Origin of the sequence: Brotaphodocola sp., from assembly GCF_050873065.1 — a bacterium.
GTDB lineage: Bacteria > Bacillota > Clostridia > Lachnospirales > Lachnospiraceae > Brotaphodocola.
The window spans coordinates 1-53,630 of the sequence record NZ_JBNMIC010000017.1 but is presented as its reverse complement, the minus strand read 5'-3'; the positions used below and the strand labels follow the sequence as shown (position 1 = coordinate 53,630).

Here is a 53,630-nt window from a genome sequence, read left to right as displayed (position 1 = left end):
TGGCAGAGGGATTACGACAAATAGCATAAGAAGAATAAATATATAGGGCGGGGACTGCCCGAATTAACGCCTGTGGAGATAGTAGGTCACGAGGTCTGTGAAGCAGGAAGCCCATTGGCTTTAGACAATGGGCAGTTCACGAAAAGTTTGAGGTAAGACCGTGAGAAATATTTGGAAAGATGGAATCTTTGGCCTTGCCATCGGCGATGCGCTCGGAGTGCCGGTGGAGTTTACTTCGAGAGAGGAGAGAAAAGCAGATCCGGTGACGAGGATGCGTGGGTATGGAACACACAATCAGCCGGCAGGAACATGGTCGGATGACACGAGTATGGTGCTTGCGACACTCGACAGCATCGACAATCAACGAAAACTTGATCGAAAAGATATGATGAGACGTTTTTCGGATTGGTGCCTGTATGGAGAGTATACACCTTTTGGTGAGGTCTTCGATATTGGAAATGCAACGAGCCAGGCTATTCTTCGATATGGGCAGACAAAAAATCTGGACGAGTGCGGTGGCAGAACCGAATACGACAACGGAAATGGCTCCTTGATGCGGATTCTGCCGGTCTGCCTGTTTTTGTTTGAGAGACAGAAAAAAATCTGTACTTCGGAAGATGAGTGTATTTACAAAATTCATGCGGTATCTGCGCTGACTCATGCGCATCTGAGAAGCCAGATGGCATGTGGAATTTATTATTTTTGTGTGAAGGCGGTTTTAGAACAGCAGGGAAGTTTGATGGAGCGTCTGCAAAAGGGAATCGATCAGGCTTACGAGTATTACAGGCATGATTTAAGAAATTATACGGAACTGCAGCATTTTCAGAGACTGATGCATTTGGAGAAGTTTCGAAAAATTCCGGAGACGGAGATTTCGAGCAGTGGGTATGTGGTACATACCCTGGAAGCCGCAATCTGGTGTCTGATTCAGACGGATTCCTTTGAGGATGCACTGCTTACCGCAGTAAATCTCGGCGATGATACAGATACCGTCGGCGCGGTGACGGGCGGTCTTGCGGGACTTTTTTATGGTTATGAGAGAATTCCACAGGAGTGGATAGATGCGTTACAAAAGAAGGATAAAATTGAGAGATATCTCTGGAATCCGAATATTTTGTATGGGTATAAGACAGAACCTTCTTTTGCCCAGCGTGGAGTGGATGATGGTGGATTTTCCATCAATATTTATTTGAATGGTGTGTTAGAATACAAGACGTATATTTTTTCTAATCAGGAGAAAACAAGCAACGAATATCTGCTTTCTGAAAATACGATTGAGCAGATTAGGTCAGTTTTGATAGAGGAGCAAGAGGAAATCCGGCATTTAAAAAGAAGAATTGATAATAGAACGTTAGATGGAAGCCTGGAAGAATTTATTTTTATGGGGCAGAAGGTATTAATCGATACGATTCAAGATCAGACAGATGAGGAGTATGAACGGGCCGAACAGAATGATTCTGGCAGGATTGGAAAGTATGAGTCTGCGAAGCGACAAGAGAAAATACTCATAAAAATTTTTCATGCAGTGGCAGAAATTTTAAAGCGGGAAAAGATTGAGATGGGTTTATATCATATCTATTTTCGAAGAGATCAGATTTTGGATGACGATATGTGACAATGGTGTATGATAGCGATCTAAGATCAATAGATTCATCCTATAACTCCCTATCAATTATTAGAACTTCTCAAAGAAAGAAAAAATAGGTATAATCACTCCCATAAAAAAGAAATCAGGAAAACAGTAAGTGAGTAGGGATATGGATTCCTGCAAAACTTTAAAACACTGAAAGAATGACAGAAGTAACTGAGAAAATATGAGAGTGAGTGATAAATTATGAAACAGATTTTATGCTTTGGAGATTCGAATACGTTTGGACTGGTGCCGGGCGAGAATGCGAGATACCCGTGGGGAGTCAGATGGACAAGCATTCTGAATGAAAAATTGGGATTGCAGGAATACCGGGTAATTGAGGAGGGATTGTGCGGAAGAACAAGCATCTTTGATGATCCGCTTCGCGATGGCAGAAATAGTGTTCGCTTTCTTCCGACTCTGCTGGAATCCCATTCTCCGCTGGATCTTGTGACCATTATGCTTGGAACAAATGACTGCAAATCACTTTTTGGCGCTTCTGCGCAGGTGATTGCACATGGGATTCGGCGTCTGATTGGTCAGATCAGACAGTATGCGCCGCAGAGCAGAATATTGATTATCTCCCCGATTCATCTCGGCGAGCGTGTATGGGAAGCAGGTTTTGATCCGGAATTCAGTCGGGATTCGGTACAGGTATCAAAGGAACTCGCAGAAGCATACCGGAAAGTGGCAGAAGCAGAGAAGGTAGAGTTTTTGGATGCGTCTCAATATGCATATCCAAGTGAAAAAGATCAGGAGCATATGACGGAAGAAGGACACCGAAATCTTGCAGAGGCAGTGTACCGGATTATTGAGGACAAGATTTTGCTTTGATGATTAATAATTACAGATATAATAATTACAGATCAAGACAAAATGAGCGCTCATTTTTGTGTGTCTTGTGTAGCTTGGGTATACAACAAAAAGTTTCCCGATCCATCCGCCATGGCAGAGCAGTTGGATCGGGAAACTCAGGATTGATTTATTCACATTTGTTTTTTAGAAGTCGGGGTATTACATATTGGGATATTACATATCTTAAAAGAGGCGCTTTATTTTTCCGGCAGGTCAACCGGTTCAAAAAGTTCGCCCAGTGTTTCCAGTGTTGGCAATAACTTTGTGACACCGCAGGTAAAGAAGAGAATGCGGATCACTTCAAAAATCTCATCAATGGTGGCACCATTTTCCAGAGCAATTTTTGCATGGACTTTCATAGTGGTCTCTGTACCTGTAGCCATGCCGATCGCCATAACAATCAGCTCACGATATTTTCTTGGAATCGAAATATCTTTCTTGTTACAGTTGACATACTGCTGCAGGAACATATTGATCAGATTCGGGTCATTTCCCATGACGCGGTGAGAATCTAAAAGTTTGCCGCCGCGGGCTTCTTTTAATTCTTCCAGAATCGCCATGGAACGCTCTAATTTCTGTTCATCGGTCTGTTTCAATTTAAACACCTCCTTTCGCCGAGTAAATAAAAGAATAGCTTGCTAATATTTGAAAAATTTCTTTCCAAGCAGAAGGTTGATTGGGTATTGCACATTTACTGACATTTACTCAGAGTGATTCGATTCTAAGTTATAATCCGTATTTTGCACGCAGGAAATCCGGCGCGTAATTCGGGAACAATGCGTAAGTGAGGACATCTTCCTCTGTTCTTGCCAGATTTCCTACTTCCTGTCTGGCAGCTTCAAAACCAGGCTGCAGCATATCGCCCGGACGCGGGAAAGTCGGTTTTTCGTCGCCGAGGGCTTTCTCGAGGAGTTCCGGAGAAATCGGACCCGGCGGCATGCCGTACATTCCACGGCAATATTCTTTTAACTCTTTGCTGACCATGGAATAACGGTTTCCGGTCAGAACGTTGGTTGTGGCCTGGGCACCGCACATCTGGCTTGACGGGGTAGCAAGCGGAGGATATCCCATGTCTGCGCGGACTCTGCTGACCTCTTCGAGAACTTCCGGAAGGCGGTCATAGAGCTTCATGGCAGTCAACTGGCTTTCCAGATTGGAGAGCATGCCGCCCGGAACCTGGTGCTGAAGGCAGCCAACGTCAACTCCTACCAGTTTTGTCTCGAAATCTGCGTATTTTTTGCGCAGCTTTAAGAAATCATCATTGATGGATTTGAACTGTTCGAGATCGATCTTTGGATCGCGGCTGGTTCCTTTCAGTGCAGCGAGGAAGCTCTCGATCGGAGGATGAGCCGGTCCCATGGACATGGAAGAGACACAGACGTCCAGACCGTCCACTCCGGCGCGGATTGCCTCCCAGTAAGTCATCTCAGCCATACCGCCGGTGCAGTGACAGTGAAGATGTACCGGGATTTTTAAAGCTTTCTTTAAAGCAGAGATCAGTTCGTAGGCAGCCTGAGGCGTCATAAGACCGGCCATATCTTCCACATGCATCAGGGAAGCGCCCATTTTTTCCTGATCCAGGGCATTCTGAACGAACACTTCCGTGGTGTGGAAGGGGCTTACATTGTACTGAACGGAGCCCTCGATCTTTTTACCGGCTTTTTTTACTGCGTTGAAGGCTGCCTCACAGTTTCTCAAATCCTGAAGGGCATCAAAAATCAGGAACACATCGATGCCTGCTTCTGCGGCCTTCAGAACAAATTTTTCTACGATGTCATCCGGGTAAGCCTTGTAGCCGACCAGGTTCTGACCTCTGAGAACCATCTTTAACGGAGTTTTCTTTACATATTTCTTGAATTCCCGAACTCTCTCCCAGGGATCTTCTTTCAAAAAGCGGACTGCCACATCGAAGGTAGCGCCTCCCCACATTTCCATGCTGTCATATCCCACCTGATCCATGCGGGTCAGAAGAGGAATCATATCTTCTGTGGTCATGCGTGTGGCAAACAAAGACTGCTGTCCGTCACGAAATTCAACGCTGTTGAATTTTAACGGGGTGCCGGCACCTGCGAAATCAGCGGCACCAATCCCGGTAGGAAGAGTAACTGCTGGAGCTTTTTTTCTGTTCCAGAACAAGCGATCACATCCTTTTCTTTTTCTTTCTTCTTGTATGATTGACTTTTCTTCATGTGGATGGAAACGATCTTTGGATTTGGATGCGGATATTTGCGTATATCTGAGGATACCTATGGAAATCCGTCTCTCAATCAGCTCGCTGATCAAATGAATAGGAAGCCAATGAATAATATTTGGATTGTGTTAAGATTGCGTTTGTATGTGATTGCGATATGCATGTCATATGTGATTTGCGCATAGTCGCATTATGGGCGACCGAACGAATTTGGGAAGAAATCCGTTCGATCTGTCTAAGACAAGTAAAACGTTAAACTAAAACGTTAAAACAAATGTACACCATTTTTTTTCAAATGTCAAGAATAACTTTGAAAAATTTATAAGTGTATTGTAAAAGTCTTTCAAAGTGTTATATGTAAGTGTGTTATCCGCGGACTGTAAAAAATGTAAACGCCAGAATATATAAACATATGGGAATGGGTTATAAAAGAAAAAGCCATAAGGAAGCGTCTGGAAGATTCTAATCGCTTCCTTATGGCGCTATGCCAGCTGAAAAAGGGAGTTCCCTGTTTATTTTTTGTATTTAGAAAGAAAGATGAAGAATCAATAAAAAGATTCTGATGGAAAAACTTTGGGAGAAAAATTCCATTTAAGAGGGTCAGGCGTTTATTCCCTGAAAGCTTTCTCTCAAAATCAATTTTGCCTCGAGTTTGATATGCTTTGGCGAAATGTCATTTGTCTGGATCTTTTCCTGCAAAAGCCGGATGATCTCGCCGCCGATCTCCTTATTTGGCATCTCAATGACACTCAGAGACGGAAGGGAATATTCTGTCATAGAGGAATCCAGCATTCCGATTGACAGAAGCTCTGCATCTTCCGGAATTTTGACTCCCATGTCATGGAAGCCGCGCAGAGCGCCGAGTGCGATTGAGTCGGAATCACAGAAGATAACTTTTGGCTGCTCTGCGTTTTTACAATATTCTTTGGCCAGACGGTATCCGTCCTCCATCGTTCCATTGCCTCGGAAAATGGAATCCGGTGTGACGAGAAGACCGATCTGGCTGCAGGCATCTAAAAATGCCTGGGTACGCTGGCTTGTGGCAACGTAGGCGGAGTGGGAGGCAAAGACAGCTGCCTCTGTGTATCCCTTTTGGCGGATCTGCCTTGCAGCCATCAGACCGATCATTTTGTTGTCTGTGCAGACGGTTGAGAGACATTCTGAGTAACGGTTGATCAGCACCACCGGAACCTGCGGGGAGAGACTCTCTAAATATTTTAAGTCTTTCAGGGAACATGCGCCGACGATCGCTGCGCTGTAACCGTTTTTCAGAATGGAGGCATCATACTGGTCAAGATGGTCGTTCTCGTAAGTCTGAACGACGAGCTCACAGTCAAAGCCGATGCGCGTGCACTCAAGCTGTAAGGCATTCAGAAAAGAAGCCAGAATCATGGTTCGGTAATCAAGCGGCCAGAAAAATGCGATAACCGGTTTCTTGCTTTCCTGAAAGCGGAGACGGCGTGCACTCAAGTTGGGCTGATAGCCGAGCTCGCGCATGGCATCCTGGACACGCTCCTGTGTCTGGGCAGAGATTTTGCGCTCTCCGGATTTGCCGTTTATAATGATAGAGACTGTTGTGACAGACACACCAGCCAGTTTTGCAACGTCTTTTATAGTAGCCATAGGGGAAAGTCCTCCGAAAATTTATGATAGTTATATTATGATAATAAAAAATTTCGATATCGAAATCTGATGAATGTCGACTTGGCGCGTGATTCCGGTCAGTTTTGCGGACATCTTCCAATCTTCAGACGTGTCACCGGCACGTCCTTGATATGCAAAGCAATCAGAATTACTGCGCATCCACTCTGAATTATATCTTACGTTTAATTAACTTTCTTGTCAATTCCATTGTCTTGTATTGTCATTGATTCTTTATAGTTATTGTGCACGGGTAGATGTTTTCCGGTGTTCTTATCTCTTTTTTTTCTCTTAGTTTCTCTTAGTCCGCCGGATTTTTAGTCCGCCAGATTTTTATCCCAGCGATTTTTATCCCGGCGATTTTTATCTCAGTAATTTTTCCAGAAAGTTTCGCCTGAATATCCTGTGTATTCTGCACAAAATCCCATCACAAAACCTGTCAAAAATTGCAGAATCCAAGTTTAATGATAAAAAATCTCTTGACAAAACTAAAACGTTAAACTATATTAAGTGCCATAAGATAAACGTTTTACTAATACGTTAAACTAAGACAAAACAACCAAAGAAATGGCAGAAAATCGTATCCACAAACACGAAAAACTGTCATCAAAAAAACAAACACAAACAAGAAACAGAAGCAAAGAGGAAACTCAAAAAAAGCAGTACAAAAAATCAAGAAACAAAACAAAGCAACAACACCAAGAACTACAAAAGTTGAAAAACAAGGTTTGAATGCCTGAATGCTTTCATGGGAAGGAAAGTGTCCACGGGTCAGGAAAGAAAGGCAGGAAAAAATGAGCAGTAAAGTAAGAAGAGCCATGGATGGCAACGAAGCAGCAGCTTACGCTTCCTACGCATTTACGGAAGTCGCAGCAATTTATCCGATCACCCCATCTTCACCGATGGCAGAGCTGGTAGATAAGTGGTCAGCAAACGGAATGAAGAACATTTTCGGCCAGCAGGTAAAACTGGTTGAGATGCAGTCCGAGTGCGGAGCTGTATCCGCGATGCACGGTGCACTTGATACCGGAGCAATCGCAACCTCCTACACCGCATCCCAGGGTCTGATGCTGATGATCCCGACGATGTATCGTATCGCAGGCCAGTTAAAGCCGGGTGTTATCCATGTTGCTTCCAGAAACGTGGCAACCCATGCAATCTCCATCAACGCAGAGCAGTCCGATGTCATGGCTTGCCGCCAGACCGGATTTGCACTTTTAGCTTCCTCGAGTGTACAGGAGGCAATGGATTTAGGAGCAGTTGCTCATCTTTCCGCAATCAAGGGCCATGTTCCGTTTTTACATTTCTTTGATGGCTTCCGCACATCCCACGAGATTCAGAAAGTAGATTGTCTGGATTATGAGGATTTAAAGAACTTGGTTGACTGGGAAGAGCTTGATAAGTTCCGCAAGAATGCGCTGAACCCGGAGCATCCGGTACTGCGCACCACCGGTCAGTATTCTGACACTTATTTCCAGAGCCGTGAGGCCTGCAACACCTGGTATGACGCACTTCCGGATGTTGTGGAAGAGTATATGAACAAGATCAATGAGCTGACCGGCCGTGATTACAAGCCGTTCAACTACTACGGTGCTCCGGATGCAGAGCATGTGATCGTGGTTATGGGTTCAGCAAGCGGATGTATCCGTGAGACGGTTGACTACCTGTTAGCAAAGGGTGAGAAGGTCGGATTTATCGATGTACATCTGTACCGTCCGTTCTCCGCAAAGCATTTCTTATCTCAGCTTCCTGAGACTGTAAAGAGAATCACCGTCAATGACCGTACAAAGGAGCCGGGAGCAGTCGGCGAGCCGCTGTATGAGGATGTATGTTCTGTGATCCTTGAGTCCGGAAAGGACATCGATGTTTACGCCTGCCGTTTTGGTCTGGCAAGCAAGGATTACACGCCGGCACAGGTTATCGCTGAGTTTGACAACATGAAAGCAGAAGAGCCGAAGAACCACTACACCATCGGCATCAACGATGATGTGACCCATCTGTCCCTGCCGGTTGGACCGGAAGTAAATACGGTTCCGGAGGGAACGATCAGCTGCAAGTTCTGGGGACTGGGATCTGACGGTACAGTTGGTGCGAACAAGAACACGATCAAGATCATCGGCGATCATACCGATTTGAACGTACAGGCATATTTCGAGTATGACGGTAAGAAATCCGGCGGTGTAACCCGTTCTCACCTGCGTTTCGGAAAGGCTCCGATTCACTCCACCTATCTGGTAAACCATGCAGATTTCATTGCCTGCCACAACAAGTCCTATCTGGACCGCTATGACATTCTGGCAGATGCGAAAGAGGGTGCAAATGTCCTGATCACCTGCGACTGGAAGGGTGAGGAGCTTGAGAAGCATTTAACTCCGCTGTTTAAGAAGACCGCAGCCCAGAAGAAGATTCACTTATACACAATCGACTCCACTGCAATCGCAGCAGAGCTGGGACTCGGAAGCAGAACCAACACGATCCTGCAGGCAGCATTCTTCAAGATCACCGGAATCATCCCGATCGAAGAGGCTGTGGAGTACATGAAGAAGGCGATCTTAAAGTCCTACGGCAAGAAGGGCGAGAAGGTCATCAACATGAACTACGCTGCTGTCGATAAGGGCGTTGAGATGGTAGAAGAGGTCGAAGTGCCGGCAAGATGGGCAGACATCGAGGTTGAGCCGGAGAAGGTAGATGAGAATCTTCCGAAGTGGATCAAGAACATCCAGATCCCGGTAAATTCCATGAAGGGCGACAACATCCCGGTCAGCGAGTTTATGGATCTGCCGGACGGAACGATGCCGCAGGGAACTTCCAAGTATGAGAAGCGCGGTATCGCAGTAAACGTTCCGGTTTGGGACAGTGAGAAGTGTATCCAGTGTAATATGTGCTCCTATGTATGTCCTCATGCATGTATCCGTCCGTTCCTCGCAACGGAGGAGGAGGCTGCAAAGGCTCCGGAAGGCTTCACGATGGTTCAGGCAAAGGGCAAGGGTATGGAGAACTACAAGTACCGCATTCAGACTTCTGTTCTTGACTGTACCGGATGCGGAAGCTGCGTAAACGTATGCCCGGCAAAGGAGAAGGCAATCACGATGGAGCCGCTTGATGCTCACCGCGATCAGGCAGAGAACTGGGAGTATGCAATCTCCTTAGCTCCGAAGAAGAACCCGCTCGGAACAAACACCGTAAAGGGCAGCCAGTTTGAGCAGCCGCTTCTGGAGTTCCCGGGTGCATGCCCAGGCTGTGGCGAGACCCCGTACGCAAAGCTGATTACCCAGCTGTTTGGCGACCGTATGTACATCGCAACCGCAACCGGATGCTCTCAGGTTTGGGGCACAAGCTTCCCGTCCTTCCCGTACACCACGAACCACAAGGGTCATGGACCGGCAGTCGGCGGTTCCCTGTTTGAGAACAACGCAGAGTACGGTATGGGAATGTGGCTGTCCGTAGAACAGCAGAGAAGCAAGCTGGCTATGCACGCACAGGCTCTGGCAGATATGACAGAGGATGCAGCAGTCAAGGAAGCCGCTCTGAACTGGATCGCAAACATTGACGATACTGAGGGTTCTGTTGTATCTGGCGAGGCGTTTAAGGCAGCAATCGAGGCACATGCAGCGACGGAGGCAGAGAAGGCAGAGATCGAGGAGATCAAGGCAAACTACGATCAGCTGACCAAGAAATCCGTATGGTTCTTCGGTGGTGACGGCTGGGCTTACGATATCGGATACGGCGGACTTGATCATGTGCTGGCTTCCGGTGCGAATGTAAACGTTATGGTATTTGATACCGAGATCTATTCCAACACCGGCGGACAGGCTTCCAAGTCCACTCCTACCGGAGCAGTTGCACAGTTTGCAGCAGCAGGTAAGAGAAACAAGAAGAAAGATCTGGGTATGATGGCAATGAGCTACGGCGATGTCTATGTGGCACAGGTCGCAATGGGAGCAAACCCGGCCCAGTTCCTGAAGGCAGTTCTGGAGGCAGAAAGCTATAACGGTCCGTCTCTGATCATTGCTTACGCTCCGTGTATCAGCCATGGTCTGCGCTGCGGCATGAGCGATGTACAGGGTGAGATCAAGCGTGCGGTTGAGGTTGGATACTGGCACTTATATCGTCATGATCCGCGTCTGGCAGCAGAGGGCAAGAATCCGTTTGTTCTGGATTCTAAGGAGCCGCAGGGCGATTTCCGTACCTTCCTGCGCGGCGAGGTTCGTTTCTCCTCCCTTGAGAGAACCTTCCCGGAGGTGGCAGACGAGCTGTTTAAGAAGACAGAAAAAGAAGCAATGGCCAGATATGCAAAATATAAAGCTCTTGCGCAGTAAGGAGAAGACGTTATTATGGGTAAGCGAATTGAGGAGTTATTAGGCGGCAATGCAGGAAGTGTTGTGACGGTGGAGCCGGATTATATCGTAATCAATGACGGTGTATCCCATGCAGCTGTGGATGATATATCCACAGTTGCCGATCCACACAAGGTACTCGTGATCTATGATCACGATGTACCGACCGGAAGACCGGAGGCAGCTGCAATTTTGAGAAAGAACTTAAGATTTGCGGAAAAATATGGCTGTACTTACATTCAGGCAGAGGGAACCGGTTACCAGTATATGCTGAATGAGATCGTAGAACCGGGTCAGATCATTCTTGGAGGCGGTTCCCACGGAAGTATTTTCGGCGCAAAGGGAGCTCTTGGAATCAATGTGAGCATTCCGGAGCTTGCCAGAGCGGCAGAGACCGGACGATACAGCATCGTGGTTCCCGAGACGGTGGAGATCAGCCTGAAAGGAAATTTAAGCGAGGGTGTCAGCATCATGGATGCAGCCTTTGCTTTCATCAGACAGGCTGGAGATGTGAGACGGAAATCTCTCGAGTTCTATTGTCCGACTCTGAGCCAGCATGAGAAAGAAGTTCTGTGCAGCATGGCAGGCTTAAGCGGCGCTTATGCAGCATTTACCGTGGAAGAGGAAGGAAGTCCGGTACAGACGATCGATCTTGGTAGTGTCGTTCCTATGGTGATGATGCCGTGCGAAAAGCGGGAAGAGCAGGGAAAGGCAGAGATCCGAGAGAGAGAAACTCTGGCAGAGACAAAGATGAAGGCTGGCCAGATCGGCGGATATACCGGCGGCACGATTGAGGAGCTCAGAAAAGCGGCAGCCCTGATTGAGGGAAGAGAGCTGGCCCGCGGCTTCCGTCTGACGGTGTGCCCGGCTACAAGCCGTGATTATGTGCAGGCGATGGAAGAGGGAATTCTCACAAAGTTCATTGATTTCGGTGCACAGATCAGTGCAGCGGGAGATCACAGCGTATCCGTCCAGGGTGCCGGAGTCATGGGCCCGAAGGAACGTCTGGTCACTACAGGACTTTACACCTTTGCCGGAGCAATGGGATGTGAGGATGCAGAAATTTACAGTGCATCGGTGGAGACAGTCATGAAGGCTGCTCTCACCAAGACGATGTAGGGAGGTACGGAATGGATAAAAAATTCAGCGGAAAAATCTGGAAGTTTGGAGATGACATCGATACCGATACCATTATTCCCGGAAAAAGAGGAACTATCCCGACCATCGACGAGATGAAAAAATATGCGTTTGAGCTGTTGAAACCGGAATTCGGTTCCACGGTTCAGGCAGGCGATATTCTGATTGCAGGAAGCAACTTCGGATGCGGCTCGAGCCGTGAGCAGGCGGCAACCGTTCTTTCCTACAACGGAGTTCGATGCATCATTGCAAAGAGTTTTGCGAGAATTTTCTTCCGCAACGCGTTCAACAGCGGAATCCTGCTGCTGCAGTGTGACGGAATTCAGGATGTCTGCGAGGGCGGCGATATTGTCACAGTTGATGTCGATGCGCAGACTGTGAGCGTCAACGGAAAGAGCTTCAAGGTTGGAGCAATTCCGGAGAACCTGTTCAATATCGTTGCAAACGGCGGTCTGATTGAGGACACGAAGAAGCGGATTGCAGCAGGTCTCAAGAAGGCAGAGATTACTCCGCTTACGATTGAGCAGTGTCGGAAAACCGGTTACACGATGGCAGAGAAGATCTTAAAGAAGAATGCCGGAAAAGAGCATGTGGAGCCGGGCGACATCGTGATCACGAAGCCGGATATGTTTATGATCCACGATATTTACACGACTTATCTGGTAGACACGATGAACAAGATTGGTGCAGATAAGATCGATGACCCGGATAAGGTGACAATCGTCTGGGATCACTGCATGCCGACTGCTGTGGCAAAGAATGACTACAACCATTACGATGCAGGCTTGGAGCTCGCAGACCGCTTCGGAATCAAGAAATTACATATCGGCGAGGGAATCTGCCACACGATCATGCATGAGGCAAAGTATGCAAAGCCCGGCCAGATTGCGACTGCAACGGACAGCCATACGACGACCTACGGCGGTGCCGGAAACTTCTGTACCGGAATCGGCACGGCGGAGATGGCAGCAGCCCTGATCACCGGAGAACTGTGGTTTAAGGTGCCGAGTGCGATCAAGATCGTACTGAACGGCCATCTGCAAAACGGTGTGATGTCGAAGGATGTGATTCTTCGGATCTTAGGAGACATCAAGGCTGACGGCGGTCAGTACAAGTCTCTGGAGTTCACCGGTCCGGCAGCCCATGAGATGAGCATGGAACAGCGTTTCACCGTTGCCAACATGGCACTGGAGGCCGGCGCAAAGTGCGGTCTGTTTGAGGCAGATGAGAAGACTGCAGAGTACTACGGCATGCCTTTGGAGGAGATCGACTGGGTATGTGTGGATGAGGATGCAAAGTATGAGAAAGTCCTGACTTACGATGTCAGCACGTTAGAGCCGCAGCTGTCCTGCCCGCAGGGTGTCGACAATGTTCATCCGATCAGTGAGGTTCTTGGAACCAAGATCGATGAGGTTTATCTGGGAAGCTGTACCAACGGAAGCATTGAGGATATGGCTGCTGCCGCGAAGATCGTGAAGGGCAAGAAGGTTGCAAAGGGACTCCGCTTCATCGTGGTTCCGGCAACGAACACCATTTTCAAACAGGCGATCGAGTTGGGATATATCAAGACGTTTATCGAGGCAGGAGCTGTGATCTGCCATCCGTGCTGCGGACTTTGCTGTGGAATGCCATACGGTCTGATGACAGATGACGAGCGCATTCTTCTGACGGCAAACCGCAACTTTATCGGAAGACAGGGAACGAAAAAGACCTTGAGTTACTTATCGAGTCCGACCGTAGCGGCAGCGACTGCGATTGCCGGAGTTGTGACAGACCCGAGAACCCTTGCTTAGTCCACTTTACGGGAGGATACGAAATGATTAAAGATTTTGAACAGTTAAAAGAAATGCTCCGCTCCATGCCGGTAAAACGTCGCGTGGCTGTCACCCCGGCGCAGGATGAACACACTCTCGAGGCGATCAGCCATGCTTATCGGGACGGCATGGTGGAGCCGGTGCTGATCGGTGATGAGCCGGCGATCCGCGAGATTCTCGGAAAGCTGGGAGTTTCCGCGGAGGGAATGACGATCATCAACATCGCGGATCCGACAGAAGCGATCCAGAAGGCAGCCGATCTCGCAAGAAACGGCGAGGTGGACTGCATCATGAAAGGCAAGACGGAGACAGGCGCCTTAATGAAAGTGCTGGTCAATAAGGAGCGCGGAATCCGTAAGAACGATACGATGAGCCTTCTGGCATTTATGGAAAGCCCGAATTACCACAAGGTGTTTGCGATCACGGACGTCGGTCTTCTGACATACCCGACGAAGGAGCAGAAAAAAGCAGCGATCGCAAATGCAGTGGAAGCTTTCCACACACTTGGCGTGAAAGAGCCGAAGGTAGCCATTCTGGCAGCAGTGGAGAAAGTAAATCCCAAGATGAAGGAAACCGTGGAAGCGGCAGAGATCAAGGAAGAGGGCGTAGAGGGATGTATCGTGGAAGGTCCGATCAGCTATGATCTGGCTATGGATCCTCAGTCCGCATCAATCAAGGGATATGTAAGCCCGGTTGCAGGTGATGCAGATATTCTGGTGGTTCCGGATATTGTCAGCGGAAATATCGCGGCAAAGACGATCACGGTGATCGGTGGCGGCCGTACCGGCGGAGTCGTTCTCGGAGCGAAGGTTCCGGTTCTTTTAGTATCTCGTGCGGCAAGTGCAGATGACAAGTACATGTCCATCGTCATTGCGGCGTTAGTGGGCAGCAAATAGGGGGAAAAATGGAGAAGAAATTAAACTTTAAGGTGTGCGGACTTCCCGCAAAGTATTTTATTCCGTTTTTCATTATTGTGATGGCAAGTGTTTACTTTGGATTTATGCCGAAAGTAAAGATTTACTCCAATGATGCGGGAACTTACATGGCAACCAGTTTTATTATGACGATTGCCTATCTGATGGCTGTCGGCGGTCTGTTTTTCTGGCTTGGAAATACGATTCCGATTGTCAATAACTATCTGGGCGGTGCCTGTCTGCTTCCTCTTTTAGGAGCATCTTTCTTAAACTACGTCGGCGCAGTGCCGCAGGAACTGGTAAACGGCACGAAAGTGCTGATGGGCGGCGGCTTCCAGGATGCCTACATCGCAATGCTGCTTGTCGGATCGATTCTGGTCATGGACCGCAAGGTACTCCTCGGTGCGACGGCAAGATATATGCCGACGATTCTGGGAAGCCAGGTATTTGCTCTCGGTTTCTGTATGCTGGCAGGCCTGATCACGGGATATGGAATTCCGGAGGCACTGTTTGATATCGGTGCTCCGTGTATGTCCGGTGGTTCCGGCGGAGCAATGACGACACTTCCGGCACTGTACACCAGCCTTGCCGGGGAGGACATGACTCATATGGCAGGACAGTTCCTGTGCTATGCCTCAATCGCAAACGTCCTCGCCGTTGTCATGGCAGCGGTTGGCGGAGCGCTCACCTCAAAGGTGAAGGGATTAAACGGTAACGGCGAGATCCTTCGCGCACAGGGTGCTTCCATCCAGACAGAGGGTGAGAAACGTCCGGCAACTTCCGCAGACTATGTAGCGCTCGGCTCCGGTATCTTCATGAGTTTCTCTCTGTATCTTCTGGGAAATATCCTTGGAAGCCTTCCGGGACTCAGTGTGATTCCGGGTCTGGCATGGACGATCGTCCTTGGCATCATCATCAAATGTACCGGAATTCTTCCGGATTCCTTCGGTGATAACTGTGTCTACTCAATGAATTTTGCACTGAAGGCACTGCTTCCGATGCTGATTGCCGGAATCGGTATCAACTCTTTAAAGTTCGCTACCCTGGCAGAGTTCTTCAGTGTCGGTGCCTTCATTGTCATCTTTATGGCTGTTCTCGGCGCATTTGTCGGAGCAATGATCTTTGGAAAGATTTCCGGTCTCTGGTCTTACGAGGCAGGTGTCACCGCAGGTCTTTGCTGCTGTAACATCGGCGGTTCCGGCGACCTTGCAGTTTTATCTGCTGCAAACCGCATGAACCTGCTGGCATTTGCATCCATCTCCACCCGTATCGGCGGTGCGCTGATGGTTATCTGGATCGGTCTGTTATATCCGCTGTTCCACTAAGAGTTTGCTTTTTGAACATCTATAAATAATTAAATCATCTATAAATTTTCAATTTTTGCCGACAAAGGGGGCATGGCGAGGCGGGGACGTCCGTCATGCCCCCCTTGTGTTACTCAAAAAAAGAGTTAGTCAAAAAAGGAGAACAGATATGAAAACATATAAAGTATTTGCAATTAACCCGGGCTCTACTTCCACCAAGATTGCAATGTTTGAGGGGGAGAAAGAAGTATTTTCCAAGAACGTTTCCCATGATGCAGAAAAATTAAAAGAGTTCAAGGAGATCAGTGACCAGTTCGATTATCGAAAGGAAACGATCTTAAAAGAGCTGGCTGAGGCTGGTCAGACCTTAGAAGGAGTAGATGCATTCTCTGCGCGCGGAGGCGGTCTGGTGAATGTAGAGGGCGGCGTGTACAAGGTAGGAGAAAAGCTGTTGGAACATGCAAGAATCGGATACACCGTCAAGCATCCGGCAACTCTTGGTGCCCAGCTTGCAGATGCATTTGCAAAGGAGTACGGCGGCGTGGCTTTTGTCGTAAATCCGCCGGATGTAGATGAGTTTACGGACGTTGCCCGTGTGACCGGACTGAAGGGAATTTATCGAGAGAGCCGGATCCATGCATTGAATCAGAAAGAGATCGGAATCCGCTATGCGGCAAAGAAGGGAAAGAAATATGAGGATCTGAACCTGATTATCTGCCACATCGGAGGAGGAATCTCTGTGACCGCTCATGAGCACGGAAGAATGGTGGATTCCAATGATATCGCAAACGGCGACGGTCCGATGGCACCGACCCGCTGTGGACAGCTCCCGGTGAAAGATGTGGTGACGATGTGCTATTCCGGAAAATACACGGAGAGAGAGATGCGCGAGAAGATCACCAAGACGGGCGGTCTGGTGGACCACTTAGGAACTTCGGATGCGAGAGAAGTGACGGAGATGATCAAAAACGGCAATCAGTATGCAAAGCTGATCTACGATGCAATGATCTATGAGATTGGCAAGACAGCAGGTTCCATGGCAGCTGTTCTGTGCGGAAATGTGGACGGAATTATTTTCACCGGCGGTATTTCTCACGATAAATATGTCGTAGAAAAACTGACCCGGATGCTCTCCTTCATCGCCCCGATTACCGTGATGGCGGGAGAATTTGAGATGGAAGCTCTGGCAGCAGGTGCAATCCGTGTGCTGAGCGGAGAGGAAGAGGCGAAAACTTATACCGGAATTCCGGTATGGAATGGGTTTAACGTATGATGATGTTTCTTAAGAGAGTGGTTTGTTATGCGATTGGCCTTTTATTTATGGCATTTGGAGTGGCTTTTTCTGTCAATTCCAATCTGGGAGTTTCACCGGTAAACTCCCTCCCTTATGTAATCAGTCGGATCATTCACATGGATCTCGGAAACTGCGTGATCATGGTGTTTTCTTTTTATATTTTCATGCAGATCCTGATTATGCGGAAAGAATTCAAATGGATCAATCTGACACAGATTCTTTTTTCCACGGCATTTGGAAAGTTTGTGGATTTCGCGAAATGGGTGGTCGGCGATTTTGCGATTCCGACGTATGCGGGACAGCTTGTCATGCTGGCAATCAGCATTCTGATGGTCGCAGTTGGCGTCAGCCTCTATATGGGAGTGCAGTTGGTGAATATGCCGATGGAGGGCATGACGCATGCGATTTCGGAAAAAATCGTGAAAAAACTGCCGTTTCACGATGTGAAGGTGATTGTCGACTGCATTTCTGTCGGAGTCGGAATCCTGCTCTGTCTGGTATTCCTCGGAAGGCTGGAGGGAATCCGGGAGGGAACGGTGATCTGTGCGCTGCTGGTCGGAAAGATCATGAAACCGCTGAAAAAGGTGATTGACCCTGCAATTCAGAAATTTTGTTTTCAAAAATAACGTTTCAAGGATAGATTTTTGTGAATGAAATTTTTCGGAATCAATCTTTAAAAGAAAAAGAGAGGGAAATGAAAATGGGGGAGAGTCAGATGAGAACGACGAAAATGTCGAGAGCGATCATGCCCGGAATGACAAACCAGAGAGGAGTTCTCTTTGGCGGTCAGCTGATGGCGTGGATGGATGAGATCTCCGGAATCACCGCAAAGCGTTTTGCGGAGTGTGAGGTGGCTACGGTCGCAGTGGAGCAGATCAAATTTTTGGCTCCGATTCCCGGCGGTGTTTTTCTGGACGTCTGCGGAGAGGTTGTCTCTGTGGGAACGACATCCATGAAAGTTGCTGTGGAAGCGTGGATGGATGTTTCCGATGGACAGGCTCAAAAGGTGGCAGAGGGGATGTTTATCTACGTTGCTTTAGATGAGCAGGGACGACCGAGAAAGGTTGAAAAGAGTTTATGAGGATCGAAGCAGCAGTGATCTGCGGAGATGGTGTCGGACCGGAAATGATGGGTCCGGCACTGTCTGTGCTTAAAACGGTATGTGAAACGTATCACCATGAATGGAGACTGCACCCGGTGTGTGCGTGCAGTGAGGCATTGGAGCAGGGAAAAGGGCCTCTTCCGGAGGAGTCTTTGAAAATCTGCCTCTCTGTGCCGGCAGTTTTATTTGGCAATACCGGGCTGAAAAAATACGCGGATCAACCGCTTTCGCAGCGCCCGGAAGGTGCACTGATGGAGCTGCGAAAGGCACTTGGAGTGACAACCAATATCCGCCCGGTCCGCGCTTATCCGGAACTCGCAGAATTCTCTCCGTTAAAAAAAGAGGTTTTGGAGCGGGGGCTGGATTTTGCGTTTGTCCGCGATATTGAGGGTGGAGTCCTGTGTTCCGACAAAGTCAGTCAGGAGGGAAAATACGGGCGGGAAGCCTATGAGTATGAGTACTATAATGAAAAAATCGTTCGGGATACCGCCCATATTGCGATGAAGCTGGCAGAGAGCCGGAGAAAGAAAGTGGCAAATCTCGACAAGTCCAACGTACTTGCCAGCTCCAGACTCTGGCGGCAGACGGTTGGGCAGGTGGCGCGGGAGTATCCGGAGATTGAGCTGAGCCATTATTACATTGATAATGCGGCGATGCGGATTTTGGAGTCACCCCATGAGTTTGATGTGTTCGTCACGTCCAATCTGTTTGGCGACATCATCTCGGATGAGGGAACCCAGATGACGGGGACGGCCTATCTCTACGGTTCCGCAGAGATCAGCAGGGACGGACATGCAATTTATACACCCAATCAGCTCCACCACCCGGATGAGAGTATCATCGGAAGACAGGTGGTAAATCCCATCGGAATGATTTCTGCAGTGGCACTGATGTTTCGATTTTCTTTTGGTCTGGAGCGGGAAGCACAGGCGATCGAGGGTGCCATTGGGCAGGTGATTCGAGATGGTATGGCGACAAAGGACATCTGGACACTGGGCAAAGTGCTTCTGGGAACGGAAGAGATCGGCGAGGCAGTGTGTGAAAAGGTGAAACGATTAAAAAATTAAAGAGAACAGAACCGATATATAAGAAAAATTCACTTTTCATTTTGGTATATTAAGTGTATGATAAGATGAGCGTTAGAAGGTGAGGGAAGATTTTGATTCCTCTGCTTTCTAGCGCTCATTGTATGTTTGAAAGAAAGTTAGATATGGAGCGAAACCCGGGCAAAACCGTGTGAGAGACAACTTCACATCGGGTGAGCAGGGGGACAGAAAAAAAGAAAATACGAGAACAGAAGAATCAGGAAAGGAAATAAGGACAAAAGAAAGAAAAATGAAAAGCACAGAGATGGATCTCACAACGGGATCGTTGTGGAAAAAAATGCTTGTATTCAGCGTGCCGCTGATGTTTTCAAACATTTTGCAGGTATTGTTTAACATGTCGGATGTTGCGGTTGTCGGAAAATTTTCGGGACCGCTTGCACTCGGTGCGGTGGGGTCGACAAGCCTTCTTGTGACACTGTTTACAGGAATTCTGCTCGGAATTGCGAGCGGAGTAAATGCGCTGACAGCGCTTTACATCGGATCGAAACATGAACAAAACATCCGACAGACGGTTCACACGGCGGCAGTGGTCTGCTTTATGACGGGACTTCTGATTATGGGGTTTGGAATTGTGTTTGCCCGGACAGTTCTGACACTGATGAAGACGAAGACAGAGCTGATGGAGGGGGCAGTCTTGTACCTTCATATTTACCTGCTCGGATCTCCGGCACTTGCCATGTACAATTTCGGAAATGCAGTGCTCAGCGCGGCGGGAGATACGAAACGGCCGCTGTACTGCCTGACGTTTTCAGGAATCTTAAATGTAATTTTGAATCTGATTTTTGTCATCGGATGCCATCTCGATGTGGCGGGAGTTGCGCTTGCAAGTATCACCTCCCAGTATGTATCCGCAATTCTCGTGGTTGGAATGCTCATCAGAAGCAAGGCTTCTTTTGCGTTTCATCCGAAGGAGATCCGAAAGGAGTTCAATGCGGATAAGCTGCGCCGCGTGCTGCAGCTCGGAGTTCCGGCGGCATTTCAGAACACGATTTTTTCTGTCGCAAACCTCTTCGTTCAGGCGAGCGTCAATTCTTTCGATCATGTGATGGTTGAGGGAAATTCCGCAGCTGCAAATGCGGATCCGCTCGTGTACGATATGATGGCGGCATTCTACACGGCGGGCACCAGTTTCATCGCGCAGAACCGCGGAGCTGGAAAGCGGGACAGAATGATGAAGAGTTATGTGTTCAGCGTTCTGTACTCTTTCACGCTGGCCTTGATTCTCGGTGTCGGACTCTATGTGATGCGATATTCCTTCCTTGGACTGTTCACGAGTGATCACGAGGTCATGGAGGCGGGAATTCATCGCCTCTCGGTGATGGCGCTCTCTTATGCGGTCAGCGCATTCATGGATGCGACGATTGCGGCTTCGCGCGGTCTTGGAAAGACGGTTGTGCCGACGGTCGTGGTGATCCTTGGTTCCTGCGTGTTCCGCCTCGTGTGGATTTACACGGTATTTGCGAGTATTCACACGATCCGTTCTCTTTACCTGCTCTATCCGGTTTCCTGGTCAATCACGGCAGTGGCGGAGATTGCTTATTTTGTATGGATTTTCAGGCGGCTTCGCGAAAGCTGATAAGGAATTTTAGAAATTATGGGAAATGTGCAAAGAAAAAATGAGCACAGAAAAGAGAAAATTGTAACTACTTTCAAAATTCAGAAAACAGCAAAAACTGCGTTGATTTTACAAGGAAAATCAGATATGATGATAGGGAGGGTACGGTCGTATAACGTATTTAGAAAGGGGACTTTTTAACATGAAAATTGCATTAATCAACGAGAACAGCCAGGCTGCCAAGAATGCAGTGATTGAGAACGCACTGAAGAAGGTTGTAGAGCCGATGGGACATCAGGTATACAACTATGGTATGTATGCAGCAGATGACGAGGCACAGCTGACCTACGTTCAGGTTGGTATTCTGGCAGCAGTTCTCTTAAATTCCGGCGCAGCAGATTATGTGATTACCGGATGCGGAACAGGCGAGGGCGCTATGCTGGCATGCAACTCCTTCCCGGGTGTTATCTGCGGTCATGTGGAGGATGCACTGGATGCTTATACATTTGCACAGATCAATGACGGAAATGCGATTGCGATTCCGTTTGCAAAAGGCTTCGGCTGGGGCGGAGATCTGAATCTGGAGTACATCTTTGAGAAGCTGTATGTAGAGGAGAGCGGTCAGGGATATCCGAGAGAGCGTGCCGTTCCGGAGCAGCGCAACAAGAAGATTCTGGATCAGGTGAAGACTGTGACCTATCAGGATCTTGGAACGATCTTAAAGAATCTGGATCGCGAGCTGGTCAAGGGTGCTCTGGCAACCAAGGGCTTTGACGAGTATTTCTGGGATAACTGCAAGGATGAGGACCTGAAGGCAGTTGTAAAAGAGATTCTGGCATAAATCGAATAAAATAAAAAAGACGAGGGTTCTTTCAGATGCAGAGAAGGTGACTGCATGATGAAAGAACCTTCGTTTTTTTATTCTTTTCTTTTCGGCAGGGTCACAGTAAAGGTATTTTTCTGAACCCCGTCGGAGGAAACCTGAATATTTCCGCCGTGTTCTTTGACGATGCTTGACGCGATCGAGAGTCCGAGGCCGAAGCCGGGGATTTCTCCGCGGGAGGGATCAGCGCGGTAAAAGCGCAGAAAGATCTGTTTCTGTTCTTCTTCGCTGAGTGGTTTTCCCTCGCTGGTGACAGAAAAGAAAACGGTATGCTTTTCTTTCTTTTCACTGAGCTGAACATGGATCACGGAAGAGGGATTGCTGTATTTGCAGGCATTGTCGATCAGGATGTCTGCGAGCTGGCGAAGCCTTGTCTCATTGCCGTAGAGCTCGATGTCCTCGGTGATGTCTGCCTCGATTTCCCGCCCGTTCTCAAAGGCGACAGGTTCAAATGCCATGACGCTGCTCTCTGCGAGATAACTGAAATCAACGTCGTGGTAATCCTGTGAAAGCCGTCCCGAATCACTTCGGGCAAGGAGTAAAAGAGACTCGACGAGCTGTTTCATCCGTGTCGCCTCGCTCTGTATGCGCAAAGTCCGTTCCACCGCTGTGTGTATGCTGTCTGGGTGTTCCCTGCCGATTTTTTTTACATCCGGAGTTTTTCTATTTGCAAGAGATGAATCCCCCTGATCCGTATAGTCGCGCAGAAGAAGACTGGTATTTGACAAGATCACCGTCAGCGGAGTCTTCAGCTCGTGGGAGGCGTCCGCGACAAATTGCTGCTGCTGTTTCCATGCAGTCTCAACCGGGGCGACAAGGCGGCGGGAGAGCAGGCAGGCGGCAAGGAAAAAGGCGAGGAGAGCGAGGAGGGCGACTGCGCCGGAGTGTAACATCTGGGTTCTCAGCGCATGATCCTCGCTGAACGTATCTGCAAGCGCATAACGGATTGTCCCCTGCGGAGTCTTCTGTCTCATATAGCGAAGATGCTGTCCGCCCAGCGAGCCACAGTCTTTTTCTTCTTTCTCGGCGAGGAGAGCGAAAGTGATCGCATCCTCATCGGAGAGTGCGGGAATGTGATTTTCAAGAACAATCCCCGCCTCTTCGCCCTCTGTGCCTGTTTCATCTGAGTCGTCATTGGAGACTGTTTCACCTGTACTTGTCGCATTGGCAGTCGTCTGTGTGCCAAGCTCTACGACTGCGACTGCGGAAACTTCCTGCCTGGGAGGCGGCGGAGAATCGGTGTTTTTAGGCAAATTTTTAGGCGGATTTTCAGAGGGGTTTTCTGATAAATTCTGTCCAGGCAAGTCTTGCGACTGCGATGGGTGTCTCTGCCTAAGCAGTTGTGAAGAAGCAGATTGAGGTTGAACCTGCGGTTTTGGATCGCCCGATTGTGAGCCTGATTGTGATTGAGGCTGTGGATTCTGGCTTTGCTGAAGGGCACTTCGCATTGCTTCCATACTGCGGTTTCGGTAGCTCAGTGCAGTTGAGGAGTAGAGGGCGAGGAAAACGGCGGTGAGCAGAATCACAACAACACCCATGATCAGTCCGGTGATTTTCCATCGAAGCTGTTTCAGCATGAGGATCTTTCCACCTTTCATTCCTTTGTCTCTTTTGCTTCGTTTCGGATTTCGCCTGTCTGACCGGGATCGGAAATATCACTTTGTTCGAGCCGGTATCCGATGTTTCGTGCAGAACAGATCTGGACTGTGGAGCGGAGCAGTTTCAGCTTTCTTCTGAGAAAAGAAATGTAGGCTTCGGCGCTGTTTGAGGAGACATCCCCATCGTATCCCCAGATTTTTAAAATCAGAGTCTCTTTGGAGAGATATTGGCCGATGTTCTGCATCAGAAGCCGCATCATTTCAAGTTCTTTGGCGCTCAGCAGGACTTCGCGATCTTTGCAGGTGAGCTTGGAGGCAGCGGGAGTCAGCGTCAGATCGCCGAACTGCAGATCATCGGGAACGAGGTTTGACGGTCTGCGAAGAATCGAGCGGAGGCAGGCGAGGAGTTCCTCGTTCTCAAACGGTTTTGTGAGATAGTAATCCGCGCCCCAGTCGAGCCCTTTGACCCGGTCGTTAAGCTCAGAGCGGGCGGTCAGCATCAGAACAGGAGTTGAGATTCCCTCCTTCCGGATCTGTTTTAAGATATCAAAGCCGTTCATCCCCGGAAGCATGACGTCGAGAATCACGGCATCGTAAATCCCGCTTCGGATGAGTTCAAGGCCATCAAGCCCATTTTCAGTGATATCAGCGCTGTAGGAGCGGTCGCCACCGGGACCGCTGATTAAGTCGGCGAGCGTTTCCGCGAGCGCGTGTTCATCTTCGACAATTAAAATACGCATGGAAAAATCCCCTTTTCTTTTATGGCTTTATCAGTCTTTTTTTAGCTCCATAATGCGCGCGCGGTAGGGAACACTGCACGGAAGGGCTTTCAGTCTGGGAATCACAGAAAAGTCCTCCCAGAAATGCATCGGAAAAATCTGATCTGCACCGACGATCTGCATGAACTCGTCGACTCCCAGATAAAAGAGATCTTCCTGACGTCCGTCAAGCGGGATCATTGCAATGTCGGGATGAAAGCCGGCATCGCGGATCTTTTGAAGTTCGCGCTTATAGTTTGTGCTCATGTTGTTGTTCCATGCGAGCGGTTCCTCTCTCCAGCGCCAGTCGTTCAGATCTCCGGCATGGTAAATGACAGTTGGGGGATTTGAATCGGCGATGTTTGCAGGGGGCTCATGGAGCAGGGGATCCCTCACTTCGAGAATAAAGGCAACGCCCTCGTCAGTGGATTTAAACGTCGTGATGCAAAGCGAAAAGGTCTGTTCTTCGCTGCTGCTTTTCGGAAATTCCAGAACCTGATGTGGTTTCATGAAAGAGACGAGATCCTTCACAGATTCCGGTACCTTATTCGGGCGGATATCGGAAGAAAGAATAAAGTGTGTCTTTGCGTGGGAGGCAGGCAGATCAAAGATTTTTGGACTGAAATGATCTGCATGGCGGTGACTTACAAAGACGAAAAGCTCTTTTGCGGGATCGAGGGGCGGAAGCGTTCCATCCACAAAGTCAAAGAGAAAGAGAGCATGGGGGCTCTCAAGCAGGTAACCGCTGTGATGAATATAAGTAATTTCCATAAATAAGTATCCTTTCTGTTTTCTATTCTTTATCCATACTCCATGATTTCCGCGGATGATGATATGTTGATCAGGAAAAGGAATCGTGTTCCCGATGTTCCTTGCGGTAGACCAGAGGAGCCTGTCCGATCAGCTTTTTGAACGTCCGGCTGAAATAAAGCGAGTCGGGGTAGCCGACGAGCGTGGCGATCTCCTGAATCTGCAGATCCGTCACGGCGAGGAGCTCTTCTGCCTTTTCAACGCGGAGTTGATTTAAGTAACGGATCGGGGAGACGTTTGTGTTGTCCTTGAACAGATGGGCGAGATAATCCGGGCTGATGTGGCAGAAATCAGCCATCGAACGGATCGTCCACGGCTCCATGTAAGTCCGGTTCAGATGGAGGATCAGGCGATTCACGGAAGAGTTGTTGTGGGACGGGCAGAGGTAATGATCTCTGGTCCGGGAAATCAATATCAGAAGCCGTTTGAAATCGCTGTTGATAAATTCAGAAAAATGCAGGTTTTTCAGCTGGAGTTCGGAAATAATCTCATCGAAGAGATTCCGGAGTTCCGGGGATTTCCCGATCATTCCGGTATGGATGTGGAAATGCTCAAGTTGTGCAGGGATCTCCGATCCGGTAAAATGAATCCAGTAAATTTCGGGTGTCTCCTCCGCATAATAACAGTATCCTTGAGGTTCGCCGGGGCGATAGAGAATCAGGGATCCGGCTTCCATCGGCTTCCATCCGTCGGAAAACAGGTAATGTCCGGTACCTCTGTAAACGTAGAGAAGCTGATAGTCCAATCGTCCGTCAGGCCTTCTGCGGAGGTAATCCCGGGTGAAAAAACGTTTGGAACCGCAGCAGTTTATAGCGATCGGAACGTTGAGGTCTTCGCGTCCTTTGTCCCTCTTTTCAGGATAGAGATACCCTGCGTTGTCAATCATACTTATTCCTCCAAAAAAACAGGATTGTCCATATAGTGAGCGTAAAAAAGTATGGAGTCTGTTTTCGTTCGTTCTTATAATTATATCAGATAATAAACCATTTACATATACGAAAAAATGGAGAAAATAAAACAAGAATTTCAAAATTTATATATTTTTAAGAATTTTGGGAAAAAGAAGCAGGAGGACATAAGATGAGCGGAAAAAGACAGGTCATTCTCTTTATGACGGACACAACAAGAAAAGATATGCTTGGCTGTTACGGGGACAGCCGGATGAAGACACCGAATCTCGATCATCTGGCGGAGGGCGGAATCCGGTACGAGAATGCATATTCCTGCCAGCCGGTCTGTGGTCCGGCGCGCGGTGCGATTTTTACAGGACTTTTCCCGCACAGCAATGGAGTGTCGACAAACAGCATGCCTCTCGGTGAGGGCGTGAAGACGATCGGTCAGCGCCTGACGGATCAGAAGGTGCACTGCGGTTACGTCGGAAAATGGCATCTCGATGGCGGTGACTATTTTGGATACGGAAAGTGTCCAGATGGCTGGGATCCGGAGTACTGGTATGACATGCGGTGTTATCTCGAGGAACTCACACAGGAGGAGCGTGTAAAGTCGAGAAAGCGTGAGACGGCATACAGCCCGGAGATGACCGAGGGCTTCACCTATGCACACCGGTGTTCTGACCGTGCGATCCGTTTCCTTGAGGAGTACGGGGATAAGGACTTTTTCCTGACTGTCTCCTACGACGAGCCGCATGGACCGTCCCTGTGTCCGGCGCCGTTTAACCGGATGTATGAGGGCTTCTCATTCGATGACAATGAAGGCTTCCACGATGATCTTGCGGACAAGCCGCTGATGCAGAGACTCTGGGCGGGAAAGAACCTCCATGCGACCTCCGAGGAGCTTCGGATGCCGACGGAGAAGAGATCCCTGTTTTTGGGATGCAACTCGTTTGCCGACTATGAGATTGGAAGAGTGCTCAAAGTCATCGACGAAAAGATGCCGGATGCGCTTGTCATCTACACGTCTGATCACGGCGATATGCTCGGCTCTCATCATCTGAACCAGAAAAATGCCGCGATTTACAGGGAGGTTGCGAATATTCCGCTGATTATCCGCGGAGGAGAGCGGGGAAAAGTTGTGAATGCCCCGGCATCTCACATTGACCTGGCGCCGACGATTATGGACTATTTTGATCTCAAGATCCCGAAGTGTTTTGCGGGCAAGAGCATGCTTCCGCAGATCTATGACACGACAAAGAAGATCAACGATGTCGTGTTTACAGAGTTTACGCGCTATGAGGTCGATCACGATGGTTTTGGCGGACTCCAGATGATGCGTGCAGCAGTGACAGAGCGCTACAAGCTGGCACTTCATCTGATGGATAAGGATGAATTCTATGACACAAAGGAAGATCCGTGTGAGGTGCATAACCGGATCGACGATGAGCGCTATGCGGCGATCCGCGATGAGTTGCACGATCGGATTTTAAAAGAGATGGATGACACGAGAGACATGTACCGCGGATACCAGTGGGCAGTCAGACCGTGGAGAGACGGATATGAGCCGACCTGGGCGAACGGAGGATACACGCGCCAGAAAGAGGAAGAGGAGATGTACGAGCCGAGACAGCTCGACTATGATACCGGATTGCCGATGGTTTCCGCAGTCAGAAGAAAAGAACAGCACTAGAACATGTCTGATACCACCCTGAAAAGTTTGATGAAAAAAATCAGATTTTTCAAGGTGGTATTTTTGGCCCTGAATTGTTTGGTGAAGATATTTTCTTTGGAGTTTCAATACGTTTTACAAGTTTAATCTGCCCCAGTAATTTTTTGACAGTTTGATAAAGTATTGGGCCGCATCAGTGAGATAGCTGCCTTTCTTGTAACTTGCCACAATATCCCAGGTCGGATGCGAGGGAAGAGAGAAGAAAGAAACATTCTCAAACGGATAGCGATAGGCACCTACGGCAAAAAAACTTGGAACAAGGGTACAGCAGATATTTGCAGACACCATTTCCAGTGCGGTTACGGAACGCTGGGCATAAAAGAGGGTATCCGGATGGAGTTGATAATCCTGAAAGCATTTGAGGATTACCTCATACATGGTCGACTGCTTGTACATCATGGCGAATGGTTCATACTGAACATGCTGGAGGTCTAATTCCGGGTAAGCGCTGCAGCAGGTAGGGTGTGCGAGTTGACAGCTTGGATGGATGCTGGGAATTGCTAGCAGGATTTCTTCTTTTGCAAGAGGAATATATACATCGTCTGCGCGCTGCTGTTCGGAAAGTGTCAGAAAGCCAAGATCCAGTTCGCCGGATGTAAGCATCTGCTGTTGACCACGCACATTATTCTCATAAATATTGATCGTGACGTTCGGATAATTCTTGTGGAAAAGAGGGTAAATGCTGGTAAACATGGAACTTCCATGTTCGGAAGTGATTCCGATCGCCAGATTTCCCTGATGGGAATTGACGAAATCCTGCAATTGTTTGTCGGTTTCGCGGCGTATCTGTAAAATTTCTTTTGCCGATTTAAGATAAATTAAACCTGCTTCAGTGGGAACGAACCCACTGCGGGAACGAAAAAAGAGGGGAGTTCCGATTTCTCGCTCAAGATTGTTCAGTTGCTGGGTTAATGCGGAGGAAGTTACGAACAGTTTTTCGGCAGCTCGGGACAGTTTTTGTTCTTCGGCGATCGTGACAATGTACTCAATTTCTTTTAAATTCATAAGGAAACATTTCTCCTTTCCCATTCCCAAAATAGAATTTTGTTGGTTTTTCAGAGCGATAAAACGCTGGTAGTGTGTCTTTTGGTTCCAAATGATAATATGTATCAGTATATAACAAGGAATAAGAAGAGACAATGACCTATTTTGATTTAGAAAAACTAAACGAAAAGTAAAAATGTTTAAATTTACTTCTTTATAAGAGGCTGATATGATAAGGGCATAAACAAAGTACCTTTTAAACGTTTACATGAAGAGAAAGAGAGGAAACGGTTATGTTTAAAAAGGGGTTAGCAGTGGTTATGGCGGCGGTTATGGCATTTTCGGTAGTTGGCTGTTCAGCAGGAGATTCATCGGGAAAGAGTGAGACTTCTGCATCAACGGAGAAGACAACAGATGAGAAGAGCAGTGGTGACACAACGGCATCAACAGTAAAATGGCCGAAAAATGTAGAGATCGTGGTACCTGCAAGTGCAGGCGGCGACACGGACTTTAATGCACGTCTTCTGGCGCAGAAACTTTCGGATAAACTTCCGGCTAACTTTGTAGTTTCCAATGTAAACGGAAATGGCGGTGCGACCGGAACCAGACAGGTAAAAGATGCAGCGAATGACGGAAGTTCGGTCCTGTTTTATCACACTGCATTTCTGGTAAACAAGGCGTGCAAAGCGACAGACTATGGATTTGATGAGTTTCAGTTTGCAGCGATTGCAGGACAGAATGTCGGCAATGTTGTGACGGTGAATGCTTCTCTTGGAATTAACAGCCTGGAAGATCTTTACAACTATACGAAGGAGCATCCGGGTGAGTTAAAGATAGCAGCACAGACGGGTGCTACCTCTTATGCCGTAGCGCTCCAGATGAAGAATGCAGGTTTTGATCTCAATATTGTGGATGCAGGTTCTGCAGCAGACCGTCTGGCAGCAGTACTTGGCGGCCATGTAGATGTGATTCTTGCCGCTTACGGCTCCATCAAGGATTATGTAAAAGAGGGCACTCTGGTTCCGTTAGCAATGGATGGAAACAGCGACCTGACGGTACAGGATGAAAACATTGACATTAAGGCAATGAAGAATCAGGGTTATGACATTGAGCTTCCGTTCTACTATTTCTTTGCATTCCCGAAGGGGACAGATACGGCTCTCGTAGACGAATTCAACAATGCATTGGGTGATATTATCCAGAACGACAGTGAGTATCAGGAAAAGATTTATTCCTCCTATTATCAGCAGCCAACTTTTATGCCGGGTGAAGAGGGACTGGCTGTCTACAAGGACATTGATGAGATGCTTCAGAAAATTGATTTTTCTGCAAAATAAAAATGGAGAGGCGTAACGTATGAGTGGAAAAAAGTTATCAGAGACTCTGGTAAATTTGGTACTGGTACTTACAGGCGCTATTTTGTGGCTGTCGGCGCAGACGATTGAGGTCGGCGCCGCCATGGGGCAGGGTGGAGACTTCATGCCAAAACTGTGCAGCACCATCTGGCTGATTATAGCGATCCTGCTGTTTGTCTTTGGTTTGCGTACACCGGATACAGGAAAAAACGAGGCACCGATCAGTATAAAAGGTTTCTTGAGCACATTGGTCCTGCTGTTTGTTTATGTATTGCTGCTCAAACCGATTGGATTTGTGATTACCTCAATTGTATACATGTTCATCCAGATGATGTTGTTTGTGCCGGCAGAACTGCGAAATAAGAAGAACTACATTATTTTTGCAGTCGTATCGATCGTTTTGCCGATCGCGGTAAATCTGTTGTTTGTAAATGTATTTTCACTGATTTTGCCGACCGGTATCTTATAAGGAGGAACACACATGGTTGTTGAAGGTTTACTTTCCGTATTGAATATGCACTGCTTCGTCGTCATTTTGATCGGCGTGGTAGTTGGAATTATTTTTGGTTCCATTCCCGGATTGACTTCTACGATGGGTGTAGCACTTTGCCTGCCGCTGACGTTCTCGATGTCTCCGCTTGATGGAATCTCGATGTTGGTAGCGCTGTATGTAGGAGGAACTTCGGGTGGTCTGATTTCTGCGATTCTTTTGAAGATTCCGGGAACCCCGTCCTCAGTGGCGACCACATTTGATGGTGGTCCGATGGCGGAGCGAGGCGAAGGCGGTAAGGCGCTCGGCGTTGGAATCTTATATTCGTTCCTTGGAACGGTTCTGTCAATTGTGGCACTGATTTTTATCGCTCCGTCTCTGGCAAAGATCGCGTTAAAGTTTGGACCGTATGAATATTTTGCAATCTGCCTGTTTGCGCTGACGATGATCGGTGCAATGGTGGGAGACAACCTATTAAAAGGTCTGATGAGTGGTGTCGCCGGAGTGACGTTTTCCCTGTTTGGAATTGCCTCGATCGGAGGTGCAGAGCGTTTTACCTTTGGCATTCAGAGCCTTGAAAATGGTTTCCAGCAGCTTCCTGTTATGATCGGTCTGTTTGCAGTTGCTGAGATCCTGAAAGTTGGAGCAGACGGCATTTCGGCAAACAAGGCAACGGTCATGAACTGCAAGATAAAAGGCTTTGGAATTACTATGAAAGAGTTCAAGGAGCAGTTTGTAAACTTTATCCGTTCAGCGTTGATCGGTATCGGCATTGGAATTCTTCCGGGTATCGGCGGTGCAACTTCCAACATTGTCGCATACAGTGTGGCAAAACAGCAGAGTAAATATCCGGAGAAATTTGGTACCGGTATCATCGACGGTGTCGTTGCAACAGAGACATCTAACAACTCTTCGATCGGAGGCGCACTGATTCCGCTTCTGACTCTGGGTATTCCGGGAGACACGGTTACAGCCATGATTCTTGGCGGTCTGACGCTTCATGGAATTGCACCGGGACCGCTTCTGTTTAAAAACAGCGGAACTCTGGTATATGGAATTTTTGCGGCATTTCTGATTGCGACGATCGTGATGCTCATTGTAGAATTTGGTGGTATCCGCCTGTTCATCAAGGTACTTGCAGTGCCGAAATACATCCTGCTTCCGGCAGTATTGATCCTGTGCATTGTCGGTACTTATGGAACCAACCACAATATGTTTGATGTGTGGACTTCCCTGCTGTTTGGTGTGATCGGATATTTCATGATGCGCCATAAATTCCCGCAGGCACCGATGATTTTAGGCTTTGTTCTTGGAACGGTGGTTGAGGAAAACCTGATTCGTGGTCTGATGTATACAGATAATAATTTCTGGGCATTTTTCAAGTCTCCGATTGCAGCAGTTTTCATGGTTGCAGCAGTTGCGATGGTGGTTTGGACCGGATACAAACAGTTAAAAGCTTATTATCAGAAAAAACAGGCGTGTTAAGGAGAACAGCTGTTTGATACAGAGATGAAAAGAAGGAGGCATTTATGAAAATCGTAGAAGGTGGAAAAGTTTCAGAATTATTGCGGGATATTGAAATTCCAAAGATGTTTCATGCAAAGCAGACCTTTCCGCGTGATGTGATTCGTCCGGAGGATATTCCTGCTGTGATAAAGCGGGAAATGGGGCAGGAACAATTTTCATCTCTGATCAAACCGGGCATGGAGATTGCGATCACAGCGGGAAGCCGCGGAATCCGCAATGTGGATATTATCACAAAGGCGATCGTCGATTTTGTGAAATCGAGAGGGGCCCATCCGTTTATTGTTCCGGCAATGGGAAGCCATGGCGGAGCCACTGCGGAAGGGCAGCTGGAGATTTTATCAGGGTACAACATTACACCGGAGAGTATGGGATGCCCGATTAAATCTTCGATGGAAGTCGTGGAACTTGGAGTTTCGGAACGTGGAAAGACGGTCTACCTGGACAAGAATGCTTATGAGGCAGATGGAATCATCGTTTCCTGCCGCCTCAAGCCGCATAATGCATTCCGCGGTCCGTATGAGAGTGGTCCGTGCAAGATGATGACCGTAGGACTCGGCAAGCAGAAAGGTGCTTCCTTAGTCCATGCAGATGGGATGGATGTGATTGCAAAAAACATTCCGACAATGGCGAAGGTTGTGCTTGAGAAGGCGAAGATTCTTTTTGCAATCCCGTGTATCGAGAATGCTTATGATGAGACCTGCAAGATTGAGGCGATTCTCGCTAAGGATATTATGACGAGGGAGCCGGAACTCTTAAAGTTTGCGTTTGGAAATATGCCGAAACTTCTGGTAAATGAGACGGATGTTCTGGTCGTAGATGAAGTAGGAAAGAATTACAGTGGAACAGGGGTAGATCCGAATATCACCGGAACATTTTCTACTCCTTATGCGACTGGCGGAATCAAGGTACAGCGGACCTGTTTCCTGAATTTGAGTGAAGAGTCGCATGGAAATGCACTCGGCTGTGGCTTGGCATCCGCAATCACCCGAAAAATTTTTGAGGCAATGGATGTGGAGAAGATGTATCCGAACTGTATCACAAGTACCGTTCTGGCATCTGCCCGGATTCCTTGTGTGGTGGCAAATGACAAGGAAGCTATACAGATCTGTATCCGCACCTGCAATAAGATTGATCAGAAGCATGTACGGGTAGTCCGGATTCCGAACAGCCTTCACATCGGTGAGATCATGCTTTCTGAGTCTTATTATGAAGATGTGAAAAAAGGAAAATATCCGGGTGTAGAGGCTGTCGATGAGCCGAAATGTCTGGAATTCGATGAGAACGGAAATGTGGTGACGCCGGTTATCTGTTCTGACAAAATGTAAATAAGAAAAGAAAAAGACAAAGAGCAGGCATGCGTGGGATCACGCATGCTTGCTCTTTCTGTATTCAGAGGGGGAGATTCCCTCGGTCTTTTTGAAGGAGCGGATGAAAAAGCTCGCGGAGCTGTATCCGACTGCGGTCGCGATCTCGCTGATTGTCATCTGCGTCTCCATCAGCAGCCGTTTGGCCTCGCGGATCCGGAGATGGGTCAGATAGTGAACGAAATTGTGGCCGGCCTTTTTCTTGAAGATCGTCGAGAAGTATCCGGGCGAGAGACAGAAGCGGTCGGCGACGGAGGAGAGACTTAAATCTTCCTGATAGTGCTGCTCTAAGTAGCGCAGAATTTCGTCATAGCGGAAATCGCTCGAGGTGTTCTGGATCATTGTCGAGGCGAGGCGTGAGAACTGTCCGGACAGCGGGGCAGCAGGATCGATCCCGTAGGCGCGCTCAAGGAAAGCGAGGAGGTGAGTGGCACTTACGGGGGATTCCTCGTTTAAGCGTGGGAATTCGCGCGCCAGAAATTCACACGAGAGGGAAAATCCGGCGTAATCTCCGTTTGTGTAGGCGTTCAGGCTGTTCTGGCACTGGGTGCAGATCTCTGACGCGAACGGGGAGAGTTCCGGCGCTGTCGTCGTGTTCTTGTAAAACCTGCTGCTGCCAAACAGGAAACGGCAGGAGGCGAGCGTCGTCATGCGCTGGTATTCGGATGGCCAGAGCGCGGTGTCGGAGAACGTCTTTCCCTCTATGATTGTGTGGGTGCTTCCGTAGCGTTTCGTGAATTCCTGAAGAAAGTCGCTGTATCCGTTTGGATATTCCGGAGTCTCAAATAAGAAGAGAAACAGCCGGTCGGATCTCCGGTATGGAATAAAAATCATGTGGTCATTGGCCTCTTCGGAGAAGCGGGAGCCGGAGAGGACGGTTCCGGGCTGGTCGGAAGTCACAAGCAGCGGGTGACAGGGGATCGGGAGGGTGACACCGGCAAGCCCCGGGCCTCCGTCGGAGAACAGGGAGGCGATGCAGAGTTTTAAGTCGCGGATCTGGCTCGCCTTTCTCTGCTCGACGTGGGAGATGACTTCCTCGAGGATGCCCTCAAGTTCGGTTCTGCGGATCGGTTTTAAGAGATAGTCTTTTACCTGGAGGCGGAGCGCTTCCCTCGCGTAAGAGAAATCGTCAAAGCCTGTGAGGATATAGAAAAGCGTATCGGGAGCGCTCGCCTGTGCGTCTCGGATTGCCTCGAGACCGTTCATGTAGGGCATCTGAATGTCGACGAGGGCGAGATCAAAATAGTTGTTTTTAAGCGCCTCTGAGAGGGCGAATCCGTTTGCAACTTCCATCATATCTTCCGGCTGGATGCCGAGATCGAGGAGAAAGAGCCGAATGGACTGGCGGACAAGAGATTCATCGTCTGCAATTAAAATTTTCATGGTTGTGTGACCTCCGGTGTTTTTTTGAGTTGAATGCGGGTTGTCGTTCCGTTTCCGACGGAACTTTCAATTTCCATTGTGCTTTCCGGCGAGAAGGAGAGCAGGCGCTCTCTGACATTTCGGATGCCGATTCCGCCGCTGCCGGTCGTCTGGCTGGTGTCGTACTGACCGATGTCATACCCCGTGCCGTCGTCGGAGATTGTGATTAACAGAGTCTCATCGTCGTCTTCTGCCTCCTTGGCACAGATGAGGATTGTGCACGGGTGCGTGCAGGGTTCCACGCCGTGGCGGATGGAATTTTCCACGATCGGCTGAAGCAAGAGCTTTGGAATCTTCCAGTTTTCCTGATGGATCTCTAAATGAATTTCACAGGTGAGACGGTCATTAAAGCGAAGTTTCTGAAGCGCGCAGTAATCTTTCACGAACTGAAGTTCCTGGGAGAGCAGAATGATTGACGGCGCCTTTAAAATGTAGCGGAGCATTCCGGAAAGCTCGTACAGAGAGTCCTCAAGCGTCTTCTGATCTCCGATCTGATTCAGCGCGATCATGTTATTGAGCGTGTTGAACAGAAAATGCGGCTGAATCTGGGCCTGAAGCGCCTTAAATTCGCTGTCTTTCTGCCTGATCGTTAAAATGTACTCCTGCCTGATCGTCTGCTCGAGCTTTTCGGAGGTGTAATTGAGCTGGTCTCCGAGGTCGTCAAGCTCAGTGTGAGAGACGTAATCGTAGCGCTTGCTGAAATCCTGATGCTGAATGCCGTCAAAGACCCGTCTCATCGCATCGATTGCGTGAACCATCTTTCGGGAGGTCACAGCGTGGGAAAGCGTTGCGGTTGCAATGCCGATCAGGTAGAGAAAGAGGGTGCTCAGATAGATCGTGCGGATTCTCTCATTCAGTTCCCTGCCGGAGAGTGCAATGCAGATATTCCACGGATATCCGTTGATCGGGTAGGCGTGAATCTGGTAGGATTCCCCCTTCATCGAGACGGTCTGCCCGTTTGAGGCGCGGGAGAGAATGCCCTGCTCTTTCGAGTCAAGAGGGGCGTTGGCGTATACGATGCGGCCATTCTCATCGCGGATCAGGATCGTCGCGTCGACGTGGAGGGCGAAATCGCGGAAAATCCGCTCAAACATCGAGGTGTTGACATCGATCTTCATCACGCAGAGCGGATATCTCGGATAGAGCGAGAGAATTGCGCGGGCGACGGAGACGACAGGAGTTTTTCCGGTGGGGCGCAGGTAATCCGGAAAGTGTGGCCCGATTGTGACGGCATTTCCGTCTGCGGCGAGAGCACGGCGATACCAGCTTTCCGCAGAGTAGGCAAACGGGGTGATGACGGATTTGTGGTCCGGTGCGGATACGGTGTAGTACAGACAGTTGTGTCCGGACATGATGTAGATGCCGTCAATGTCCTGACGGCTCAGGCGCAGATAAGTCATATTTTCGTCCAATTCGCGCTGAACGTCAAGCTCATTTAAACTGTTGCGCATTCCTCCGCCGACAGATTTTGCTTTTAAATAGTAGTAAACCTTCTGCGTGTAGTAGGGCTGAAGCGTGAGCTGATTGAGTTCATTCATATAAGTGCGGATGTTGCTCACCATCGAGTGGGCCGTGGAATCGAGAAGCGTCTGGATGTCACGGTGATACATCGAGGAGTAGATCGCAGCGATAAAGGATGCAACGAGAATGAACGGAAAAAAGGTGCTGACCAGGAAACTCTTTTGAAGTTGAAACGAAAATGATCGATGTGTATGCATAAAAGTGGGTACTCCTTGTTAAAAATGCTACATTTATTATACTGTCCTTACATAAATTTTACAATATTTCATAAAAAACCGGAAGAAAGTACAACGAAATCGTAAAAAATTGACACCATCGGAGGAGAAAAGAATCATATAATAGAGTCATCAAAAAGAGTTGCGAAAGCGCAACACGATAATATTACAGGAGGAGTAAGTTTATGAGAAAGAGCGTAAAAAACTGGCTGGCAATCGGTACCGCAGCGATCGTAGCCGCAGGGCTTGCGGGATGTTCCGGATCATCATCAAATGATGCACCGGCAGCAGATGCATCGAAGACCGAGACAACTGCTGAGGCAGCAAAGACCGACACCGCTCAGGGGGAGAGCAAGGACGAGAACAAGAAGCTTGAAGGCGAGATCGAGATCGTGACCAACGCCAACGAGCAGACTTACAAGGCAGTCAATGAGATTCTCGAGCAGTTCATGCAGGAGAATCCGGATGTCAAGATCAGCTACACGACCCAGGGTTCTGATTACGAGCAGCTGATGAAAGCACGTATGGCTTCCAACGATCTGCCGGATATCTTCGCAACCCACGGATGGAGCGTTGTACGTTACAGTGAGTACCTGCGTCCGCTGAATGATCAGCCTTGGTTCTCCGAGATTGAGCCGTCCTTTATGGACAATGTTCAGAATGCAGATGGACAGGTCTTCGTTCTTCCGCTGAACATGGATCAGGGCGGTCTGCTTTACAACAAGAAACTGCTGACCGAACTCGGTGTGGACATTCCGAAGACCTGGGATGAGCTGAAAGACATCTGTGAGAAGGGCAAAGAGAAAGGTTACACCGGCGTATTCATCGCAGGAAAGGACAGCAGACAGCCGGCATCCCTGCTTGACATTGCCGCTCAGACTTATCTGGAAGTAAGAAACGATCAGGATTACGCTTCTCAGCTTCTCGATGGTTCCTTTGACTGGAACAACTGGGCACCGCTTTCCCAGCTGCTTGTAGATCTGAAGGATTCCGGATATCTGAATGAGGACTGCGTAACCTGTGATACCGTTGATATCGCACCGCGTATGTCTGAGAACAATGTACTGTTCTTAATCACCTCCAACATGGATCTGATCCGTCAGGCTTCCGAGCTGAACCCGGATGCTCAGTACGGCATGGCTCCGATCCCGACGATTGATGAGTCTCAGGAGACGGTATTTGCAGGTGGTGAGCGTGAGGCTTACGGTGTATGGAAAGACACAAAGCACGAGGAGCTCTGCCTGGAAGTTCTGAAATATCTGGCAAAGCCGGAGAACGTAAAGAAAGTCTGCGAGGCAAGTGGTAAGCGTTCCGCTCTGAAGGGTGTGGATCCGGACCTTGGCGCAGTAGCAGAAGACTATAAGAAGTATGCAGATGTCAAGATCAGCCCGACCTTCGACCGTGTATATCTGCCGAGTGGAATGTGGAGCACCATGCGTACCATCGGTTCCGCACTGATGGGCGGCGAGATGAGCGTAGAAGAGAGCGTAAAGACCATGGAGACCGACTACAATACGCTTCGCGAGCAGAACTAAAGAGCGATAGCCGAACAAAAGAACGAAGGTGACAGCAGAGCTGACAAGAAAATCGACAACAAAGTTGACAGAAGTACCTGACAAAAATATCTGACAGAAATAGAAAACTTGTAAACAGCAACTAGAAATACTGCCTCAAAAAGCAGAGATGAACAACGGGTTCCGCTTCCAGAAAGATGGGAGACGGAACCCTGTTCACAACAGAAGGAGCGTGAAAACAATGAAGCAGAAGCAGAAAAGCACAAGATCGGTCTCGATCGATATCTTGTATCTGCCGGCGCTGGTATTGCTGACAGTGTTTGTCGTATACCCGCTGCTTTCCGGAGTCCAGATTTCCTTTACAAACTGGAACGGATATTCTTCTACATACAAGTATGTGGGATTTGCAAACTATGTCAAAATGTTTCAGGATAAGATGTTCTATACCGCGCTGAAGAATACATTCCTCTACGGTGTTGGAAGTACGACGATTCAGACAATTGTCGGAGTGGCATATGCCCTGCTTCTGCAAAAAACGTTTCATGGACAGACGCTCACCCGCGTGATTGTCTATCTTCCGGCGATGATCGCTTCCCTGATTATGGGTTATATTTCCTACTTCCTTGTACAGTACAATCACGGTGCAATCAATGATATCGTGATGCTGTTCGGAAAAGCACCGGTTGACTGGATGGCAGATGGCAAACGTGCAGTATGGATCATCGTAGTCATCAACGCCTTACAGTTCGTTGGAAAGACGATGATTATCATGATCGCAGGACTTCAGGGAATTCCGGAATCCTACGAGGAGGCAGCCGAGATTGACGGTGCCGGTTATCTTCAGAGACTTCGCTATATCACATTGCCACTCCTTCTTCCGGCAATCACGACCAGCGTTGTGCTCAACTTAATCGGTGGTCTGAAACTGTTCGGCATCATCCTTTCAACGACCTCCGGTGGTCCGGGATATTCTTCCCACTCCCTGTCCACCCTGATTAACTACCTGTACTTCCAAAACCAGAATGCAGGTTACTCGGCAGCAGTTGGACTTTGCCTGTTTGTTATCATCATGATTATCGGAACGATCGTGCGTCGTTTCTTAGAGAAGAAAGTGGAGGGGCTTAGCTAATGAAAAAGAAAGACAGAACGTGGCTCCAGACGCTGGTAGCGCTCTTGATCATTGCGCTTCACATCACACCGTTTTACATTATGATCAACATGTCCTTGAAGGAACTCTCAGATCGTTCCTCAAGATGGATGCCGGCACTGCATCCGTATTTCCAGAACTATCCGACAGCGATTGAACACGGAAATCTTCTCTCTGCCATGTGGAATACCTGGGTTATCGCATTTCTCTCGGTTATCATCATCGTGGTGGCCGGAGCGATGGCAGCTTACCCGCTCGCAAGAAAGATGAGCAGACGAAACCGCATCATCCTGACTCTGATCGTCGGAGTTATGATGGTACCTCAGCTGAGTATTCTGGTTCCGCTGTATAAGGAAATGGTATCCTTAAAGGGAATCAATCATTTCTGGGGCATCGTGATTGTATCGGCAACCTTCCATCTGCCGATGGCAATTTACATGTACAGCAACTTTATCAAGAGCATTCCGAAGGATCTTGACGAGGCAGCGATGATTGACGGATGCAGCATGATGCAGTCCTTCTTCTACGTCATCCTTCCGTGCCTGAAATCCACAACGGTCAGCGTTATCATCTTAAACGGTGTCGGAATCTGGAATGATTATCAGTTCCAGCTGTATTTCCTGCAGAAACCGGCAATGAGAACGATCACACTGGCAATCAGCACCTTCTTTACGGATTCCAAACAGGATCTGGGTGCAGCGGCAGCGGCAGCATTCATCGTTGTTCTGCCTCCGGTACTGGCATACATCTTCCTGCAGAAGTACTTTGTAAAGGGAGCAATGGACAGTGCTGTAAAGTAATGGAAACGGTTATTGGTTATTAATGGTTCAAGATGAATAAAAATGAATGACGGAAAAGTGTTAGGGTGAAGAGGATGAAGACGAAGACATTTCAGGAGACAATGAAAAAATTATATGATGCGAAGAACAGGGAGGTTCTGATTGCTTCGCATCGAGGAAAATTTTCCTCCAGTGTGATGGAAAATACCTCTCTCGCCTTTCTGACTGCGATCGGAGAGGGTGCCGATATGGTGGAGATGGATTTGGAGGAGACGAAGGACGGACGGATCGTCGGCCATCACGACAACGACATGAAACGTCTGTTCCACAATGACGGAAAAATCAGCGATTACACGTTGGAAGAGCTGAGAGCAATGCCGCTTTACAACTATGTCGGTGAGATCTGCGTCGAGGGAATCGAGACGTTTGAGGAGATTCTTGACAGCTTAAAGGATAAGACAGTTCTTGTTCTCGACAAGTGCTGGGACTGCTGGGATAAGGTTTACGCTCTTCTGTGCGAGAAAGACATGGTCAAGCAGGCAATCTTTAAATTCTATCTCAAGGATGAGGAGCCGATGGAGTGGGCGAAGGCACATGAGGACTGCATCTTTATTCCGATGTGCGGAGATCCGCAGATGTTCCCGAAGCTGCTGGAGCTTGGAGAGCATGCATCCGTTCCGGCTGTTGAGATTCTGCCTCACGCGGTGGACGAGCCGATTTTCTCGGAGGAGAGCTTCAAGTGGCTTGAGGACCACGAGATCAAGGTATGGTGCAATTCGCTGAGTCTGGCAAAACGTCTTGTCTATGGTGCAGGATACGATGATCTGAAATCTCTGCGCTACGGCGGAGACAAGGGATGGGGCGAGCTGATCCGGCGCGGTGTGCTGATTCTCCAGACAGACTGGCCGTATGAGGTATCCTGCTATCTGAAGGAACACCAGGAAGCGTAAGAACGTGTAAGAAAACGTAAAAAGACGCAGGAAAAAGAAAATATGTATTTGGAAACCTTTGGGAATGGTTTTTAAATAAGAGTAAGTTGAAAGAGAATGACTGCACCCTGAAATTTCGTGTTGGAATCGTGAATGGCAGGGGCAGTCATTTTTTTGTTTCATATTTCTCTGCGCCTGATTGTACAAAATTTTGGGAGAATGCGGCGGGGGAAAGAGACAATGGAGATGGGTCGGATCATATGGATGGCAGCGGCAGCATTTCTGGCGTATTTTGTGAAAGGATTCTGCGGATTTGCAAACACGCTGGTGTTTTCTTCGATTTTGAGTTTTCGCTTTGACAATATCAATATCTCGCCGGTGGAGCTGATTCTCGGAATCCCGGCGAATGCGTTTCTTGTGTGGAAGGAGCGCAGGTATGCCGACAAAAAGATCTGGGTGCCGCTGACGGTCTTTATGCTTGCGGGAAGCACGGGCGGAGTCGTTCTCCTCAAATATCTGAATGTGGAGCAGGTCAAGTCGATTTTTGGAGTGGTTGTCTTTGCTGTTGCGCTGGAGATGCTCTTTCGCGAGAGAAGCGCAAGCGCGGGAAAGTGCGGGAGCGCTTCGCGGGCGGGAATGCTGATCACAGGAATCCTCTCCGGAATTCTCTGCGGAATGTTTGGAATCGGTGCGCTTCTCGCCGCCTATGTCGGGCGGGCCGCAAAGGATACGAGGACATTTCGCGGAAGCATCAGTGTCGTCTTCCTGATTGAAAATCTGTACCGTTTTGTCCTCTATGCGGGAACCGGAATTCTGACTGCGGCAGTGGTTCGGCAGGCACTTTTTCTGGCTCCGTGCATGATTGCGGGGCTTGGCGTCGGACTCGGCTGTGCCGGAAGACTTGATGAGAAAAAGGTGAAGACCGCTGTCATCGTGATGCTGATGATTTCGGGAGCTGTGCTGATCCGCTTCTAAAATTTTTGTGTGGAAGAAGGGGTGTGTTTCGGTATTGAAAAATGGGCTGGAATAAAGTACAATAAAGGGAAAAGCAATGAAGATGAGACAACATGCAGCCTGTGAAAGGATAGACTGGACGATCTGGTCCGGATCGTCCGGAAGGAAAAGCGTATGAAAATTACCGAAATGAAAACCAGCACTTTCTGGAAAGGAGAACTTGGGGTTCAGGCGTCGGTAGAAGACGCGGGCAATCATTATGAAATAAGTCTTTTTGTCAAGGGTAGTCAGCTGAGCGGCTACTCTTGTTCTTGTGTAAAGACTGGTTTGAAAAAATATGCGATGTGTGAGCACGAAAAATTTGTCTGGGAAGCCTGGCAGAAAGAGCAGGCGATCAAAAACGGCAGACCGGTCATGACGTCGCAGGAGATCCGAACGATGATTCGGGAATATACGAACCGCGAGGTGGCCGAGATTGTTAAGGAGGGAGAGGTGCGCGGAATCCGCCTGATCCCGAGACTGATCTTGAAGCGGGACGGGGGAACGAGTCTGGAATTCAAGATCGGGCGCGACCGGACGTATGTGGTGAAAGACCTTGCGGAGTTTGTCCATGCCGTGGAGAGCGGAACGCAGATTGCATATGGAAAGACGCTGAGTTTCCATCACAGCCTTGACTCCTTTGTCGAGGAGGACAGGCCTCTGTGCGCCTTTCTGATGGAGCTTGTCAATGTATATCAGGAGCATTTTGAGCAGTTTCGGAAGAGCTCCTTTGTGACGGTGAAGGAACTGCGGGAACTGAATTTAAGCAGAGGCAATCGTGACCGTTTCTTCAAGCTGATGGAGGGGCGGGAGTTAGAGGTGGAAGATCTGCTCGGCAACAGCACACAGATGCAGGTGAAGGAGGAAATGATTCCAATCGCGGTTCAGATTGAGCGCGCGGGGCGTGACGGCGTGAAGATTCATGTGGATGAGAATCTCTACGGATTTTCCGGCGAGACGCGGTGGTATGTGGGAATCGGCACACATCTGATGTGCATGGAGCCGGAAGTGTCGGCCAAGATGGACATTTTTCTTGCCCAGATGCTCAAGGACAGGCGCAGCCACACGATGGAGATTCAGGACCGCGACATGCCGCTTTTCTATGAGCGCGTCTTAAAAAAGATTCTCCCGTACACGAAATTCGAGGTCAAGGATATCGATTTGGAGAGTTATCGCCCGCAGGAACTTCACGCCTCGTTCTCGTTTGACAGCCATGCGCCGGGAGAACTGACGATGAAGCCAGTGCTCTCCTACGGAGATTTCTCCTTTCAGCCGATTGAGGATGACAAGGTCCCGAGGACGGTGTGCAGGGATGTCCCGGGAGAATTCCGGATCAGCCAGGTCATCACGCGCTATTTCAAGTATCAGGATGAGCAGAGCCAGACACTTCTGATCCGCGACGATGACGATGCGATGTACCGCCTCCTGAATGAGGGCATGAAGGAATTCATGGCACTCGGAGAAGTCTATGTATCGGATGCGGCGAAGAAGATCCGCGTGCTTGCGCCTCCGGCAGTCGAAGTCCGTGTCCAGGCGCAGGAGGGATGGCTCAACCTCGATGTCGAGGCGGACGGAATGACGCCGGAACAGTTCCAGAAAATTCTCGCGGGATACGATCCGAAAAAACCGTACTACCGCTTAAAGAATGGAGAATTTCTTCGCCTCGATGCAGGAGGAATGGTGACGGTGGCCCGCCTTGTCGACGGACTTGAGGTCGATCGGGCGCAGCTTGCGGAGGGGAAAATCCGTGTGCCGGCATTTCGTGCGCTCTACCTTGACAGTGTGCTCAAGGAGGGAAGCGGCATCACATTTTACCGCGACAATCTGTTCAAGGCGCTTGTGCGCGGAATGAAGTCGGTGGAGGACAGCGACTATGAGATCCCGGCGACGCTCCGCTCCGTGCTCAGAGAGTATCAGAAGACGGGATACCGCTGGATGAGGACGTTAGATACCTGGGGATTTGGCGGAATTCTTGCGGACGATATGGGCCTTGGAAAGACGATTCAGGTGATTACACTTTTGCTCGATGAGGCGCAGCGCAATCCGGATTCTGCTTTCCTCATCGTCTGTCCGGCCTCTCTCGTCTATAACTGGGAGCAGGAGATCCGGCGTTTTGCACCGGATCTTCCGGTTCGGACGGCAGCCGGAAATGCGGCGGAGCGCGAGGCAGTGCTAAAGGAAGCTGTTCCGGGTGTTCTGATTACCTCGTATGATCTCTTAAAGCGGGATGTAATGTGGTATCAGGACCGCAAGTTCCGTTTCCAGATTCTTGACGAGGCGCAGTATATCAAGAATCCGGCGACCCAGGGGGCAAAGGCAGTGAAAATGATCCAGTCGCGCACACGCTTTGCGCTGACGGGAACGCCGATTGAAAACCGTTTAAGCGAATTGTGGAGTATTTTCGAGTACCTGATGCCGGGATTTCTGCATACCTACTCGGGATTCAAGAAGAAATTTGAACTTCCGATTGTGCGTGACGGCGACGGAAGGGCACTTGAGGATCTGAGAAGACTGACGGGACCGTTTATCCTGCGCCGAATGAAACAGGATGTGCTTAAGGAGCTTCCGGAAAAGCTCGAGACCGTTGTCTACTCTCAGGCGGAGGAGACTCAGCAGGATCTCTACCGCGCTGCTGCGATGCAGCTGAAGGAGGAAATCCAGAACATGGACGGCGGAATCGGGGAGAACCGGATTCAGATTTTGGCGGGGCTTACGAGACTGCGCCAGATCTGCTGCGATCCGGCTCTGTGCTACACAAATTACCGGGGAGCCTCCGCAAAACTCGATACCTGTGTCGAGTTAATTCAGGGAGGAATTGCGGGAGGGCATAAGATTCTTCTGTTTTCCCAGTTTACCTCGATGCTTGAGCGGATTGGCAAGCGTCTCACAAAAGAGGGAATCGCCTATCATGTGCTGACAGGGGCGACGCCGAAGGAGGAGAGAATCCGTCTTGCGGGGGCGTTTCAGACCGATGAGGTTCCGATTTTCCTGATCTCTCTGAAGGCAGGCGGCACAGGACTCAATCTGACTGCGGCGGATGTGGTGATCCATTATGATCCGTGGTGGAATGTCGCGGCCCAGAATCAGGCGACAGACCGCACGCACCGGATCGGACAGCAGAAACAGGTTTCGGTATTTAAACTGATTATGAAAGATACGATCGAGGAGAGCATTCTCAAACTTCAGGAGCAGAAGCAGGATCTGGCGCGTCAGGTCATTGAGGGAGAGACGCTTTCTCTGACCTCCCTGAGCAGGGAAGAACTGCTGAAGCTGTTGTCGTAGTGCTTGCTGTACTTGTCTGTACTTGCGGTATCTGTCAGATTTGCTGTGACACCGGTTAAATCTGGCATTGTGATGCAAGAGATTGATGCCAGGAGATATGGGAAAACAATTGATGCAGGAAGAGCAGAAAATGTAGTACCACGCCTGATGGCGTAGGAAACGGAGACTTCAGACGTGGTAATTCATAGAAAAATAAAATAAAAAATGAAATAAAAAAAGAAAAATAGAAAATAAAATGCAGAAATATAAAAAACAGACAGAAAGGACGGCAGAAGAACATGGCTTTATATGATTACATCGGTGCGCTTCGCCAGGGACGCAAACAATATCAGCTGGCAGTTTCGAAAGGTGAATATCCCTATCTTCCGGTGCTGGACCAGATCCTTGCGAATACTGATATTGTCTCGGAAGTGAACCTCGGCGTGATCGATGTTCCGCTTGAGAAAATTGTGGGAACAAAGACGCAGGGGCGGACAGAGGCATTTGCAGGCAATTTCATGCCGCTTCTCGGGGAAAAGACGGAGTTTGGCGCGAAGTGGGCGTACCTTTATGATCATCAGATCGAAGAGGGAATTCATGACCCGATCGTGGCTTATGAATTTATGAACCGTTATTACGTGCAGGAGGGAAATAAGCGCGTCAGCGTCCTCAAGTACGTGCATGCGTACAGCATTTCGGCATCGGTAATTCGGCTGATCCCGAGAAAAACGGACGATAAGGACATCCGCCTTTACTATGAATTCCTGGATTTCTATCAGGTGTCTTTCAACTCGGATGTCTGGTTCAGTGAGGAAGGACGATATAACAAGCTTCTCGAGGCGATGGGAAAGAAACCGGGAGAGGTCTGGACAGAAGATGAGCGGCAGTATTTTAAGAGTGCCCATGACCGTTTCTCCAAAGTGTTTGAGGAGAAACGCTCGGAAGACATGGAGATGACAGCGTCGGATGCATTTCTTGACTATGTGACGATTTATGGATATGAGGAGATCAAGGACCGCACGCCGGACCAGATGACGCAGGACTTAAACAAGATCTGGGAGGAACTCCTTCAGCAGTCCCGCGGCGGAAAGATCGCTGTTGTCCAGCAGCCGGAGGAGGCGGAGGCAGCAGCTCCGTCGCGCCTGATGGACTGGTTCCGCCCGTCGATCGAGCCGGAGATGCTCAAACTGGCATTTATCTATGCGCGTGACCGCGAACACTCGAGCAGAGTCTACTCTCAGGAACTTGGACGCATGTATCTTGAGCAGTGTTTCGAGGGAAGACTGAAAACGATGAAGTTTGAGAATGCGGACACAGAGGAAAAGGTGGATGAGGCGATCAACGAGGCCGTGAAGGCAGGCTGCAATGTGATTTTTGCGACGATGCCCCAGATGGCGCTCTCATGCGTGAAGGCAGCTCTGGATCATCCGTCCATCCGCATTTTCAACTGTTCCGTAAACATCTCTTACACGTCGATTTATACGTATTACACGCGTATCTATGAGGCTAAATTCCTGATGGGTGCGCTGGCAGCGGCAATGAGTGATTCTGAGAAACTCGGATATCTCGGCGATTTCCCTAGCTATGGGAGAATCAGCAGCATCAACGCGTTTGCAATGGGGGCACGCATGATCAATCCACGCGCGAAGGTTTACCTGCGCTGGTCGGGAATCCGTCCGGAGTACGACACCGTGGACTGGGAGAAAGAGGGCATCCGCTACATTTCCGGAAACGATATGATTACGCCGAATGCAGCATCGAGAGAATTCGGTCTCTTCCATCGGTGCGAGGACGGAAAGGTGGAGAATCTGGCGACAACGCTCAATGACTGGGGAAAATTTTATGAGTGTCTTGTCCGCCTGATCTGCCGCGGAGCACTCGATTCAAAAGATTTGAAGGGCAAGAAGGCAGTGAATTTCTGGTGGGGCATGTCTGCCGATGTGCTCGATGTTGTCTGCACAGAGAATCTGCCGCAGTACACGAAGCGTCTGATTCGCTTCTTAAAGAGTTCGATTCGCAGTGGTTCCTTCCAGCCGTTTGAGGGACCGATCGCTGCGCAGAACGGGATTGTGGTCGGAGAGGAAGGTCGCAGCCTGACGCCGGAGGAGATTGTGCGGATGGATTGGCTTGCGGAGAATATCGTGGGAGAGATTCCGCCGGTTGAGTATTTCCAGGATGAGATTCAACCGCAGATTCGACTGAAACTGGAGCACGCCTGAATATCTCGTCTAAAGCGGAGCGGTAGAGGAGTTCTTTCAAATAGGGACTTTGGGGGATGTTTTGAGGAGAGGCATCCCCGAAAAAGTGTGTAAATGTGCCTGAAACAGAAAAATGAGGAGACAGGGCAGGGGGAAAATTATGAAAATACTGGTACTGGCAGACGACGAGTCCAAGGCATTGTATGAGCATTTTGAGCCGAAAAAGATTGAGGATGTGGATCTGATTCTGGCTTGTGGGGATTTGAGGAGGAATTATCTTGATTTTTTTGCCTCGGTCAGCCGTGCGCCGGTGCTGTATGTGCTGGGCAATCACGATCATTGGAGCAAGGACGAGAAAATTGGCGGGTGCATCTGCATCGAGGATGACATCTATGTGTATAAGGGGATCCGGATTCTGGGCCTTGGCGGTTCGATGCGCTATCGTCAGGAGGCAGAAAATCAGTACACGGAGCACCAGATGGAGAGACGGATCCGCCATCTGTGGCTGAAACTTAAGATGCGCAAGGGATTTGACATTCTGGTCACTCATGCCCCGGCAAAGGGGTTAAATGATATGGAGGACCTTCCGCATCAGGGATTTGCCTGTTTTCTTGAGCTGATTCAGAAATATCAGCCCAAACTGTTTGTTCACGGCCATGTCCATGCAACATACGGAAAAGGATTTAAGCGCATGGACAAGTATGAGAATACGATGGTCGTCAACGCCTACGATCACTATATCATTGAGTATCCGGAAGGATAAGTGCGAGAGAAGATTTCCAGAGAATGGGAATCTTCTTTTGTTGTTTTATAAGTTATTTTATGGAAATAGGAAATCGTATCCTGTAAATTTTTTTATGGAACGGGGGAGAAACAGAAACGTGTTGGAAAAACGAAAATTTATAAATATTCAAAATAAAACCTATAAAACATACTTGACAAATAGGTAAAGCGGGATTATAATACAGACAATTCCTAGTAAACGAATAGGATAACTCGAGAATGAAGAGTTGAATAAAGAGTTTGATAACAATTATGAAAAATCAAATCAGTGAAAGGATGGGAACGAATATGGCTAATATTTATAAGGGAGTTCAGAATCTGATTGGAAATACCCCTCTTGTAGAGGTGACAAATATTGAGAAAGAGCTGGGACTGGAAGCAACCGTTCTGGTAAAGTTAGAGTACTTCAATCCGGCAGGAAGCGTTAAGGATCGTATTGCAAAGGCAATGATCGAGGACGCAGAGGAGAAGGGAATCCTGAAAGAGGGTTCTGTGATCATCGAGCCGACTTCCGGAAACACCGGTATCGGTCTTGCATCCATCGCAGCATCCAGAGGATATCGCCTGATTCTGACGATGCCGGAGACGATGAGCGTAGAGCGCAGAAATATCCTGAAAGCATACGGTGCAGAGCTTGTTCTGACTGAGGGAGCAAAGAGCATGAAGGGCGCAATCGCAAAGGCTGAGGAGCTGGCAAAGGAGATTCCGAACAGCTTCATCCCGGGACAGTTCACAAACCCGGCAAACCCGGCAATTCACAGAAAGACAACCGGTCCGGAGATCTGGAATGATACGGACGGAAAGGTAGACATCTTCATCGCAGGTGTTGGTACCGGCGGTACCCTGACCGGTGTCGGTGAGTATCTGAAGTCCCAGAATCCGAATGTGAAGATCGTGGCACTTGAGCCGGCAAGCTCACCGGTTCTGTCTGAGGGCAAGAGCGGCCCGCACAAGATTCAGGGAATCGGCGCAGGCTTCGTTCCGGATGTCCTGAACACCAAGGTATATGATGAGGTATTTACCGTAGCAAATGAGGATGCATTTGCAACCGGCAAACTGCTGGCAAAGAAAGAGGGCGTCTTAGTCGGAATTTCTTCCGGTGCTGCTCTTTACGGAGCAATCCAGCTGGCAAAGCGTCCGGAGAACAAGGGAAAGACGATCGTAGCTCTGCTTCCGGATAACGGAGACCGCTATTATTCCACCCCTCTGTTTGGAGAGGAGTAAATCTCATGAAACTTTCCATGAAGAGCAGATACGGGCTTCGGGCACTGATCGATCTGGCGATCCATTCACGGGATGAGCAGGTGGCGCTTGGAAATGTGGCAGAGCGCAACGGAATTTCTCCGCAGTATCTGGAGCAGGTATTTGCGAGTCTCAGGAAAGCAGGGATTGTAAGAAGTGTCAAGGGCCCGCAGGGCGGATATTTTTTAAGCCGTGATCCGAAAGAAATCAGCGTGGCGGAGATTGTGACAGTGCTCGAGGGATCGTTCCGCCTCGAGAATGAGGAGATCCCGGAGAATTGCAGGTCCCAGGGAGCTCCGAGAGCCGTGCAGAAACTCATCGTCGACCGGGTGAATGAGGAACTTGAGAAGATCCTTTCCCAGCTCACGCTCGCGGATCTGGTGAGGGAGGCTCAGGAGTACAGCGCCTACGGAAGCGATATGTATTATATCTGATGAAGAATCAGAATTGCCCAGAAAAACTTTAGAAAAATCATTGAGAAGAGTCTTTGATTTCCTCACATGAAAAGTGCGGGGGAGTCGGGGACTCTTTTTGCGTGCAGATGTTGATTTGAAGCTTTTTACTGGCAGAGTTTATCGTAACTGGGAATATAAGATTTTGATGTGTTATCTCAATGGTGAAAACGATTGACACTACAAAAGCAAAACAAAAAGAAAAATACGAACAATCACACGGCAAAAGCGCTAAAAAACCGCTAAAAACAGTGATAAAACAGGAGAAAAAGACACTTATAAGGCGAGAACTATGGATGTATAGCAAAAAAAATATGAAAATGCACAAAATAAAATTATGAAAACGGTTGACATTTATATAAAAATGCTCTATATTATAGACACGGAGAAACAAACGGAAGAGATTCAAAAGTGAGGAGGAAACAAAATGAAACTGAGAAGATTGGTAGCATGTTCAATGGCAGTAGCGATGACGGCAGGATTGATGGGCTGTTCTTCCGGACAGAGCACTGAGACAACAGCGGAGAGTACTTCTGCTGAGGCTGGCAGTGAATCCGCATCCGAGTCTTCTTCTGCATCTGGTGAGGGCGTGAAACTCACGATGATGAACAGCAAACCGGAGATCGAGGATGCACTTGAGGAGGCTGTGAAGGATTACCAGCAGAAGACCGGTGTGGAGATCGAGGTTTACAGCACAGACAAGCCGGGTGAGGTGATTGCTCAGAAGTATGCAGCAGGTGATCCGGCAACGCTGATCATTGGAGATTATTCCAACATTAAGGATGTTGCGGCAGAGAAACTGCTTCCGCTCAACGATGAGAAGTGGGTTGCAGACGGTGGCGACCTGCTTGGCATCAAGGTAGATGATAATCTCTACGGATTCCCGCTGTGTATTGAGGCAGCAGGTCTGATCTACAACAAGACGGCGATTGAGGAGATCACCGGTGAGGAGTTCAAGCCGGAGGATTATGTAACACTGGACGAGTTCAAGCCTCTTCTTGACAAGCTCAAAGAGGGTGGAATGGAGAGCCCGGTGATCTTAAACTCTGAGGACTGGTCGATCGGACAGCACTTCTTACAGTACATCTACAAGATGCACACCGGAAAGGCAGAGGATGCACTTGCTTTCCTCGATGAGGTAAGACAGGGCAAGGCAAACTTTGAGGATGATGCTGTTTTCAATGCTCTCTATGACACGATGGATGTGCTGATTGCCAACAACATCAACAAGGCAGATCCGCTTGCATCAGACTATGATTTGAATGCAAGTTATCTTGCTGAGGGTGAGGCTGCTTTTTGGTTGAACGGAAGCTGGGCATGGCCGGATACCAAAGAGTATGTGGATGGAAGTATGAGTTATGGAATTATGCCGTACCCGGTAAATGGTGATTTCACCTCTGCTGGTCAGTTGAATGCAAATGCAACAAAGTTCATCGCAATCGACAATGTGAAAGCAACTCCGGAACAGCAGCAGGCAGCAAAAGATTTCCTCAACTGGCTCGTGTATGACGAGGAAGGTCAGGATCTTATTGTCAATAAGTGTAATTTGGTTCCGGCATTCAACAACATCAAGATGGATATGACGAACGATTTCAATAAGAGCGTAAAGAAATATGTAGATGAGGGCAAGGTCAATGCTTACGTTCCGATCCCGTCTGACCATAGAAGTACACTGGCTGCTTATATGCAGAAGTATCTGGCAGGAGAGCTGGACAGAAAAGAACTTGCAGGTTATCTGGATGATTACTGGAAGAATCATTAATTATGAGTCATTCACTGAAAAATAATTCTGGGTTTTAAGATTCTTCATCGGAGGACAGGCACCGGAGCGGAAGAGATGTCTTTCGACTCGGTGCCTGTTTTGGGATAGTAGAAAATTTTCAAGACATATTTGTTGTTCTGTTGCATGATAAGGAGACGCCGGTGGCGCGTCCGCTGATTTTGTGAGGACATAAAAAGGAGTTTGGATCAATATGAAAGCGAAAGAAAGTTTTGGAAGGAAATGCGGTACCTTTTTGATCTTTGCAGGACCGGCCGTGATATCCTTTGTTCTTGTGGTAATCATCCCGATGATCTACGGTGTGTATCTGACCTTTACCGGGTGGGATGGTTTCACAAACGCAAAGCCGTTCGTAGGTCTGACAAATTACATAGCGGTCTTTCGGGATGGAGCATTCTGGAATTCGCTCTGGCTCACGGTTAAGTATGTGGCGTTGTCGGTTGTCTTTATCAATGCATTGGCATTTGCACTGGCTTATCTTCTGACGAGTGGAATTAAGGGACAGAATTTCCTGCGTGCAGGATTTTTCACTCCGAACCTGATTGGTGGAATTGTTCTGGGATATATTTGGCAATTTATCTTTTCGAGGGTTATGGTGGATCTCGGAAATGTGGTTTCCCTTCCTATTTTTGCAAAGTCCTGGCTGTCTTCCCCGGGTGGAGCATTTGCCGCTCTCGTCATCGTCACGACCTGGCAGTATTCAGGATATATGCTTCTGATTTATATTTCAGGATTTGTGAGTGTTCCGACCGATCTTCTTGAGGCAGCTCGAATCGATGGAGCGAATGCATCTCAGTTGACTCGCTATATTCGGATGCCAATGATGGTTCCGGCATTTGTTACCTGTCTGTTTTTGTCGATCACGAGATGTTTTAAGGTGTATGATCTGAACCTTTCCTTGACGGCAGGAGGGCCGTATGACAGTACGAAACTCGCAGCAATGCATATTTACACACAGGCATTTGAGAATCATCAGTACGGTCTGGGACAGGCTGAGGCACTGGTACTGTTCCTTGTAATGGGAATCATTGCATTTATCCAGATCTCGATGGGAAAATCCAAGGAGGTGGAAGCATAATGGCAAAAGCAGGAAAGTCCATGCAGGTTGGTGGAACGAAGAAAACGGTGGAGCAGGTAGCGAAGACAATTTTTGTCACTCTGATGTTTCTGTTTTATATGATTCCGTTTTTCATGGTGATTATTAACTCCTTAAAACGTAAGGTCAACATCGTCAAGAATCCGCTGGCACTTGTGGATGACAAGGGATTTCAGTTTGTCAACTATGTGAAGGCATTTACGGAGATGGATTTCGGATCTGCATTCTTTAACAGTATTCTGGTAAGCGGAGTCAGCGTAATCCTGATTCTTCTGTTTTCGTCGATGGCGGCATATCTCTTTGTCCGGACAGATTGGCTGGCATGCAAAATCTTTTTTGCTTTGATGGTTGCGTATATGGTAGTTCCGTTTCAGGTGATCATGATTCCACTTGTTTCTATTTACGGAAATGTCTTTGGAATCCTGAACTCGAGAGCGACGCTGATCTTCATGAACCTGGGATTCGGAACGGGAATGGCGATTTTTATGTGCCACGGCTTTATCAAGACAAATGTGCCGATGGCACTTGAGGAGGCGGCAAAGATTGATGGATGTACCAGACCTCAGATCTTTTTCAAAGTGGTACTTCCGCTTATGAAACCGATTCTTTCCACGATTCTGATTCTGAATCTGCTCGGACTCTGGAACGATTACCTGCTTCCGAATCTGGTTCTCGGAAAGAAGAATCTGTACACCCTTCCGCTTGCAATCCGCACATTCTATGGAACTTTCTCAAATGATCTCGGAAAGATCATGGCAGCTCTTGTGATGATTGTAGCACCGATTATTGTTGTGTATATCTGTTTGCAGAAATATATTATTGGTGGTGTGGTAGCAGGTGCAGTCAAATCATGATACAATGTATCCTGAAATGCCGAATTTTTTCTTAATACTATAAATGAGCAAATTTGAAAAATTGCACAAAACTACGCCACGGTCTTTACAAAGGAGTCAAAATCATTGCATTCCCTTGCACATTGATAGAGGACTCGATATTTTTCCATCTGGATTATGTCACTGATCTTGTG

The 53,630-nt window shown here is 48.5% G+C and carries 41 protein-coding genes; 31 read left to right on the top strand and 10 right to left on the bottom strand.

All coding sequences use genetic code 11. The features are described from left to right. Positions 1 to 160: 160 nt before the first annotated feature. On the top strand, positions 161 to 1,615 hold the full coding sequence (locus tag ACR0QE_RS06565) for an ADP-ribosylglycohydrolase family protein (RefSeq protein ID WP_432627563.1): 1,455 nt from the start codon (positions 161 to 163) through the stop codon (positions 1,613 to 1,615). Positions 1,616 to 1,834: 219 nt separating this feature from the next. Continuing rightward, positions 1,835 to 2,464: an SGNH/GDSL hydrolase family protein gene (locus ACR0QE_RS06560; RefSeq protein ID WP_432627562.1), complete on the top strand. Its 630-nt coding sequence runs from the start codon at positions 1,835 to 1,837 to the stop codon at positions 2,462 to 2,464. A 218-nt stretch (positions 2,465 to 2,682) separates the two neighbouring features. On the opposite strand, the gene ACR0QE_RS06555 is transcribed toward ACR0QE_RS06560, so the two are convergent. The 3 genes from ACR0QE_RS06555 to ACR0QE_RS06545 form a co-directional block, all read right to left on the bottom strand. Continuing rightward, the gene (locus ACR0QE_RS06555; RefSeq protein WP_432627561.1) at positions 2,683 to 3,081 is read right to left on the bottom strand and encodes a carboxymuconolactone decarboxylase family protein; all 399 of its coding nucleotides are present in this window, start codon (positions 3,079 to 3,081) and stop codon (positions 2,683 to 2,685) included. A gap of 130 nt (positions 3,082 to 3,211) precedes the next feature. Continuing rightward, positions 3,212 to 4,621 carry a pyruvate carboxylase subunit B gene (locus ACR0QE_RS06550; protein WP_432627560.1) on the bottom strand — a complete coding sequence of 470 codons (1,410 nt, stop codon included), beginning with the start codon at positions 4,619 to 4,621 and terminating at the stop codon, positions 3,212 to 3,214. Between the two features lie 655 nt (positions 4,622 to 5,276). Further along, entirely contained in the window at positions 5,277 to 6,299 is a 1,023-nt protein-coding gene (locus ACR0QE_RS06545; RefSeq protein ID WP_432627559.1) for a LacI family DNA-binding transcriptional regulator, read from the bottom strand. 812 nt (positions 6,300 to 7,111) lie between these two features. Here ACR0QE_RS06545 and nifJ point away from each other — a divergent pair. The 11 genes from nifJ to ACR0QE_RS06490 all read left to right on the top strand — a co-directional run bounded on the left by nifJ (position 7,112) and on the right by ACR0QE_RS06490 (position 21,721). Next, on the top strand, positions 7,112 to 10,636 hold the full coding sequence (nifJ, locus tag ACR0QE_RS06540; RefSeq protein WP_432627558.1) for a pyruvate:ferredoxin (flavodoxin) oxidoreductase: 3,525 nt from the start codon (positions 7,112 to 7,114) through the stop codon (positions 10,634 to 10,636). 15 nt (positions 10,637 to 10,651) lie between these two features. Further along, positions 10,652 to 11,773, top strand: coding sequence for an aconitase family protein (locus ACR0QE_RS06535; RefSeq protein WP_432627557.1), 1,122 nt, complete (start codon positions 10,652 to 10,654; stop codon positions 11,771 to 11,773). An 11-nt stretch (positions 11,774 to 11,784) separates the two neighbouring features. Next, on the top strand, positions 11,785 to 13,584 hold the full coding sequence (locus ACR0QE_RS06530) for an aconitase/3-isopropylmalate dehydratase large subunit family protein (protein WP_432627556.1): 1,800 nt from the start codon (positions 11,785 to 11,787) through the stop codon (positions 13,582 to 13,584). A 23-nt stretch (positions 13,585 to 13,607) separates the two neighbouring features. Then, on the top strand, positions 13,608 to 14,501 hold the full coding sequence (locus ACR0QE_RS06525; RefSeq protein WP_432627555.1) for a phosphate acyltransferase: 894 nt from the start codon (positions 13,608 to 13,610) through the stop codon (positions 14,499 to 14,501). Between the two features lie 8 nt (positions 14,502 to 14,509). Next, on the top strand, positions 14,510 to 15,844 hold the full coding sequence (locus ACR0QE_RS06520; RefSeq protein ID WP_432627554.1) for a 2-hydroxycarboxylate transporter family protein: 1,335 nt from the start codon (positions 14,510 to 14,512) through the stop codon (positions 15,842 to 15,844). A gap of 148 nt (positions 15,845 to 15,992) precedes the next feature. Next, entirely contained in the window at positions 15,993 to 17,096 is a 1,104-nt protein-coding gene (buk, locus tag ACR0QE_RS06515) for a butyrate kinase (protein WP_432627553.1), read from the top strand. After that, positions 17,093 to 17,743: a YczE/YyaS/YitT family protein gene (locus tag ACR0QE_RS06510; RefSeq protein WP_432627552.1), complete on the top strand. Its 651-nt coding sequence runs from the start codon at positions 17,093 to 17,095 to the stop codon at positions 17,741 to 17,743. The genes buk and ACR0QE_RS06510 overlap by 4 nt, the downstream gene beginning before the upstream one ends. 89 nt (positions 17,744 to 17,832) lie before the next feature. Beyond that, entirely contained in the window at positions 17,833 to 18,198 is a 366-nt protein-coding gene (locus ACR0QE_RS06505; RefSeq protein ID WP_432627551.1) for an acyl-CoA thioesterase, read from the top strand. After that, a complete protein-coding gene (locus ACR0QE_RS06500; protein ID WP_432627550.1) occupies positions 18,195 to 19,286 on the top strand; it encodes an isocitrate/isopropylmalate family dehydrogenase in 1,092 nt (363 codons plus the stop codon). Before ACR0QE_RS06505 ends, ACR0QE_RS06500 begins: the two co-directional genes overlap by 4 nt. A gap of 268 nt (positions 19,287 to 19,554) precedes the next feature. After that, positions 19,555 to 20,901 (top strand): MATE family efflux transporter, encoded by a 1,347-nt coding sequence (locus ACR0QE_RS06495; protein ID WP_432627549.1) that lies wholly within the window; start codon positions 19,555 to 19,557, stop codon positions 20,899 to 20,901. Between the two features lie 181 nt (positions 20,902 to 21,082). Then, entirely contained in the window at positions 21,083 to 21,721 is a 639-nt protein-coding gene (locus ACR0QE_RS06490; protein ID WP_432627548.1) for an RpiB/LacA/LacB family sugar-phosphate isomerase, read from the top strand. A 77-nt stretch (positions 21,722 to 21,798) separates the two neighbouring features. On the opposite strand, the gene ACR0QE_RS06485 is transcribed toward ACR0QE_RS06490, so the two are convergent. The 4 genes from ACR0QE_RS06485 to ACR0QE_RS06470 form a co-directional block, all read right to left on the bottom strand. Next, positions 21,799 to 23,361, bottom strand: a complete 1,563-nt coding sequence (locus ACR0QE_RS06485; protein WP_432627547.1) for a sensor histidine kinase — start codon at positions 23,359 to 23,361, stop codon at positions 21,799 to 21,801. Further along, a complete protein-coding gene (locus ACR0QE_RS06480; protein ID WP_432627546.1) occupies positions 23,358 to 24,101 on the bottom strand; it encodes a response regulator transcription factor in 744 nt (247 codons plus the stop codon). Before ACR0QE_RS06480 ends, ACR0QE_RS06485 begins: the two co-directional genes overlap by 4 nt. A gap of 30 nt (positions 24,102 to 24,131) precedes the next feature. Then, positions 24,132 to 24,890, bottom strand: coding sequence for an MBL fold metallo-hydrolase (locus tag ACR0QE_RS06475; RefSeq protein WP_432627545.1), 759 nt, complete (start codon positions 24,888 to 24,890; stop codon positions 24,132 to 24,134). A 70-nt stretch (positions 24,891 to 24,960) separates the two neighbouring features. Further along, complete coding sequence (locus tag ACR0QE_RS06470; RefSeq protein WP_432627544.1) at positions 24,961 to 25,815, bottom strand: AraC family transcriptional regulator; 855 nt, start codon at positions 25,813 to 25,815, stop codon at positions 24,961 to 24,963. 194 nt (positions 25,816 to 26,009) lie between these two features. Here ACR0QE_RS06470 and ACR0QE_RS06465 point away from each other — a divergent pair, with 194 nt between their 5' ends. Then, a complete protein-coding gene (locus tag ACR0QE_RS06465; RefSeq protein ID WP_432627543.1) occupies positions 26,010 to 27,512 on the top strand; it encodes a sulfatase-like hydrolase/transferase in 1,503 nt (500 codons plus the stop codon). 114 nt (positions 27,513 to 27,626) lie between these two features. Here the strand turns inward: ACR0QE_RS06465 and ACR0QE_RS06460 are convergent, their stop codons facing one another. Further along, positions 27,627 to 28,556, bottom strand: coding sequence for a LysR family transcriptional regulator (locus tag ACR0QE_RS06460; RefSeq protein WP_432627542.1), 930 nt, complete (start codon positions 28,554 to 28,556; stop codon positions 27,627 to 27,629). A gap of 272 nt (positions 28,557 to 28,828) precedes the next feature. On the opposite strand from ACR0QE_RS06460, the gene ACR0QE_RS06455 reads away from it, so the two are divergent. The 4 genes from ACR0QE_RS06455 to ACR0QE_RS06440 are packed head-to-tail and all read left to right on the top strand — an operon-like array spanning position 28,829 to position 33,232. Continuing rightward, positions 28,829 to 29,872: a tripartite tricarboxylate transporter substrate binding protein gene (locus tag ACR0QE_RS06455; RefSeq protein WP_432627541.1), complete on the top strand. Its 1,044-nt coding sequence runs from the start codon at positions 28,829 to 28,831 to the stop codon at positions 29,870 to 29,872. 19 nt (positions 29,873 to 29,891) lie between these two features. Then, positions 29,892 to 30,359, top strand: coding sequence for a tripartite tricarboxylate transporter TctB family protein (locus ACR0QE_RS06450; RefSeq protein ID WP_432627540.1), 468 nt, complete (start codon positions 29,892 to 29,894; stop codon positions 30,357 to 30,359). Positions 30,360 to 30,371: 12 nt separating this feature from the next. After that, complete coding sequence (locus tag ACR0QE_RS06445) at positions 30,372 to 31,865, top strand: tripartite tricarboxylate transporter permease (RefSeq protein ID WP_432627539.1); 1,494 nt, start codon at positions 30,372 to 30,374, stop codon at positions 31,863 to 31,865. 44 nt (positions 31,866 to 31,909) lie between these two features. Further along, entirely contained in the window at positions 31,910 to 33,232 is a 1,323-nt protein-coding gene (locus ACR0QE_RS06440) for a lactate racemase domain-containing protein (RefSeq protein WP_432627538.1), read from the top strand. Positions 33,233 to 33,271: 39 nt separating this feature from the next. Here the strand turns inward: ACR0QE_RS06440 and ACR0QE_RS06435 are convergent, their stop codons facing one another. Both ACR0QE_RS06435 and ACR0QE_RS06430 read right to left on the bottom strand, forming a co-directional pair. Beyond that, positions 33,272 to 34,654 (bottom strand): helix-turn-helix domain-containing protein, encoded by a 1,383-nt coding sequence (locus ACR0QE_RS06435; protein WP_432627537.1) that lies wholly within the window; start codon positions 34,652 to 34,654, stop codon positions 33,272 to 33,274. Continuing rightward, entirely contained in the window at positions 34,651 to 36,411 is a 1,761-nt protein-coding gene (locus tag ACR0QE_RS06430; RefSeq protein WP_432627536.1) for a cache domain-containing sensor histidine kinase, read from the bottom strand. Before ACR0QE_RS06430 ends, ACR0QE_RS06435 begins: the two co-directional genes overlap by 4 nt. Positions 36,412 to 36,614: 203 nt before the next feature. Between ACR0QE_RS06430 and ACR0QE_RS06425 the strand changes: the two genes are divergently transcribed. From ACR0QE_RS06425 to ACR0QE_RS06365, 13 genes are all read left to right on the top strand, one after another. Beyond that, positions 36,615 to 37,964: an ABC transporter substrate-binding protein gene (locus ACR0QE_RS06425; protein ID WP_432627535.1), complete on the top strand. Its 1,350-nt coding sequence runs from the start codon at positions 36,615 to 36,617 to the stop codon at positions 37,962 to 37,964. A 220-nt stretch (positions 37,965 to 38,184) separates the two neighbouring features. Next, complete coding sequence (locus ACR0QE_RS06420; RefSeq protein ID WP_432627534.1) at positions 38,185 to 39,072, top strand: carbohydrate ABC transporter permease; 888 nt, start codon at positions 38,185 to 38,187, stop codon at positions 39,070 to 39,072. After that, positions 39,072 to 39,890: a carbohydrate ABC transporter permease gene (locus ACR0QE_RS06415; RefSeq protein ID WP_432627533.1), complete on the top strand. Its 819-nt coding sequence runs from the start codon at positions 39,072 to 39,074 to the stop codon at positions 39,888 to 39,890. Before ACR0QE_RS06420 ends, ACR0QE_RS06415 begins: the two co-directional genes overlap by 1 nt. Before the next feature lie 74 nt (positions 39,891 to 39,964). Further along, the gene (locus ACR0QE_RS06410; RefSeq protein WP_432627532.1) at positions 39,965 to 40,819 is read left to right on the top strand and encodes a glycerophosphodiester phosphodiesterase family protein; all 855 of its coding nucleotides are present in this window, start codon (positions 39,965 to 39,967) and stop codon (positions 40,817 to 40,819) included. A gap of 225 nt (positions 40,820 to 41,044) precedes the next feature. Next, on the top strand, positions 41,045 to 41,773 hold the full coding sequence (locus ACR0QE_RS06405) for a sulfite exporter TauE/SafE family protein (RefSeq protein ID WP_432627531.1): 729 nt from the start codon (positions 41,045 to 41,047) through the stop codon (positions 41,771 to 41,773). A gap of 153 nt (positions 41,774 to 41,926) precedes the next feature. Continuing rightward, positions 41,927 to 45,073: a DEAD/DEAH box helicase gene (locus ACR0QE_RS06400; RefSeq protein ID WP_432627530.1), complete on the top strand. Its 3,147-nt coding sequence runs from the start codon at positions 41,927 to 41,929 to the stop codon at positions 45,071 to 45,073. A gap of 278 nt (positions 45,074 to 45,351) precedes the next feature. Continuing rightward, positions 45,352 to 47,271 carry a BMP family ABC transporter substrate-binding protein gene (locus ACR0QE_RS06395; RefSeq protein WP_432627529.1) on the top strand — a complete coding sequence of 640 codons (1,920 nt, stop codon included), beginning with the start codon at positions 45,352 to 45,354 and terminating at the stop codon, positions 47,269 to 47,271. Between the two features lie 139 nt (positions 47,272 to 47,410). Further along, a complete protein-coding gene (locus ACR0QE_RS06390; RefSeq protein WP_432627528.1) occupies positions 47,411 to 48,013 on the top strand; it encodes a metallophosphoesterase family protein in 603 nt (200 codons plus the stop codon). 308 nt (positions 48,014 to 48,321) lie between these two features. After that, positions 48,322 to 49,257 (top strand): cysteine synthase A, encoded by a 936-nt coding sequence (gene cysK, locus ACR0QE_RS06385; RefSeq protein ID WP_432627527.1) that lies wholly within the window; start codon positions 48,322 to 48,324, stop codon positions 49,255 to 49,257. Between the two features lie 5 nt (positions 49,258 to 49,262). Then, the gene (locus ACR0QE_RS06380) at positions 49,263 to 49,709 is read left to right on the top strand and encodes an RrF2 family transcriptional regulator (protein ID WP_432627526.1); all 447 of its coding nucleotides are present in this window, start codon (positions 49,263 to 49,265) and stop codon (positions 49,707 to 49,709) included. A gap of 445 nt (positions 49,710 to 50,154) precedes the next feature. After that, positions 50,155 to 51,489, top strand: a complete 1,335-nt coding sequence (locus tag ACR0QE_RS06375) for an ABC transporter substrate-binding protein (RefSeq protein WP_432627525.1) — start codon at positions 50,155 to 50,157, stop codon at positions 51,487 to 51,489. Between the two features lie 211 nt (positions 51,490 to 51,700). Continuing rightward, positions 51,701 to 52,585 (top strand): carbohydrate ABC transporter permease, encoded by an 885-nt coding sequence (locus ACR0QE_RS06370; protein WP_432627524.1) that lies wholly within the window; start codon positions 51,701 to 51,703, stop codon positions 52,583 to 52,585. Beyond that, positions 52,585 to 53,457 carry a carbohydrate ABC transporter permease gene (locus ACR0QE_RS06365; RefSeq protein WP_432627523.1) on the top strand — a complete coding sequence of 291 codons (873 nt, stop codon included), beginning with the start codon at positions 52,585 to 52,587 and terminating at the stop codon, positions 53,455 to 53,457. The genes ACR0QE_RS06370 and ACR0QE_RS06365 overlap by 1 nt, the downstream gene beginning before the upstream one ends. Positions 53,458 to 53,630: the final 173 nt, after the last annotated feature.

Bases quoted from the DNA above. Each gene is read 5' to 3' on its own strand.
- ACR0QE_RS06560 (WP_432627562.1), top strand. From the start codon at position 1,835: ATGAAACAGATTTTATGCTTTGGAGATTCGAATACGTTTGGACTGGTG.
- ACR0QE_RS06545 (WP_432627559.1), bottom strand. From the start codon at position 6,299: ATGGCTACTATAAAAGACGTTGCAAAACTGGCTGGTGTGTCTGTCACA.
- nifJ (WP_432627558.1), top strand. From the start codon at position 7,112: ATGAGCAGTAAAGTAAGAAGAGCCATGGATGGCAACGAAGCAGCAGCT.
- ACR0QE_RS06535 (WP_432627557.1), top strand. From the start codon at position 10,652: ATGGGTAAGCGAATTGAGGAGTTATTAGGCGGCAATGCAGGAAGTGTT.
- ACR0QE_RS06530 (WP_432627556.1), top strand. From the start codon at position 11,785: ATGGATAAAAAATTCAGCGGAAAAATCTGGAAGTTTGGAGATGACATC.
- ACR0QE_RS06525 (WP_432627555.1), top strand. From the start codon at position 13,608: ATGATTAAAGATTTTGAACAGTTAAAAGAAATGCTCCGCTCCATGCCG.
- ACR0QE_RS06520 (WP_432627554.1), top strand. From the start codon at position 14,510: ATGGAGAAGAAATTAAACTTTAAGGTGTGCGGACTTCCCGCAAAGTAT.
- buk (WP_432627553.1), top strand. From the start codon at position 15,993: ATGAAAACATATAAAGTATTTGCAATTAACCCGGGCTCTACTTCCACC.
- ACR0QE_RS06510 (WP_432627552.1), top strand. From the start codon at position 17,093: ATGATGATGTTTCTTAAGAGAGTGGTTTGTTATGCGATTGGCCTTTTA.
- ACR0QE_RS06505 (WP_432627551.1), top strand. From the start codon at position 17,833: ATGAGAACGACGAAAATGTCGAGAGCGATCATGCCCGGAATGACAAAC.
- ACR0QE_RS06500 (WP_432627550.1), top strand. From the start codon at position 18,195: ATGAGGATCGAAGCAGCAGTGATCTGCGGAGATGGTGTCGGACCGGAA.
- ACR0QE_RS06495 (WP_432627549.1), top strand. From the start codon at position 19,555: ATGAAAAGCACAGAGATGGATCTCACAACGGGATCGTTGTGGAAAAAA.
- ACR0QE_RS06490 (WP_432627548.1), top strand. From the start codon at position 21,083: ATGAAAATTGCATTAATCAACGAGAACAGCCAGGCTGCCAAGAATGCA.
- ACR0QE_RS06485 (WP_432627547.1), bottom strand. From the start codon at position 23,361: ATGAAAGGTGGAAAGATCCTCATGCTGAAACAGCTTCGATGGAAAATC.
- ACR0QE_RS06480 (WP_432627546.1), bottom strand. From the start codon at position 24,101: ATGCGTATTTTAATTGTCGAAGATGAACACGCGCTCGCGGAAACGCTC.
- ACR0QE_RS06475 (WP_432627545.1), bottom strand. From the start codon at position 24,890: ATGGAAATTACTTATATTCATCACAGCGGTTACCTGCTTGAGAGCCCC.
- ACR0QE_RS06470 (WP_432627544.1), bottom strand. From the start codon at position 25,815: ATGATTGACAACGCAGGGTATCTCTATCCTGAAAAGAGGGACAAAGGA.
- ACR0QE_RS06465 (WP_432627543.1), top strand. From the start codon at position 26,010: ATGAGCGGAAAAAGACAGGTCATTCTCTTTATGACGGACACAACAAGA.
- ACR0QE_RS06460 (WP_432627542.1), bottom strand. From the start codon at position 28,556: ATGAATTTAAAAGAAATTGAGTACATTGTCACGATCGCCGAAGAACAA.
- ACR0QE_RS06455 (WP_432627541.1), top strand. From the start codon at position 28,829: ATGTTTAAAAAGGGGTTAGCAGTGGTTATGGCGGCGGTTATGGCATTT.
- ACR0QE_RS06450 (WP_432627540.1), top strand. From the start codon at position 29,892: ATGAGTGGAAAAAAGTTATCAGAGACTCTGGTAAATTTGGTACTGGTA.
- ACR0QE_RS06445 (WP_432627539.1), top strand. From the start codon at position 30,372: ATGGTTGTTGAAGGTTTACTTTCCGTATTGAATATGCACTGCTTCGTC.
- ACR0QE_RS06440 (WP_432627538.1), top strand. From the start codon at position 31,910: ATGAAAATCGTAGAAGGTGGAAAAGTTTCAGAATTATTGCGGGATATT.
- ACR0QE_RS06435 (WP_432627537.1), bottom strand. From the start codon at position 34,654: ATGAAAATTTTAATTGCAGACGATGAATCTCTTGTCCGCCAGTCCATT.
- ACR0QE_RS06430 (WP_432627536.1), bottom strand. From the start codon at position 36,411: ATGCATACACATCGATCATTTTCGTTTCAACTTCAAAAGAGTTTCCTG.
- ACR0QE_RS06425 (WP_432627535.1), top strand. From the start codon at position 36,615: ATGAGAAAGAGCGTAAAAAACTGGCTGGCAATCGGTACCGCAGCGATC.
- ACR0QE_RS06420 (WP_432627534.1), top strand. From the start codon at position 38,185: ATGAAGCAGAAGCAGAAAAGCACAAGATCGGTCTCGATCGATATCTTG.
- ACR0QE_RS06415 (WP_432627533.1), top strand. From the start codon at position 39,072: ATGAAAAAGAAAGACAGAACGTGGCTCCAGACGCTGGTAGCGCTCTTG.
- ACR0QE_RS06410 (WP_432627532.1), top strand. From the start codon at position 39,965: ATGAAGACGAAGACATTTCAGGAGACAATGAAAAAATTATATGATGCG.
- ACR0QE_RS06405 (WP_432627531.1), top strand. From the start codon at position 41,045: ATGGGTCGGATCATATGGATGGCAGCGGCAGCATTTCTGGCGTATTTT.
- ACR0QE_RS06400 (WP_432627530.1), top strand. From the start codon at position 41,927: ATGAAAATTACCGAAATGAAAACCAGCACTTTCTGGAAAGGAGAACTT.
- ACR0QE_RS06395 (WP_432627529.1), top strand. From the start codon at position 45,352: ATGGCTTTATATGATTACATCGGTGCGCTTCGCCAGGGACGCAAACAA.
- ACR0QE_RS06390 (WP_432627528.1), top strand. From the start codon at position 47,411: ATGAAAATACTGGTACTGGCAGACGACGAGTCCAAGGCATTGTATGAG.
- cysK (WP_432627527.1), top strand. From the start codon at position 48,322: ATGGCTAATATTTATAAGGGAGTTCAGAATCTGATTGGAAATACCCCT.
- ACR0QE_RS06380 (WP_432627526.1), top strand. From the start codon at position 49,263: ATGAAACTTTCCATGAAGAGCAGATACGGGCTTCGGGCACTGATCGAT.
- ACR0QE_RS06375 (WP_432627525.1), top strand. From the start codon at position 50,155: ATGAAACTGAGAAGATTGGTAGCATGTTCAATGGCAGTAGCGATGACG.
- ACR0QE_RS06370 (WP_432627524.1), top strand. From the start codon at position 51,701: ATGAAAGCGAAAGAAAGTTTTGGAAGGAAATGCGGTACCTTTTTGATC.
- ACR0QE_RS06365 (WP_432627523.1), top strand. From the start codon at position 52,585: ATGGCAAAAGCAGGAAAGTCCATGCAGGTTGGTGGAACGAAGAAAACG.